This window comes from Leptospiraceae bacterium (genome assembly GCA_024233835.1).
In the GTDB taxonomy this organism is placed as follows: domain Bacteria; phylum Spirochaetota; class Leptospiria; order Leptospirales; family Leptospiraceae; genus JACKPC01.
Window position 1 is genome coordinate 142672 of the sequence record JACKPC010000002.1, and the last position, 57671, is coordinate 200342.

Below are 57671 nucleotides of genomic sequence, written 5' to 3' on the forward strand. Positions count from 1 at the left end.
ATTTGTAAAAAATTACAATTGAATAAATTTCTAAGAGTATATTTATTGGAGTCTGGTTCATATAAGGAGAATTCGATGAAACAGCTTTTGCTCATTTTTATTCTATTTATGCAGATTCAATTGTACCCGGAAGAAATTACTACGTATAGTGTCTTTACTTACGGCAAGGATTTCCAGTTAAGAATTGAAAGCATAAAATCCCAATTAGATTCCCTGATCGAGATTAGAAGTTTAGAACTGGAAAGTATGAAATCTCAAATCAAAAAACTCGAACTAAAAATTCAAGAAGATAGCAAGCAATATGATAAAGACCGAAAAGATTTTCAAGAAAAACTCAAGGCTTACAAAGAACAGGAACAAGAAATTATCACGCTAAAAAAGAATTTATTAGAACTGGAACTAAAGTATATCCGAACCGATAAGGACCGTGAATTATTCAAAACTACTAATGAAAAGCTACAAATAGAGCTTGAGTATTTAAGAAATAGAGAAAAAAAACTTAAAGATTTAGTCCAGAAGTTGTCTGCTTTTGCAAAAGCACAGAAAAAGAAAAAAGATACAATTTTAACTCAATATAAGGACCTAAAAACAAGCATTTCCTCCGTAGTTCATCCTAATGAAGGAACCGCATTCATAGATAAATATGGAGATTATACCAGGCTGGTTATCCGTTTAAGTGGAACGATTTCTTTTGCTTCCGGTTCAACAACTATTAGAAATCAAGTTAAGCCAATTTTAAATTCCATTTTTAAAATCATAACAAAATACCCCGGATATCACATTTTCATCGAAGGGCATACGGATAATGTCCCTTTCCATACCGCTACGATAAAGAACAACTGGGAACTATCCACAAAAAGAGCCTTAGGTGTTTTAGAATATGCAGTCATTGCAAACCCGGCATTAGATCTCAAAAGAATTTCTGCTTCAGGATACGGAGAATATCATCCGATAGCTACTAATTTCTCCAAAGAGGGAAGAAGAAAAAATCGTAGAGTAGATATTATCGTAATTTACTGGGAATCCAAGAAATAGAATTATTTACTTCTGAGCTGAAAAAACAGGGACTTTTTCTTTATACGCTATGGAATCCTAATCCTGGAGTTTTTATTCAACTCACTTTCCGACCATCTCTTCAGGGACTGTAAGTCCATTCCCTGAAGGGCTGACAACACCCTATTAATATCATGGTCATAGTTAAACTCCTGTATTGCCTTATATAAAACCGAATCTTCCGGCAGAAATTTGGTTTCATCTATTGCATCATAGATTCCGGGTAAATATAAATTGCTCCCCATATCATTCCTTTCACCAATCCGAACCTGTTGAAAGATCTCCTTGCAGGATGTATAACTATTCGCCCTGACCAATATTTCCAGTATTGCCCAGTAATTAATAACTCTATAATGAAAGGGATGAGATTTCTCCAGGTTATGTAAGACCATGAAGAGTGTGCCTTCCGGTAAGGTTGCGGGTTCGAGCTTCGGAATGATTTTCACTTCACTTGCCTTCATCAGACCATTCAGATATTCCAGTGTTTTCACGGCATCAATAATAGATTCTTCACTCGTTAAAAAAGCGGGTTTAATTAAAATATAGGCAAGATAAGAAATATTCGTTTTTTCCTCCCTGTTGATCCTGGCAATTGTCTCCAGACCCTGTTCAAAGTCTTTTTTTGTAAAACCTTTGTGAATACAGGTTGTTCGAATAAATTCATCTGCAGTTTCCATTCCCGTTGCTATTTCAAGGCTACGCTCCCGACCTAATCTCCTGACAATCCTACGGATAAATTCCTCATTCTTTACTATTCCATCAGGTCTGGATTCAATCAGCAATCGTTTTATATAGCTTAGTTTCGCAACTTCATTGATAAGGGCTTCCTTTACGGGATTACTCAAGTCTGTCAAGAATGATCCATCGGATAAAAATTCGATTACATCAAAAGCTTGATTCGTTTGTTTTCCGTGTTCGAGTGCAGCCTGTAATTGATTTAATACAGATCGAACCGTTGCCTTTTCTGTTGTTTCAGTATCCGAATAAAAGCCGCAATTAAAACAGCCACTCTGCAGCGGGTCCGTTTTTCTATAAGCACATTTTTGATCATTTAAACCGAGGATAAGTCTCCAACCGGATTGTGAATTGGTCCTGCTTACAGCAGTCCAGGCAGGCTCATTCCTATCTTTTGAATCAAGATTCATTTCATCTCGGCTTAGTTCCCGGATGTATTGATTCCTATAATTTTGAAATTGAGGAATTACATGGATTAAAAATTCAGCTATCTCCCTTTTTCGTTCTACAGGAAGCCAGGAATCTAAAGAAATTAATTCCTCAAAAGAATGAATATATTTCACCTATCAATACTCGTTATTTATTCCGGTCAAGCTCTATGTTACAACTTGAAAAAACTGACCTGTTCTTTGAGACTATTAGAAACATCTTCTAATTGCAGGGAATCCTCTGAAAGCGCATCCAATCTGACAAAGTTTTGCTGTGTCACCTTACTGATAGAACTCGCTGTATCCGAAATAGAAGTCATTACTTTTACATGCTCATCGGTCGAATGGAAAATTTTATTGGATATGTCTTTTACAACTTTAACGGAATTCTCCAGGTTAGAATTTAAACTGACATACTCGTTTATTAACTCGGTAATGTCGTGTGTCTTCGAATTGATGCCTTTTACCTTTTCAAGGATCGCATCAAACATTTGGGTAAGTTCTCTCAAACCCTCCATTCCTGATTTCACTAAAGCTGAATTTTTTGCTATAATATCTTTAATGGACTTCGTACTTCCGGCGGTTTGATCGGCAAGTCTCGATACCTCGGCAGCAACCACAGCAAAACCACGTCCATCAGCCCCTGCCCTCGCAGCCTCAATAGAAGCATTTAATGCCAGTAGATTTGTCTGATCGGCAATCGAGTTAATAATAGATACAACTTCGGTAATAGTTCCTGTAGTATTATTAATTTCCTGCATACGCGAATTTAAGGTATTCAAAGAGCTCTTGCCCTTATCCAGATCATCTGATATCGCACCTGTTTCCGAAGTAGTTATCTGGGTTTTTTCACCAAGGTTTTTTACTAAAGAGGAAAGCTCTCCGAGACTATTAAGCATCTCTTCAATTTTTTCTTTCTGTTGCACGGTCATGCCGGTAATACTATTACTGGAAATTGCAATTTCGGAAATATCTTTCGCAATAGCGGTAGAACCATTTGTCTGCTTCTCCAGATCATCTCTCATCATAATACAGGCAAGCTTGATGTTCGTAGAAGCATTTTTCACATCGTCAGAAGCATAATCTATCCCGTGTAAAACATTATGGAACTTAGAAACCAGGCCTGCAATCGCCCGAAATAAATTGGCAAATTCCCCTTCTCCCTTTGTTTCCACTTGCACCGTCAAATCACCCTTTGCAATGCCTCCGGAATAATCAGCAGCTTTTACCAGTGGCTTTATCACCCCGCCTGACAACCAGATGATGATAAATGAGGTAGCACTCAGTCCTAAGAGGGAAAGTACTATTGCCCCTATAAACAATAGCCTTGAATTCGAAATCTGTTTTTCCAGGTTCGCAGTAAGCCTATTTTGTTGTCCTTTAAAGAAATTCATGACGGCCTGGGAATAAATTTCTTTATTCTTTCGGTATTCTTCACTTTTTAAAACAGCCTGGGATTCTTTTAACTTGCCCTTAGAACCGAGATTAAACATTTTTAACTCTAAATTTATCAAAGCATCATTGGCGTTCGAAACTCCTTCGAAAATTTTCCTTTCCTTCTCTTTGGAGTTTTTCATGCTGTATTTTAATTCTTTGTCCAGTAAATCTACGTGCATATCATAATTCTTCCTATAAATATCCTCACCGGAATAGGAAAAGAAGACTGCATTATCTGTCAGCTTTGTATCTTCCAGCAGAATCGACCACGCACTATTAAAGAGGGGAATTTCGGCATTTAAAATACTTCCTGAGTTTCGATAGGTCAAATAACTAATGTATATAGTTACAATAGAGAAAAATAAATTCAAAATAGCCACGAAAAATGCTGCCGGAAGAATAAGGTTTTTAATTTTCATACCTGGAACCAATTCAGTAATAATTATTAATACAGTGCTATCCTCTAAATTACAGGGATATATTGCAATAACAAATAAATTTCGAATCTTAAGCAGATAAATGAGATTTTTAAAAGTTCTGCTTAATTCCTGGAGACCACTTTGAGCCCGATAAGCCCGACGATAGTTAAAAAAATGAAAAACAAACGTATAAATTCTTTAGATTCACCAAAAAAAAGGATACCCAGTATAGCTGTCCCCAGAGCTCCAATTCCTGTCCATACGGCATAAGCTGTTCCGAGAGGAAGAGATTTCAAAGAAAGACCGAGTAGCCCCATGCTAATCAGGGCACAGACGACGGTGAAAACAGCAGGCCAGAATTTTGTAAATCCATCAGAATATTTCATTCCTATAACCCAGGCAGTTTCAAATAATCCGGCGATCAATATAAGTAACCAGGCTTTCATGAATATAAATTCCTATTTTTAGCATTTGCCTTCAGTCGGTGGACTAAAAGTGATTAGTGAGTAGTCTCTCATTTTCATGAATTTCAAAGGTCTTTTCATCAGTAATCCTATCAAATCAATCTAATTTACTAATAAAAAGTGTGAGAGGCCAAATGATCTTTCTTTTTATCTCATCCCCTCCCCATATTTCTCTAAACTCAGGGTAGACCCGGTCTATGGGATCCGCTCCATGCTCCTGCCTGTAGGCCTGAACAGCTGACCAGGTAGAAAGATAGCCCAGCATTTCGGTAAGAGTCCATTCTTTTTCCATTTCAAAAGAATAGATTTCAAGCCTGGAATACGGAAAAGGAATAGACGAATATTTCTTCTCCACATGCATTCTTTCCTTAGGCCAGTAACTTTCTAAAAGTCCCCTGTAAAAATACTGTACCAAGCTATCAAGTTTCTCCTGTTGAAAAGAATGCACTCCATAGGTCCAGGCAGAAAAGACTGCCCCTTTTGCTGCCACCCGCTTTACTTCTTTAAAAAAAGCTTCAAACTCAAACCAGTGAAGGGCCTGGGCAACTGAGATTAAGTCAATACTTTTGTCGGGAATGGGTACTTTTTCCGCTTTTGCTTTCATATAACGAATATTCGGTTTCTGAATAGCACGAGAAATTTGTTTTTCACTCGGGTCTGTTGCAATTACCTCTGTAAAATGTTCTGCCAGTGTAGAAGTAGCCTGTCCGCTACCACAGCCGCAATCCCAGGCACGGTTAAAACGAGAGCAGGCAGAAAAAACTTTGTCATACAGGGTTTTGGGATACACCGGACGGTATCTTCTGTATTCATCCGAGCGTATAGAAAAATGGTCTTTGTAATCCAATTATTATCCTCCTCTCGCTTTTTGAATTATCGAGCTGGTTGATTTTCCTTCGACAAATGAGAGTATAAAAACATCTCCTCCGTATTGTTTTACTACCGGGTACTCAGGCAAATCTTCCTTTTTATAGTCTCCACCCTTTACATGAATATGAGGCCGTACAAGATGCAATAGCTCTACCGGCGTGTCCTGAGAAAATAGGGTTACATAGTCCACGAAACGCAGTGCCAGTAAAACAGCAGCCCTGTCTTCTTCCGGATTAATGGGTCTTGATTCTCCCTTTAACTTCTTCACCGAGCTATCTGAGTTTAAGCCGAGCCATAAAATATCTCCAAGGGACTTTGCTTCAGAAAGATAAGATACATGTCCGCGATGTAATATATCAAAGCAACCGTTGGTAAAAACAATTTTCTTGTCTTTTAGAGTATTTCGTAACTCTAATACTTTCTCAAACGGGATAAGTCTTTCGAAAAAATCTTGCATCAGGACAAAACTCCCATTTTTACCAGTTGTTTTTCTAATTCTTCGAGACTTACCGTGGCTGCTCCTAATTTCTCTATCACTTTCCCGGCTGCCGCATTAGCAACTTTAGAAGCCTCGAGAGCATTCAAACCGGCCAGATAAAATGCGGTAAATATGGAAATAACCGTATCACCGGCTCCCGTCACATCGTATACTTCCCTGGCTACCGTAGGAATATGATGAAAAGTCTTCGTTTCCCTTTCATAGAGACTCATCCCCTTCTCTCCCCTGGTTACCATCATGTATTTGGCTTCAAGTTTATTGGCAAGTTCTATAGCTCCCAGTTCCACATCTTCCGTTTCTTCTAACTTACGCTCTAAAGCCCTGCCCGCCTCATGGTGGTTAGGAGTCAGAATTCCCGCTTCTTTATATAAAAAGAAATGGTTAACCTGAGGATCCACTGCTACAAATTTCTTTTGTTCTTTTGAAAGACTTAAAATTTCAGGAATTAAACCCTTTGTTAAAAAACCTTTATCGTAATCTGAAAGTACAATTCCGGAACAGGAAGGTAAGACTTCTTTCAAACTTTCTAAAACTAATTTTTCTTCACCGGGGCTTAAAGGTTTATTCTCTTCTCTGTCTACACGACAGACCTGTTGATGAGCAGCAATAATGCGGGTTTTTATGATAGTAGGAATATTAGGAGAGGTAAAAAAGTATATATCTTCTTCCTGTACTCCTTTGGCTAATAATAAATCCCGAATCACTTTTGCATTGCTATCTTTCCCTACCCTTGCAAAAACAATACAGGGAACTCCAATAGCTCTCAGGTTACTCACCACGTTTCCGGAGCCACCGAGGGTTACATCGGTTTTTCGTACATGAACTACCGGGACAGGGGCTTCCGGAGAAATTCGGTTTACTTCTCCTTTCAGATACTCATCCAGGATAATATCGCCAATTATAGCCACTTTTATAAAAGGTAATCTATCAACTGCCTGTTTATATTTTTCTCTACTTAACAGAAGATTTCTCCTTATTTGAATGCTTACTATCCAGAACAAATAGGGCCAATTTTGAAAAATAATTCGGTTGAAAACGAATCCTTCTTTGATCGGAGAAATAAGCTTCTTTCTCCACCTTTATTTCATTCAATTTACAAAAATCAGCAAAGTCAATAACAGAAAGAAAATGCAGGTTCGGTGTATCAAACCAGCGATAAGGTAAAAGACTCGTAACAGGAGTTTCTCCCTTAAAAAGAATCATCCACCTGATTTTCCAGTGACCGAAGTTGGGAAACACAACAATCACTTTCTTTCCAATGCGTAGACATTCCCGAATAATAGCACCGGGATTTCTTGTTTCCTGAATGGTCTGATTCAAAATTACATAATCAAAACTGGCATCCGGGTGATGATTAAGACCGTCGTCTATATCACCATGATGAACAATCACGCCTTTTTCAATACATTTGTAGATAGATTTGGCATTCTTCTCTATCCCCTGTCCCCGAACTCCTTTCTGCTTTAAAAGAAACAAAAGTTCTCCATCTCCGCATCCGAGGTCCAAAACCCTGGTACCGGGACTTATGAGATCAAGAATAAACTGAAAATCCGGCCTGTTCTGTGGTTCTGTTGATATTTCTATTTGTTTATGAAATAAAGACATATAGTTTTTCTCATATTGAATTTATTCTGCCTTACTGGCATAGTCCAGGAAATGATACAATACCTTGGCCTGTTCCGGGTTCTCAAGTAAAAAAGAATCATGACCCTTATTCGTATCAATTTCACAATAGGTAACAGAAATCCCATTTGCTTCGAGGGATTTTACGATTTCTTTGGATTGATAGGGAGGATATAGCCAGTCCGAAGTAAAAGCCATAATCAAGAAATTCGCTTTTACAGAACTTAAATTCTCAGTCAAAAATTTTCCTCTTCCAAGACTAAAATGATCTAATGCCTTTGTAACATAAATATAAGAGTTAGCATCAAACCTATCTAAAAAAGTAGTTCCCTGGTATAAGAGATAACTTCCTACTGCAAAATCTGTATTCTTAATATTTCCCTTGGGAGGCTTTCGACCAAATTTTTCCCTCATGGATTCATCGGAGAGATAAGTAATGTGCCCGACCATCCTCGCTATAGCCAGCCCGTTAGGATTTTCGGAATACTCTCCATTATTCCATTTGGGATCGGAAATAATAGCCTGCCTTCCCACTTCATTAAAGGCTATCTGCTGGGCTGAGTGTTCGGAGGTAGAAGCAATCACTATGCTATTCTTCACCATATCGGGATAGCTTACCGCCCATTGCAAAGCCTGCATTCCTCCCATAGAACCACCCACAACACAAAGAAGTTTTTCAATGCCAAAATGTTTTACCAACCTGTGCTGGGCATTCACCATATCTTTAATGGAGACGAAAGGAAAGCTGGAGCCGTAGGGCTTACCGGTTTCTCGATTAAGGCTTATAGGCCCCGAACTTCCCTTACAACCACCGATTACATTGGAACTGATAACAAAAAAGCGATCAGTATCAAAGGATTTCCCGGGACCGATATAGGCTTCCCAGTAACCCGGCTTTTTGTCTCCTTCATAGTAACCGGCGGCGTGAGAGTCTCCTGAGAGAGCATGGCAAACAAGAATAGCATTGTCTTTGTTCTCAGAAAGTGTACCGTAGGTTTCATAAGCTATTTCTAATGGACGAATAACGGAACCATTTTCCAGAGTTAAGCTCTCAAACTCCAGTATCTTCTTTTCTACTATACCTATACTATTCTCTTTTTGCATACTTATACTTGCTTTAATGCCTGCTCCAGATCTTCAATCAAATCATCCACATTTTCCAAACCTACCGATAAACGGATAAACTCGGGGGTTACACCGGTAGACCTTTGTTCAGCCTCAGTTAATTGCTGGTGAGTTGTAGAAGCCGGATGGATTACAAGAGATTTGGCATCTCCCACATTGGCAAGGAGTGAGAAAAGCTCTAATTTCTCTATTAATTTCTTTGCTTCGGGAACTCCGCCCTTAATTCCAAAACCAATCATGGCACCAAATAGTCCCTTTGTATGGTATTTTTTCGCCAGCTCATAGTTCGAGTCGGTCTTTAAACCGGGGTAATTCACCCAGGAAACCTTATCATGAGAAGAAAGATACTCGGCTATCTTCAGTGCATTCTGTGAATGTCTCTCCATCCGCAGGTGCAAGGTCTCTATCCCCTGCAGGATCTGCCAGGCATTGAAAGGAGATATGGCGGGACCTAAATCTCTCAAGCCCTGAACGCGAAGCTTGATAATATAGGCTATATTGACCCCACCGAAAGGTTCAAACTTACCAAAAACATCCCAGAAATTCATACCATGATAACTCGGATCTGGCTCTGAAAGACCCTTGAATTTTCCATTCCCGTAGTTAAAATTACCGGAATCCACTACAATCCCACCGAGAGAGGTGCCGTGGCCTCCTAAAAACTTGGTTAAAGAGTGAATCACAATATCCGCTCCGTGCTTAATCGGGTTTACGAGATAAGGAGAGGCGAGGGTGTTGTCTATGACAAGAGGAATCCCGGAATCATGAGCTACTTTTGCTACCGCTTCAATATCGAGGGTATCTAATTTCGGATTCCCAAGAGTTTCTGCAAAAACAGCCCTGGTTTTGTCATTTATCGCCTTACGAAAATTCTCAGGGTCTTTCGGGTCAACAAAGTGAACTTTAATGCCTAATTTCTCAAATGTATAGTGTAAAAGATTGTAAGTTCCGCCGTATAAAGAAGAAGAAGCCACAATTTCTTGCCCATTTTCAACTATATTCAAAAGGGCCAGGGTTTCTGCCGATTGTCCGGAAGCAGTCGCTACAGCTGCCACACCACCTTCAAGAGCAGCCACCCTTTGTTCGAGAACATCGGTTGTAGGGTTCATAAGCCGGGTATAAATATTACCGAACTCCTGAAGGCCAAAAAGCCTTGCGGCGTGCTCGGTATCGTGAAAAACGTATGAGGTCGTTTGATAAATAGGAACCGCTCTGGCGGTAGTAGTGGGATCGGGTTTTTGACCCCCGTGCAGGGCTAATGTTTCAGGTTTATACTGTTTACTCATTCATCCTCTCCAATTGATTTGAAGTTAATACAAAAAACGGGTGCTAGAAAAAGTCAAGGATATAGCTAAGAACAACTGTAATAAAAAAATATTGACTTTCGACTCTCCTTCTTGAGAAATAATTAAAGAGGGAATTTATGAAAGAAGGAAAACCGAGTGAGACCGCACAAATCGTATGCTTAATGCGCGCCTTAGAACATGAATGGAAAAAAGACAATTCTTTACTACAGGACAAGTATGCAAAGCATTTCCTTCAGGGACGTTTTCAACTCTGGCTGAATCTATTATCAGGTCCTGTCGGCAAACTTTTCTTTCCAACTTACCAGTGGCTATATGACGCTGCCATTCTACGTTCTGCCCTGATGGATGAGTATATCATAAAATACGCACATACTATGCCCGTAGTCCTCCTCGGAGCAGGTTTTGATTCGAGGTCTCTAAGGCTAAAACCCTATTTAAAACAGGGTATTTATGAAATTGATTTCCATGCCACACAAGAATTAAAAAAGCAAATTCTCAACAGTCAAAATTATGATACATCACATGTCTCATATCATACTGCTGATTTCACACAGAAAACTCTATACGAAATATTAGAACCTCTGCAATTAAAAAACCGCCCGGTTATCCTTATCTGGGAGGGAGTAACTATGTATCTGGAAGAAGCTTTAATATACGATACCATAAAAACCATAGGGCAGTATTTTGCAAAAGGTACTTATTTGATTGCAGACTACTGGCTACATTCCTTTCCTTTACCGGGGTTTATACTAAACCCCATTCGTGATATGTTTTCTTTGTTCTGGGACGAACCAATTGTTTTTGGAACATCGCCGGAAGAGCTGGAAAGAAAAATTCGTAAGATAAACGGTCCCAAGTATAGATCTTACAATTATGAAAATTTGAGTAAACATTTTGCTGTGAACAGAACCCTCTTTTCTCCGTTCTTTACGGCTGTCCTGGAGTATTAAACCCAAAGCAGATTAATCTGAAATTGGATGACCTCTTAAACTATAAAAATGTATTTTCAGACCTAAAAATTTACATTTTTATAACGTATTGCGACCATTGTTATATCATCTTTTAAGGGTTTGTTATTTAGAAAATTACTAATATTCTCTCTTACACTTCTGATAATAAATTCTGTATCCTTAGTATAGCCGTCCTGTATAAGTTCCAATAGTTTATCTTCCCCGAAGAATTCTTCCTCTTTGTTTTCTGCTTCTGTGGCTCCATCTGTATATAAAAATATAAGGTCATTGTCTTTTAACTGAATCGAACTGTCTTGAACGATTAAAGGAAAAGGAGTACCGAGAAGTAAACCGGATTCCTGTAATTGTAAATAGGAATTCTTCGAAAATACTATAGCCGGACAATGAGCAGAATTAGAATATACTAATTCTCCGGTCCTGATATTTAATTGAATAGAAAGAAAGGTCATGAAATACTTTAGTTTTCCCATATCACAGATCAAATTATTAATAGCCGTGTTTAGAGCAGAGGGTAGAGGTGGATTTGCTTTATCAGAAAAGTCAAGATAGTTTTTTACTAAACTATATACGCCTGCTGCTATCAGGGCGGAAGGTACTCCATGTCCCGTTACATCTCCAATAAAAATGTATACAAGTTCATCAGTAAATGGATATATATTAAACCAATCTCCCCCTGTTTCGCTTGCAGGTTCATAAAAGGAATGCATTTCCAATTGAGGCAAATCGGGTAATTTTTGAGGAAGTAATGTTGATTGAATTCCGGATGCTGTTTTGAGTTCCATTTCCATTCGCACTTTATCCTGCATTTGCATTGTATAATCAATATTTTTTATGGAGAGTATTAAGGATTCAGTGAGCATTTCAATAAACCGTTTAAAATCTTCATCTATAGGATCCGGTAACCCGGATATACAAAGTATACATACAACATTTCTTTCAGTAATAGAAATGGGAATAAAGAGTTGGTCTTTATGAAAGGTATAGTGATATTTTTGAAACTTTAATGCTTCCGGAGGAGCCTCTTCTAAGGAGAATGAGGAAATATATTCTAATAACATTTCCTTTTCGTATTTCATAGAAGAATAAAATCTCATTTCCAGTTTTTCTTTACCTGCTTGAGTCTCGTGAAGAGTTCTACAGGTAGAATTGACCAGTGCCAGCTTATCCCTGGCCAGAGCCATTTCTCTGGCTACATTTAAGATCTTTAGTAATCTATCGTTTGCAGCTTTTACCTGTAAAAGATACTGATCTTTTTGTGTATTAAGATTTTCTAACTGAATATTTTGAATCTCCAGATTTTCTGTTAACTCTTCATTAGATGTTAATGCACCGGTAAAACGAATAGAAAGAATATAGGCCTTGGCAAAGGTAAAGAGAAAAAGTCCAAAGGTCACAAGATGAAAACTATGGATAATATCCATAGAATATAATAAATCATTTATAAATATAATAAAGAGTAGAATAAAACCTGAAAAAAGAGTTTTGGCTCCCTGTCTTTTATTGATAATCGCTTTCGATATATAGTATAAGGTAGATATTAAAAATATAACTACAATTATCCTGAAAACAGAAATCAGCGGAGAATAAACTCTCGCATAGTTAAAAATGATAATGGTACTTACAAGAAGCATATAATATTTCAAGATCTTCACAAATCTCGGGGAATATTCCCCGGGAAAGAAGTGTAATAAAAAAGAAGCAAAGAAAAATATCCCGGAATGTATGCTTAAAAATATAATTTTAAGTTGTAACTCCCAATTAAAATTTGGAAAGAAACGAATAAGTATTCTTTCGTTTTCAACCGCACTTCTAAAAAAGACAGACAAACAAAAAAGTCCGAAATATAAGGTTGCTTTCTCTTTCCTTCGAAGAAAAAACAAACCGATATGATAAAGACCCATAATAAGTAAACTACCGGATAAAAAGCTCTCCAGGGTAATATTTACCATATCGGCTTTTTGTATGGAAGCAAATTCACCAAGGATTATATGACGCCAGGGACCTCCTTTATGGTAATGAAAATTAGAAACTTCAAATACGATTTGTAGACTTCTTTTTTCCGTGTAAAGATATTTAGTAAGAGGGAGCCACTGTGGTTTTTCTTCTTCAAGCTCAGCTCCCGTTATCCCGTTAGAAGAAAATAGCTCATCATTTATCCAGAGTCTATATGCACTGGATACAACTCCGACGATTACTCCTAAATTAAGGGGTTTTTCCGGAAGCTGCACTAAGAGTCGATAACAGGCAAATCCCTTGTCTCCAAGTTCGGGATTTTTTTTACTTGTTTTCCATGGGGCGGGTAGTATAGAAAATTGCGGTTTCTGTAAATCTTTATCTGTTAAAGATTTACATTTCTTTTTCCAATAGAACTCCCATTCTCCTTCTAATTTGAAATTTCCGTTTTGTGCAAAATTCCATGTTCGCAAATCAAGCACCCCCGATTTAGCCACGGGAATCTTTTCTTTTCCCTTACAGGTAGAGAATAAGATAAGAAAAATAAAAAGAAGAATCGCATACTTTTTCATAATCCAATATTAAATTAGGCCAGACATTTAATTAATTCAATAAAAAATCCTTTTTATAAATATTTTATAATGAAAGGTAAATAACAACATTATTCTTGTTATAGCCAACTAAGCAATCCCGGTTATAGATTGTGTAGCTTCGATAACCTATAATTTTACCAAAATGACTTTTCATGAAACCCCATTTATACGAATTTATTTCTATCTTTTCTATTGACAACATAAGTTTGAATCCATCTATGTATTATTATATATTAGAGGTAAAATGTCAAAAACAGTATTGGAAGAATTACAGGAGAGAAACTTTGTTTCCCAGTTAACGGATACTGGCATAGAAAAAGCAGCTGAATACGAAAAATTGGTGGTTTATGCCGGTTTTGATGCAACAGCCGCCAGTTTACATCTAGGTCATGTAATTCCAATTCTCGGTTTATCACATTTCCAGAAATACGGACATAAACCTATTATTCTCGTCGGAGGCACTACAGCTCTAATCGGTGATCCCAGCGGGAAACAGGCAGAAAGAACCCTTTTGGACCCTGAAACAGTAAAGAAAAACGCTGAATCCATAAAGAAGCAACTTTCCAGATTTTTATCTTTCGAAGGAGAAAATGCTGCGCTTATGGTAGATAATAGCGATTGGCTGGGTACCATAAGTCTTGTAGATTTTTTGAGAGATACGGGTAAAAGTTTTTCTCTGGGTTATATCCTGGCAAAAGATTCAGTTAAATCCCGACTGGATAGAGAGCAGGGAATCTCTATTACAGAATTCTTATATGCATTATTACAATCCTATGACTACGAATACCTCTATAAAAATTACGGCTGTAATGTTCAGATTGGTGGAAGCGACCAATGGGGAAATATAACCGCCGGTATCGATCTTATCCGTAAAAAACACGCCACTTCGGTTCATGGAATTACCTTTCCTCTTCTGACCCGTGCAGACGGAAGCAAGTTCGGTAAAACCGAAGGGGGTGCTGTATGGTTAGATCCGGAACTTACAAGTCCTTATGAAATGTACCAATACTGGTTAAATTCCGATGATAGAGACATTATACGATTTTTAAAATACTTTACTTTTTTATCAATTACTGAAATCGAAAAGTTAGAAAAAAGTGTATTAGAAGAACCTGAAAAACGAGAAGCTCATAATCTTCTCGCCTATGAATTTACTTCTATGATTCATGGAGAAAAGGCAGCTATAGCTTCCAGACAGGCTTCTCAATTTCTTTTTGGAGGTTCCGCAGACTCACTTAGTCTCGAAGCCGTTACTTATATACAAAAAATTGTTCCGGGAATCGAAATTTTACAATCCAAACTAAGCGAAGGTATTCATATCATTGATGCTCTTTCCCTATCCGAACTGGTAAAATCAAAAAGTGAAGCCAGGCGAATGATCCAGCAGGGTGGGATTTACTTCAATAACCAAAGAGCCGATTTAGAAACTATTTTACGTACCGAACACTTAATACAGGAAAAAATTCTTTTATTACGTGCCGGAAAGAAAAAATACAAATTACTAAATGTTATATCATAACATACTACCTATATAATCGGAGAGCAACTTGGAAGAAAGTGTTATCTATGGAAAATTAAAAGTTCTATTGCAAAATTATATATCCGACCCTGAGTTATACAAGCGAGTTAGTTTACAGGCACACCTGGTTAATGATCTGGGAATTAAACCCAATAAATTAGTGGATATTTCTATAGCAATAGAAGACGAATTTGATATTGAGTTTGCTGAAGAAGAAATTAAATACCTGAACTCACCCGGAAAAATTATAGATATGGTAAGAGCTAAACTCTATCAATGAGTTCTCATGTATTCGGGAATGATATAGTTGACCTTTCGATTCGAGCTACCAGGCAACTTTCCGGTAATTCCCGTTTTTATAATAAAGTTTTTTCTCCTTTAGAACAGAAAATTCTTTATTCATCGGATAATCCTGATATTTTTACCTGGATAATCTGGTCTTTTAAAGAAGCTGCCTATAAAGCGATTCGTCGAAATCGTCCCGGTCTCGTGTTTCAATATAAAAAATTTGAACTTCAGGAAAACTTAAACGAAGTTCATTATGAAAACATCCACCTACAGGCGAGATATTACCTCTTCCCCGGAGGCCTACATTCGCTTTGTTTTGAAAAAGATTTAGATGAAAACAAAATATTCTGGACTCATGAAGTTTCAGATACACTTAAACATAACAAGGAATTTAGGGACGAATCTTTGCCTGAGGAATCTTTTTTAGTTCGGCTTCTGGTAAAACACAAATTAAATGAAATGCACAACTGGGAGATTTCAAAAATTAATATCCCAAGAATCAAAGATGAAAAAGGTTTTACTTCCCCTCCTCTTATCTATTCCCCCTATACTCAGATTCCACTCCCCCTCAGCTTGAGCCACCACGGACGCTTTCTGGCGTTTGCTGTGCACCTTCCTTAAGGTTTTCTCCGGCGTTTCGAATAATTTCAGCGATTTTATCCAAAGCATCTCTGGCAGCCGGTACAAGACCTCCAAAATTGACAAACCCATGAATGAGAGAAGGAAATTCAATTCGAATAGATGGGTTTCCATCCTTTAAGAGTTTCTCGTGAAAAGCCAGTCCTTCATCATAAAGCGGGTCAAATCCGGCTTGAATAAGATAGGTTTTGGGCATACCTTTCAAAGTTTCAGCGTGATAAGGAAAGTAGAAAGGATTAACTCGATCTTCAGGATGATTAAAAAAATGACTAAAAAAATACCGGAGAAGGTCGGGAGTTAGACCATAGTTAGGAAACTGTTGAAAGCTTTCCCTTTCGATAGAGTGATCAATACCGGGATAAATTAAAAGTTGATAAGAAGGTTTCTTTCCCTCCCTTTCTCTAAGTCTGGCTGATAAATAGTTGGCAATACTGGCTCCGGCACTATCTCCTCCAATTCCCATTTTTGAAATATTAATTTCAAAATATTTCTCCCTGGACTCCAACCATTCATATACAGAATAAGCATCTTCAAAGGCAGCCGGAAAGCGGTGTTCCGGTGCTAACCTATAATCTACAGAAATAATGGTAACACCGGATTTTAAGGACAAATAGCGTAATAGGGGATCAACCGTATCCAGATTTCCTATTACAAAGCCTCCACCATGAAAGTAAAGAAGACAACTATCCGAAAGTCCTTCCAATCGAGGCGTATAAATTCGAATTGGTATCTCCCGATTCCTGGCCGAGACTTTCATATCATTAACCCGGTAAAGTTCAAGGGGGTCGAGATCAAAGATAGCCATCATTTCTTTATGGAGTTGACGACTTTCTATAGGGGGAAGTGCATTTAATTTAGGTTTTACTGCAGACAATAAAAGCCCAAATTGGATAAATGTATCCAACTTCTTACCCTGTATTTCAGTTTTTCCTCCGGAAATCAGTTCCAGAGCCCTGGTAGGAAGTTTGAGCAAGTATTTAATAACTTCTTTTTCTATAGTAGATAACAAAAATTGCCCCCTAAAAAACTTATTTCCTGAATTTGGAAATGTTTCCTTTATTTATTACAAATAACCATAAAGGTTTCCACCTATTATCAGGCTGGTTTATAAATAATTAATTGATTTATCTTTTTTCGTCTACTATAATATACTTTAAAAGACTTACCGGGAGTCAATCAAATGAAGATTTTTAAATTTAGTGCAATTCCTATAATTTTACTTTTCCTCCTTTTCCTGGGGAATTGTAAAAATCCGGAAAATGATAGCAATTCTCCAGCTAGCATGTACGGACGTTTTCTCCTCCGTCTTGGCCTCACTCAAACCCTGGCCAATACCAGCTACAATGTGACCGCTTTACCCTCTCAGGTAACTGTGAGTATACCGAGAAGTATCCGAAAGAGTACGACTACTCTTAGTTCAGTTTTAGAACCAAGAATCATGCGGCAAACTACCGAAACCCAATTGGCCAAGGCAAAAGGTTATCAGAACCTGATTGATATCGTAGACAAGATGTACGGTCTTTTGGGACAAACCAAGTTAGAATTAATTCTCTTGAATGAGGTTCTGCAGGAAGCCAAAAACTCACCCAATACCTGTTTTACCGGTGGAACCAAATCTTTAAAAATTACCCAGGAAATGATAAACTCCATCAAGCAATCTTTTATGGACTATGGCTTAACTTCCGCCCAGGCAGAAACAGAACTCCTCAAACAGCAGGAAAGTGGAAAACTTCCTAAATTGGGAGAATCGATACCGAGTCCGGCTGTTTTATACCGTTCCATTTCTGAAACAGATACGGATACGAGGCTAAAAAAAGACTATGAACTGGGCTACAGGCACATAGTTCAATACTATACCAGTGATAAACCCTCGAACACAGTCACCTGTCCTGCCAGTGATAGTGGTTATAACAAAGTTATGAAATACGATGCAGCTTTTCAGAATATTTTCTATTCCGTAAAAGCTGACCTTGAAGTTCCGGGACTTACAATAGGGATTGTGGCCAGTATTGCTCTCTCCAAAGCTACCAGCACCGATGCCAATTCCAGAGATACCATGATTTTTAATATGGTAACCCGTGAGAAAAGGGGAAGTAAGTACACTACGACAATAGATAAGAACACCATCACCAAGTGTAAGCAGGATGCAAATGATTCCTGTATCAAAATAGATTCAGATACAATTCAAAAAGACCCCTCCATTACCAGTCGGGACTATGACCTGAAAATCTCTGTTAATGGAAAAATTAATGACAGTGGCGGGTTCATCTTAACTGAAATTCACGATGTTATTTTTGGTGATAAGGTAGTTGATGCCTCCGGGACAACCACTACTAAAGTGCAAAAAAGATATATTAAAGAACTTTTTGATTCAAGTGGAAATCTTCTGGGTCTGGAAGAAGGAACCGACGGAAGAACCTTTAAACCGGTCGAGGGCTTTGCCAAGATTGATATGACCGGTGGTAATGTCCTGGATATCTTTGGAGAGAAATTCGATGGTTTCGGAATGGGTTCAGCTGGCGGACGTGTTTTTATAGGTTTTAGCACGGGTCCGGAAGGAATCGGTCTGAATAATGTAGAGTCCGACCAGTTTATTATTTATCAGGCCCTTTCGACTACAGATGCTCCGAGCGGATATAATGACCCTTCTATTGTAGGAGAAGGCGAGTACCTAAACCCCTGTTCCGGTCTGGATTCAGCTTCCTGTTCGGCCAAGGTAAACCTGAATTGTAAATATACCAATAATGTCTGTACCAAATCCAAGGTAACAGGAGGAGATATTTATATAGACTACTGGGGAACAAAAGATGTAATTCCCCGTCTGGCTCTTTATCGGAGAAGCATGACTTCCACCGGTGCCGTTCAATATACCAGAGTAACCGGAACCAACGTGTTTAAAGTTCTGGAAGCAGACCCCTACTCCAGTCCGACTTCCCAGTTTTATGATCCTTACTTAGATCCGAATTTTAACCCGGATAATATTTGCTATATTAATCCGGCAGCCTGTTTTTCAGGCGGAACCTTTAATCCGGAATCAGCCGTGGATTGTACCATTAACCCAAATGATCCAATGTGTACTTACGATCCGACCAATGACGCTTGCTTCGGCCTGGCACCTGCTACCTGTGATAATAATACAGGCAGAGTCGCAAAATGTACTTACGACCCGTATATGGGTTCCTGTATGAACGTTTTTGGAATGTGTGAACCTCACTTAAACAGTAATTCCTGTACCAGTGCCGGTTGTACCTGGGACTCAAGCTTTTACTTCTGTAGCCCTGCCGGTCAAACCATTAACTGTGCAGCTCAGACTACTGAATATTCCTGCTACGCTTATCCCAAATGTATGTGGGATCAAACGGCTTTAACCTGTTCGGAAAACACTGTCGGTTTTGGAGTAGATCAGGTGGCCATTGCAACCTGTCCGGGTCTGGATCAGGTAAGTTGTGATAATGAAATCTACTGTACCTTTGGTACCCAGTGTAACGTAGCCTGTGATTTCCATTACGATCAACAGGCCTGTACCGGAAGTCCAGCCGGTTGCGCCTGGGATCCCACCAATTACTATTGCTATTCTTCCGGCGGCGGTGGAACCGGAACCTATACCAGCTGTGCAGATATTCCCAATGGACCGGATTGTAACGCATCCACTTTTGGTTGTACCTGGGATCCAGCATTATTTACCTGTAGTATCTCCGGCGGTGGTGGAACTGGCTGTGCAAGCTACCCTGATTTTGCTTCCTGTAGTGCCGATCCTACCTGTACGTGGAATTCAGGAACTTCTATATGTGAAATTTCCGGCGGTGGTGGAACGATTTGTTCAAATAATACAACTCAAATTTCCTGCCAGACCGATTCTCTAAGCTCAGATGCCACTTTCGGCTGTGCCTGGGTTGGGACTTCCTGCCGACCAGGTTATGATCCAACAGGAGTCTCCGGATGCTCAAACCATACAGCAGAAACTGCCTGTGCTGAAGAACCTGCCTGCTATTGGGATGGTTCAACCTGTCTTGAGGCAACAAGCTGCATTGATATTGACACATTTCACAGTGGCTCTCTAAAAAGTGTATCCTGTCAAGCTGCTAATGGATATCTGGGTTGTATCTGGGATACAGGCACCTCTACCTGCGGTCCGTAATTAATGGCGAGTGTAAGTGACATATAAACTTTAAAAACTCAGTGAGTATGTAAGCGAACCACCGGTGGTTCGCTTGCTTCCCGGTAATGATAAATATCCGAAATACTCACTTTTTTATTAAATACATATAATCATAAGAAGGTATATCTTGAAACTAATACGATACTTCCTATTCTTCTTTTTTCTCACTGGCTCCGCAGTATTCGCCGATGCCTACCACAACATCAATGGTTTTTTCGGTGAAAGAGCGGCGGGTCTTGCCGGAGCTTATTCGGCCATCTCCGATGACCCTTCGGGTGCTTTCTACAACCCGGCGGGAATCGGCTTTGCTTACGACAATTCGATTTCCATTTCTGCCAGTAACTACAAGATTATCAACAAAAGCTACAAAGATGTGGACTCACCCAATCAATCCTATAGCCAGACTTCGAGGAGTTATTTACCCAACTTCATAGGAATCGTGAGCAATTCGGGTGACTTGAAAATAGCTTTTTCTGTAGTCAACCAGATCAATGAAAACTATAGCCGAAATGACCAGATTAGCATTCCGGTTTATTCCTCTTCTATTAATAATACGAAGATTTACAATATAGAAAATTACAGCCACCTACAATTTGGCCCAAGCTTTGGCTATAAATTGGGTGAGCGTTTATCTGTAGGAATGACCCTTTACTTCTTCGAAAACACCCAGAGCATTACGCGCTCCACCATGCAGCAGTATACCGACAACTCTTATGTGATGGTCTCTGATGTAGATAACAGAAGAACCCTCGGCCTAAATCCTATCTTCGGTATACAGTTTATGCCCATGGATAAACTCTCTCTCGGATTTTCCGTAAGAAGAAACGTCGTTACTGCCAGGAATCGACTTATTAGCCAGGTCTATACGGACTCCCTGCGAGCCGGAAATACTCACAATATAGATTTTACAGAAGGAACCCATCATTTTAACGGTAGTGTAGAAAGCGGTATATTAAAAATGAAAGCTCTACCCACAGGTGAAATTCCCCAGAATAACGAATTCAGAGCCGGTGTGGCCTCCTTCTTAACACGAGATTTCATGATGGCGTTTGACATTATCCACAGCGAAGGCTATGTTAAAAAACAAAATCAAATTGAGCTTGCATTTCAGGGACCCAAAACAAAAGTTACCTGGAACAATCCGGAAATACAGGAACTCACTCTAAAACCTACCACCAACTTTGCTTTCGGAATGGAATACTACCTGACTACTAACCTTGCCCTTCTGGGAGGTGTATTCACCAATTATTCTAATGCAAAAGAAGTAAAATGGGAAGAATCAGCCTTTCAGTTAGCCGGAAAAGCCCTTCTGGGTTCTGAGTATTCTTCCAAGGCCAGTGAAGACTTAACCCTTGCCTATGCTTATCCGGAATTCAGAAACAACCCCAGAAAAGAATTTGTAAACAACCTCGGATATTCCGTAGGAATCTCTTTTGCTAGTGCAAAAGCTTCTATATCTCTGACTCTTATACGTGAAAAAGGTCTGGGACAATCAAGGATTGACTACAATAGTTTATCACAACAATTTCAGTATAACAGCACCTCAATCTACCTTGTAGCCAGTTCCAGAAATTAAATAGATTCTTTGTGAATTGTCTCTCTCTATCAAAATCATAGAGGCTTGAAACCTCTATGATTTTAAACTTCTCACTCTATAAAGTTTAACGGAAAACGATACAAAACAGCTTTCGCTTCATTCGTATCGTCTTTTGCTATTATAAGAACTTTCGAATTTACTTCATCAATTAGAATTTTAGGACTTTTCCCTGATTTATCCCCTCGAAACAAAGAAATATCTTTATGAACACATTCGAAGGTTATCTGGTTACAGCGATAATATCCAATTCTATCATTATTAAAATAATTCCTTGTAGCTACGTGAATAGTCGAAGTATTCTTATCGATTATAATAGATGGCTCGTAACCAGAACCATAACCCTGCCCGGAGGATATATCAGTATAAGTACAATTCGTTCCGTCTAATTCACAGGAAATAAGGCTAACTTTTCTCTCATTATCATAATTCGTTGCAGCAATCAGTAGCTTCGAACGAATTTCATCTATAATAATCGAAGGAGTGCGTAAATATACATCGGAAATAATAGAATGCTTACAACCCGTTCCATCGAATTCACATTGAAATAAACTCAATTTTCTGGTGGAATTCGAAGCATCTCTTGTTACCACCAATAATTTCAAATTCAGATAATCGAGTATGATAGTCGGTTCGTTCCCGGAACTACTGCCCTGCCCGGCTGATATATCTTTATATACACAGTTGTTTCCATCCAGATCACACCGAAATAGGGCCGGTCTATTAGAATTAGATCCATTTTGGGTAACCACAAGTAACTTATTATTTAATAAATCAATAGCTGTATCCGGATAATTGCCGGAACTACTGCCCTGCCCGGCTGATATATTTTTATATACACAGTTAGTTCCATCCAAATTGCAATAAAACAGAGCCGGTTTTTTCAGGTTGGAACCATCCCTTGTTACCTGTAGCAATTTAGAATTATACACATTTATATTCGGATAATAGCCGGAACCACTTCCCCTTCCAACAGATATATCTTTGTATACGCAGTTTGTTCCATCTAAATTACAGCTGAACAGAGCCGGCCTGTCGAGATTTGAACCATCACAGGTAGTAACTAACAAATTATTTTGCTCTATTTTTGCATCCAACTGACTTCCGGAATCATATCCCTGACCTGCTGATAAATCCCGATATTCAATATTATTACTGATTACAGTAAATTCTTTTTGAACCGTATCACTTAAACTTGCTGACAAAGAAATTGTGGCAGCTTTATCGAACAAATACAACTCATTTTCAACAGCCTGAATTTCCAGGCTTTGAGCTATATTATAATTCTCAGGAGTAAACGTAAGTGTGGATACATTAGATTTTAATAATTTTTCATTATCCGAACTAATAGAGACAGAAACATTTTCTCCGGGTTGTCTTGTCAACTTTACTGTAGCCTCTGTATTACTTCCTTCCTGCAAACTGCCGGTTTGAGTTTCAAAAACAATAATTTGTCGACTATTATCTAAAATTGTAATTGGAAAGCTTAATTCTTCAAACCAATCAGAGCTTATAGTAAGATTCACTTTTTCAGATATTACATTTTCATCTGACTCTGCTCTTAAAACTACTTGTTGTTCGATATTTGCATTGTCTTCATTAAAAGATAGAGTAATTTCTGTAGTCTCATTTACTTTTAAATTAGGATTATCACTTCGAACGATTAGCGTCTTTTGTTCTTTAATTTTTTCAGATATTCTAAAATTTAAAGTATAATTTTCTCCTTCTGTAATACTTATTGGTATTTCGGAATATACAATACTCGGTTTTGATTCATCAAGTGCTACATTTAGATCCACTCCATAAATTATACCAATAAAAGTATTCGGATCTCCTAAATTTTTAAAGTCTTTCTGACAATTAAATAGGATTATACCCAAACAAAATAAAATAAGTGATAGTGCTTTCATAGGATTAGTCCTCATATCCAATAGGCAATCGAAACAAACCCGGTCTGGCTGAATTAGCTGTATTCCGGGTAACCGTTAAGAGCTTTCCATTTACTGTATCAATCACCATAGATGGGCTATTTCCGGACTCAATTCCCTGCCCGGCTGATATATCTTTATATTTACAATCAGAGCCATCTACTATATTCAGATTACAGCGAAACAGACTTAATTTAAAAAAATTATACTCATCCTCTGTTACAATAAAAATTTTGCTATTCTTTTCATCGATTGTAATTCTGGCATTTCTACCCACAACTCCCAGGTCACCCGCAACATTGATGTGCAAACAATCAGAACCATCAACCGTATTTAATTTGCATCGAAACAATCCGGGTTTTCTCGAATTAGCTATATTCAGAGATACAACCAACAAATTCTGATTTGTTTTATCAACCACAATTCGGGGGGTCCAGCCGGAATCGCTTCCCTGCCCTGCCGATATGTCTATATGCTGACAATCAGAACCATTTACAGTATCTACATTACAACGAAATAAACCGGGTTTAGCTGAATTAAACAAATTTCCTGCCACAACTAAAACCTTAGCATTTATTTCATCTATAGCTATATGCGGATCTCAACCGGAATTATTTCCCTGTCCTGCCGATATGTCTATATGCTGACAATCAGAACCATCTACCGTATTTAAATTGCATCGATACAGACTAAGTTTATAGCCATTTGTAATGTTTTGAGTAGCCACTAAAAATTTTCCATTGGCTTTGTCTATGTCTATCACAGGGGTCATTCCCGAACTCTCCGGCTGTCCTGCCGATATATCAATATACTGACAATCAGAGCCATCTACAGTAGTCAAATTGCAACGAACCATACTTAATTTGGATAAATTTGATTTATTGGTTGCGACAACCAATAGCTTTTGATTTTTTTCATCGATAGCCATAGCAGGATACCTGAGAGAATTACTTCCCTGTCCGGCGGATATATCAATATGCTGACAATCAGAGCCATCTACAGTAGTCAAATTGCAACGAAATAAACCAAGTTTATAATCATTAGCCCAGTTAAAAACAGAAACCAGTACTTTAGAATGAATCTTATCAATGGCTATACTGGGTGTATATCCCGATTTAACCCCCTGCCCGGCTGAAATATCAATATATTCTAAATTAGGAATTACACTAAAAGTTTTAATAACCGAAAGTATATTAGATTTAAATTCAATACTTAAATCCTTACTTAAATAATCCATTTTTTCTAATATAGAAATATCTATATTTTGCTCTATATTGTAATTTTCAGGTGTAAAGATTAAGGGCTCTGCACTATACTGCAATAAATCAATATTGTTGGATACAGGTTGAATAGAAATATTTTGATTCGGCTGCTTGGCCAATTTTACTTTATAAGAAATAGAACTTCCCCTTTCAAAGCTGGGATTCTCCGGATATGCGGATACGAGGATGGACTGGGAATCTTTATCCTTATTTGTTACGATTAATTGAATCCTCGAATGCCAGTTCGAATCAAAACTAATATTTGTTTCTTCGGAAACCAGATTTTCATCCACTTCTGCTTTAACACTCAAGATTTGTTCCTCTCTGGAGTTCTGAGGAGTAAAAGTAAGTGTTACAGAAGGATTCCCATTAATCGATATAGCAGGATTATCACTTTTAACGATAACTTGCTTGGTACCGATAGAAGCTTTTGAAAGTTTAACTTTAAAATCTACAGTTTCTCCCTCCTTAATGGAATTCTGCTGATTAGAAATCTCTATATAAGGTATATTTCCAAAAAGTTCAGAAAAATCATATCCATATAATAGACCGTACATAGTTTCCGGATCACCTCGATTATAATAATTTGGGTAGCACTGTAAAATAAGACCCAAAATTAAAATGGGAAAAAGGGATATAAGTTTTCTACACATAACAAAATGTCCATATTTGTATATACTCCAAAAATGAAAACCAATGTAAATTTTTGCAAGAAATATTTTTTTATTTAATTTACAGTATACCCTCCGGAAAGAAAAATGCGTTATTAGAAGTGTTTTTATTCATGAAGAATTATCTATTAGTTTTATTAATTTTCTTGCTTATTTCATCAGGAAATCTGTATTCAAAAGCAGAAACCTATTCTCTAGCAATAGTTCCTTTTCACTCGGGTACAGAAATCTCTAAAAAGCAAAGTGAAGAAATTTCAAATCTAATTCGAAAAAAGTTAAAGCCCCTGTATAAACTTACATCCAAAAATCTCATTCAAAAAACCTATAAAGAACACCCTCAAGAACTACTGGGTTGCATTGGAGCGGAATGTGCTCTTAAAGTAGCCAAACTAACAAATTCAGATAAAGCTCTTTTTGCAAATATCTACAAAATAGAACAGGGTTCCGTAGTTAAAATTATTATTATGGATCATAAAACAGGATATATAGAATTTTCTGATGAAATCATCATTAAAAAAGATGCGGATATTAAAAAAAATGTTGAAAAATTTTCTCAAAATGTCCAATCCCATCTATATGGAGTACCCTGGAAACACGACGAATCCAGATTTCCTTACATCTGGCGTTCTTCTTTATTTCCGGGATACGGTCAATGGCATGAAGGAAATAGTTTTAAAGCCAAAATTTTTGCCGTAACAGGTGCTATACTATTAACCAATTACTATCTATCAAATAGGGCCTATATTCACGCAGGTGAAAAATATGCAACCGCCATTACAATTCCCTATACGATGAATGAAAATGCCCTGGCCATCAATGCTTTGACTTTATCACCCTTAAAATCCGATTTGAAAAAAAAAGAACAATACATGTTACAATCAGCCTATGTATTGGGATTATTCTGGATAGGAAATATACTGGATGCAGCATTTTTTAAATATTCAGCTTCTGATAGAGTGAACTTTTCTATCTATTATAATCGGACAATGAATTCTATGGGTATTAAAAATAGTATTTCAGAAAACTTTAAATTTACTTTTTTACATCATTTTTGAACGAGGGATATTTAAATGAAAAGATACATTATATTATTCTTTTATATTTGCAGTCTAAGCTTTCTATACGGAAAGGACCAGGAAATATTAGAGTTTCGAGCTAAAGGCATCGGCATGGCCGAAAGATTGGAATTGGATGAATGGAAAAACTCCAGAAGAATTGCTTTGATTATCGGTGTTAATGAATACAAATCTCTTGCCCATCTTTTTTTTGCTAATAATGATTCTCTCAAGATGAAATTGGCATTAGAACAGGTAGGTAAATTCAATGAGATTATTCTAATGAACGACGAAACCGGAAAAGAAAACCCAAAATTGCTTCCAACAAAGAAAAACATAGTAAGCACTTATAATCGAATCATAAAAGAAAAACCCGATCTACTCTTATTCTATTTTTCCGGACACGGCTTTATGGCTCAGAATGGAGAAAATGTTATAGCTCCAATTAACGCAATCTATGATTCCAAAGAAATAAAAAATGCTATCAGTATTTCTCAGCTTGCCAAAGAAGCAAAAAAAGTTCCAAAGGCTATGTTCTTTATAGATGCCTGTCGTGAGAAAATTGTAGAAGGAAGAAAAAGTCTCAGCGGAAAGATTTTTGGAAATTTTCCCGATGAAGTATTAAATGCAAAAGGAGTAGCCATTATGATGAGCACAAAACCCGGTGGCTATTCTTACGAAGTAAGAGATTTAGGAGGAGGTTTATTCACTTATTATTTAGTGAAAGGAATCAGCGGTGGCGTCCAGGACTTAGGTCCTGAATATGTTACTTTTGATGCCTTAAAAACCTATACCGAACAGAATATTAGAAACTACGCAAAAAATCTAAAAGGGAAAGAACAGGTACCTTATACCGCAGGTGACTATACCGGGAATTTTTTAATTGCAGTAGGAAGACCGGACAAAGATATACACAGTGAAATTGTAAAATATCAAAATGATAATAAAGTTATAAGATATTCCCGCATCCTCTTTGATACTTATAATCGCAGACTCAGTCAGAACTTCTTTACTTACGGTTCAGGTAAAAAATACTTGCTTTCCGATTTGAATGGTGTTTCGCGCATGAGTTATGAATACGGAGAAAACAAGTTTCTGGCTAAGCAGTTTAATACAAAAGGTGATTTGGTTTTTACTTATGGTGTAATTCCTTTTGAAAATAATACTTATGAAATAAGAATATTTGATAATAATAAATCGATAGAACATTTTTATGATAAAAACACGGTTCGTCTCAAGGAATATACTGAAAATAACAAGAAAGTTAAAACAATATATAAGCATATAGAGATAAAACAAGAAAAAGAATATACCTTAAAAATAGAAACATTTAAAGATTCTTCCGGGAAAATTACTACAAGCCAGGAAGGAATTTCTATTATAGAAATGAAATATAATCCCTCTGACTTCTTAATGCGCAAAGAGTTTTATAATGCAAACCATAAACCTATTGAAAACTCTAAAGGAATCGCAAAATATATTTATGAATATAATGCATTTGGAAAAAAAATATCGGAACAGTACCTGGATGCGAGAGGCAAACCAGCTCGAAACAAATTCGGAATTTCCAAATATGAATATTTATATGATGATAATGGAAATAAACTAATAGAAGCATTTTATAACGAAGAAGGAAAACCTGTAGAAAAATATGGGGTAGCGAAAATTACTTATAAATATAATAGTAAAAATAAACCTCTTGAAATCAGGTACCTTGATATAAACGGTGAGTTAAAGGAAAATGGTGCAGGAGTTGCCCTGGTAAACTATGTATATACAAACAATAAAGAAACTATAGAATACAGGAACAAAAATCAGGAACTTCTTCCCTATGGGATCGCTCAAAAAAATATTGAATATGACGAATCCGGAAATATTTTAGAACAGGAATATAAAAATTCAGCCGGAAAACTGATTAACGAACCCTATTATGGTATTGCGAGAATTGTTTATCGATACAACGAAAAAAAGCAAAAGCTCAGAGAGATTTACTATAATAGTGAGAATTACCAATCAAATAATATTTACGGGATTTCTGAGATAGACTTTGTTTACAATACAAACGGACAAGTACAAAAAAAGATAAACAAAAACAAAAGAGGAAATACAGTAAATGATATTAATAATATTGCTTTTATAGAATATACTTATGATGATAATAGCAGGGTAATCAAAGAAGAATCGTTTAGTGCTGATAATAAATTAAAAGATAACGAGTTTGGAATCGCTAAAATATTATTCACCTATGATACAGATTCTAACTTGGTAGCTAAAGAGTTTTTTAACTCCAAAAATATTTCGATTAATGATCCTGAAGGTATTGCAAAATACAAATATTCTTATGACAACGCAGGTAGATTAACCCTTGAAGAACATATAACAGATAAAGATATTCTTTTACAGGCTAAATACTTTTCCTATATTCAAGTTCCGGGTTCCGACAAAATAATCAAATTAAGCCTGGATAAATTTTACCGTCCTGTAAAATATCAATTTTTATCAAAAAGAAAGAGGAAATAAAAGTGTCTTTCATAGGACACTTTTAATAAACACCTTTATTGTTTAAAAGAACTATCTATTTATTTCCTTAGAATCACTAAGGACAGTAAATAGATGTTTTTTATATTAAAAAGGGAAGCTAACTCCTGTTATTTTCTTTGCCCAATCCCATAATTTGGCATTGCGTTCTTCGTCGAATGCCACTGAATCTATTTTGGCTAAAGCAGGCTTGCCCTTCTGCTCATTAGGTCCATCGGGACCCCAATACTGTCCTCCCTTTGCATCAGTTCGTAAACAAGCAGCCAAAGTTGGTTCAGCTCCCTGTTTAGCCGTCATTAATTCAAGTGAGTCAAGCATACTTTTTTCCATATATTTTTGCAAGTCGGTCTTACTAAAACCAGGATGTGCAGCAAGCGACATGGTTTGATAGCCATGATTTTTTAGTCTTTTATGAAACTCAAGAGTAAAAACTAAGTCCGCCAATTTGCTTTGTCCATATTCTCTCCAACTATTATATGGCTTCTCTAATTTAAAATTATCGAAATCAATTACAGCGCCTCGATGAGCGATGCTACTTAAAGTTACTACTCGAGAGCCAATGCTTGATTCTAATAGATGAAACAGATGGCCGGTTAAGGCAAAATGACCGAGAAAATTAACTCCAAACTGTAGTTCAAAACCATCTTCACTTTTCGATGGAGGTGGAATCATAACTCCTGCATTGTTAATCAGTAAATCTAATCTTGATTCGGCCTTAATAAACTTATCTGCAAATTCTTTTACTGCATTCAAACTCGCCAGGTTTAGATGAGTATAAACCAATTCCCCGACCCCGGCACCTGATGAATCTTTTATTCTTTTGATAGCATCCAGGCCTTTTTCTTCGCTTCGGCATGCAAGATATACTTTTGCTCCCTTTTGATATAAACCTAATGCAGTCTCAAAACCTAAGCCAGTATTTGCACCTGTAACGATAGCAATTTTTCCTTTTAATTCCATAAGGTTTCTTTTTAATCATTCATTACAGATGATGTCAAGTTCAATTTTTTATCTTTCTTTTTGGATATTACTTACAGCGTGTCTTAAAATAGGCTTATCTATTAAAGAAAAGCAAATCAGCATTGGAATTAACTATTTTTTATAGGTAATGTTAAGTTTCTTTTGATGAATTTTTCAGGAATTTTAGTTTATGTAAATATACTTATACTCTAATTTTCATACATGTTTGCTACAAGTTCTTTTGCTAATACATCAGTTGCGAGCTTCCAGGTTTTACGAATTAATTCAGGATTTGTAATTAACTCTTCCGGTTTTTCAGGAGGAACGGGATTATTAATGGTCAACAGACTTTCCGAATCCTGCCAGATGAGTTCTTTGCTCTTACCTTCCATTGATACTTTTAATCTTAATATGGGAACTACCGTAGAATGTAAAGAACTCGGAATCGAATATCCATATTGGAGAATTTCTATATTTATAAATGCATCTACAGTTTCTTCTGAATCTGTAACTTCTATATTGCCGGCTTTATTCAACTCAGTTTTTAAAGCTTCTTTGGAAATTTCCTCAATTAAAATTCCATTTTTCGTTGCAATAAAAGAAATTGCATGCCCTTCTCCTTTAGACAATTCTGCTGTAACCGGACCCTGTAATACACCAGTAAATGCTCCAATAAGACTCGGACCATGGTAATACATATTTTTTGCTGCATTTCCTTTCGTTATAGAAGATATTACAGCTTTTTTAATACGTGATTTATTCTCATGGGAAATTTTATGAGTTGAAATACATGAATGAAAAATGAGGGAAAGAATAAATAAACTAAAAATAGAGATGAGAGATGAGAGATGAGAGATGAGAGTTTTCATTTTCGGTTCCTTTTGGCTTTTCACCTATTTTACACCTGCGTCATAAAATAATCAAGTCCTTTTTTTAGAACGGATTTGATTTATTGCACTTTTTTTCACAATCTTTTTCTTCTTTTTCACAGGATATTATGGAGTTTAATGCCATAATCTGTCCTGTATCGAGGTGTCCTACCACCCCGGCTTTCTGAACTGTAAACAGTAGTTTATACTCTCCCGGTGTTTTCCCGGAGGGAAGATAGCAGTGTAGCTTTAAATAATCTCCGAAAGCTTGAGAAGCGGGAAGGGTATAGGTATAAGATGAAGAGGAATTGATTTTCCCCATGTAGGTAAAGTAATCCGGTAAATTGGCCGGGTCTTTTTCTTTGGGATCTAAAGATGGGTCAAAAAAAGGTTCATAATTTTTTACAAGCTTGTAAATCGTACATTCCACCTCTCCGGATTCTACTGTTATGGGATAGGAATCCGAACCGTTATTTATACTGGAATAACCAAGAAGAAAATGATCAATATCCGTGGAAGAACTAAGATTCCCGGTAAATCTTTCAAATGTATAATAGGTTGTAATAAATCCCGATAAATAACTGGGAGCACTGATTTTTTCACTATTTTGTACATAATCGTTCGGATTGGTCGTGGAATCATCTTCCTTTTTCTCTACGTATTTAACACTCGAGCTTCCTGTGGGACTTGCGAGTATAGGAGCAGTTGTTGCTACCTGTAGCATCATACACTGGTCTTTTTTCTTAGAGCACTTATCGTAACAGGCTTTCTTCGGTGTGTCACAAAACAGCAGGAATACAGACATCGATAATAGTAAGCAGAGTATTTTCATAAAAATTCCTCGGATTTTTTTGTCATGTTCTTACTATTAGGAAATTTGGGTCAAGATTTTTTATAAAAAAGTGTATGGCAAACGAATATGCTTCTTTTTCTAAACAAAAAAATAACTCTTTTTTTTATCTTCCTTTTTGGATATTACTTACAGCGTGTCTTAAAATAGGCTTATCTCTTAAAGAAAAGCAAATCAGCATTGGAATTAACTATTAAGTCTAAGTATCTCTTTGGATCGTTATGAAACAGGGTCTCTTCTGTTTCTTCCTCAGTTACCATTATATCATCCTTGCCATCACTTCCTAATAGAATCATGTCTCCGAATTTTAATTGAAATTCGCGTATCTCGATTTCTTTATATTCTTTAGGAATATTTTTTACTCCTAATATAGAGGATATATTACTTTGAGAAGTTCCTTCCTGCATTTTTAGCTGATATTGTAGGAAAGAAGACTCCTGAAAATAAAAACAACCGAATGCCGAAGTTAGAATTTCATCCATACTGTATTTTACTTTTCCGACTTGCCTGCCATCACTTACTTTGCTAAAAGTTTCTTTCGCGTAAGACAATAAAGATTCAAAGTTTAGATGTTTTCTTTCTTTTATTCCGGTATCCATGCTCTTCCCCTAAATAAGCTTTTGGATACGATGGAAAAACCGTTTATATGTACAATAATTTTGTAATTCCTTTACGAAATTATTTTTGACATATCCCTGAAAGTGATGATTTATGCAGCTAAAAGACCATCTGAAAGCTCTTTATTTTTCACCGAGAATTGCTGTATCCTCATTATGTAAAAACTCTGGAAGGCTGTGCGAAATCTGTCTATGAACAGGCACTTGAGGATCGTCGAATTCACTCATGTCCTTAGAAAAACAGTATTTTGTAAAGCTAAATTTATACAGATAAGAGCGACGTGGGAAGTAGGAATTTAGCCTGTGTTACTATTTACAGCTCAAGGCCGTTCTTTTAAAAAAGCGTTGGAGGTAGACCTCATCCAGCTCGGTAATTTTAACAATAAATGCCAGCTCAGAACCCGATTCCTGGAGATGAAGGGCAGTTCGGAGAGCTTTTTTACGTTCGGCTCGCCTCGCTTTTCTTTCTGCAAGTTCGGCTTTTCTTTCTGCGAGTTCAGCTCTTCTTTTCTCGTCCTCAGCTCTTCTTTTCTCGTCCTCAGCTCTTCTTTTCTCGTCTTCAGCTCTTCTTTTCGCAATTTCTACAAGATGTAATGCTCTATCATAGCCTTTTTGCTCAATTTTATCTAACAGTGATACCAGCATATCCTTTACTCTCCTGCTTTCTCTACTTTCCATCATTGATTTTAGACTGTCAAGTTCAATTTTTTTCACACCTGATAGCATATAGAGAAGGACGGTTTCTATATATTCCATGCCGGTTTTCTTTTCTGCTAATTCAGCCAGCAGGGAAATAATTTGCACCAGCTTTTCTTCAAATTCTTCGCGATTGATATATTTCAAGAGCAGGGTAAAGAGTCTTGTAGTTATTTCTCCTTTGATATCTTCTTCTTGAAACCTGGAAAAATCATAAACTATATAGGAAAAATTGACCTGGTATTTTTCCCAGCCGGGCATCATTTCCTGTATACTCTGAAAATTATTACCATATTGCCATTCGTTTTTTCCGTGATATAAAAGCACAGGCAGGATAAGAGGAAGAACAAGCGACTTCTCTTTTTTCTCTTGGCTTATATGAAGGCTCCAAATTCCGAGCATGTATTTCAATAGCTGAAAGGAAGTCATTCTATCGGGATAACTTTTGTGTTCGAGAAGAAGATAGATGTAGCTATCTTTGCCGGCTATCGGAACTTTGAAGAGCATATCCGAATGCACATCCTGATAATTGGCATCGACGAAACTATCTTTTGTTATTTCGAGAGAATCCAGTTGGATGTCTTTTAACAACTCCTGAGGTAATTTGTGTTTCAGGAAGTCGATAGCATTCTCCCGGTTCTGGAAAGTAATTTTGAAAAAGGAATTATGATCCACCAGGCTTAAAAACTATTCACAGAATGATTCGTCAAGAAAAATCTCCTTCGCGGAATCATTGAACAAAGGCTCACTTGCCGATGCCGAAAAGGAAGGCTACATATACGGTGCTTTCTTACGTGCTCCACACGAACCGGACATTGAAGGGTTAGTTGAACAGTCGAAAGCGTGGAAGAAGGCAAACGGGGGAAGTAGGAATTTAGGATTCTAAAGCTTTAGCCTTTAACTTTCAGAATAAGAATTTCCAATCCGGAAAATATCCCCGTGTTCGTATTCGCTCAAGTGTTCTCTTTGAATTTCTAAAAGTTCGGGAATGTCTTTTCGTAAGCAAAAGCAGGAAGAATTATTTTTTAAATAAAAATCTGTCTTTAAAGAATTGTAAGAATTTACAATATCATCTGTAGAATAAATTAAGATATATTCCTGATTAGCGGGTAAGGAATTTTTAATTTCAGTCAGTTCCTCTGTTGAATATAAAATTTCGTATTCAGCATATTCCAGTGAAAGCTCTCTAACTTCTTCAAATTTGTTTAAGTCAATGTTTCTGGAGTGAATAGATTCTTCCATTCTATCAAGATAGAAATTTAATACATTATCATATTCTGAATTAAAACCCTGTCGGAGTTCTATGAGTGAGATCTTTCTTAAGGGATTACACAAAAAAATAATGTACCCCGGAATTCTTTGGTTGAATACTTCCTTCCATATCATGGCTTTATTTCTCGTTTCGTATGTTCCATTATCTGGTGATTATCCATTGTATGATCAGGAACCGTTTTAAGAGAATCACTCATTTTGTTAAAAGCACGGGCTGATTTGAATTTTTCTTCTGTATTTTGAAATTTTTTAAATTTCCTTGGATCTCTGTGAATTACAGAATAAATCCAAGAAACTATTCTTGTCCATATTGTAATTTCTTCATTTGCAACACGGCTTATTTCACAAGACATATCGTTGTAGGATTTTGAAAATAAATAATCTGCTTTTGCGTCTTTTTTTAGATAATCTTCTCTTCTAAATAAGTCAGGTTGTTCATCTTTCATAGTCACTCCTATACGCATATTTACTTATTATCATCTTTGAAAAGCAAGCTCTTTATAAAAAAAACGATAGGCGGTGTACTCCGGCAGGTAGTCTGTTTAAAGGTAAAGGCCAGTGTTACTATTTACAGCTCAAGGCCGTTATTTTAAAAAAGCGTTGGAGGTAGACCTCATCCAGCTCGGTAATTTTAACAATAAATGCCAGCTCAGAACCCGATTCCTGGAGATGAAGGGCAGTTCGGAGAGCTTTTTTCCGTTCGGCCCGTTCGGCTTTTCTTTCTGCAAGTTCGGCTTTTCTTTCTGCGAGTTCAGCTCTTCTTTTCTCGTCTTCAGCTCTTCTTTTCTCGTCTTCAGCTCTTCTTTTCGCAATTTCTACAAGATGTAATGCTCTATCATAGCCTTTTTGCTCAATTTTATCTAACAGTGATACCAGCATATCCTTTACTCTCCTGCTTTCTTTAGTCTCCATCATTGATTTTAGACTGTCAAGTTCAATTTTTTTCACACCTGATAGCATATAGAGAAGGACGGTTTCTATATATTCCATGCCGGTTTTCTTTTCTGCTAATTCAGCCAGCAGGGAAATAATTTGTACCAGTTTTTCTTCAAACTCTTCGCGATTGATATACTTCAAGAGCAGGGTAAAGAGTCTTGTAGTTATTTCTCCTTTGATATCTTCTTCTTGAAACCTGGAAAAATCATAAACTATATAGGAAAAATTGACCTGGTATTTTTCCCAGCCGGGCATCATTTCCTGTATACTCTGAAAATTATTACCATATTGCCATTCGTTTTTTCCGTGATATAAAAGTACCGGCAGGATAAGAGGAAGAACAAGCGACTTCTCTTTTTTCTCCTGGCTTACATGAAGACTCCAGATTCCCAGCATGTATTTCAATAGCTGGAATGAAGTCATTTTATCGGGATAACTTTTGTGCTCGAGAAGAAGATAGATGTAGCTATCTTTGCCGGCTATCGGAACTTTGAAGAGCATATCCGAATGCACATCCTGATAATTGGCATCGACGAAACTATCTTTTGTAATTTCGAGAGAATCCAATAGAATGTCTTTTAAGAGTTCCTGCGGTAGCTTGTGTCTCAAAAAGTCAATAGCATTTTCGCGGTTCTGGAAAGTAATTTTAAAAAAGGAATTATGATCCACCAGGCTTAAAAACTATTCACAGAATGATTCGTCAAGAAAAATATATTTGGTGCAATCATTGAACAAAGGCTCACTTGCCGATGCCGAAAAAGAAGGCTACAAATCGCTGCTGTTTTACGTGCTCACACGAACCGGACATCGAAGGACTACTCGAACAGGCAAAAGCATGGAAGAAGGCAAACGGGTATGCTTCTTTTTCTAAACAAAAAAAAACTCTTTTTTTTATCTTCCTTTTTGGATATTACTTACAGCGTGTCTTAAAATAGGCTTATCTATTAAAGAAAAGCAAGCTGCAAGAGCCTGTAGCTTAATTTTCAGACAGGCTCTTATACAGAATCTTTACCAGAGAGACATCGTCAATCAGCTCTCCTCCCGAACTAATCAAGTCATATAATAAATACAAATCAGCATTGGAATTAACTATAAATTCTAAATATCTCTTTGGATCGTTGTGAAACTGGGTTTCTTCTGTTTCTTCCTCATTTACCATTATATCATCCTTGCCATCACTTCCTAATAGAATCACATCTCCGGATTTTAATTGAAATTCGCGTATCTCGATTTCTTCATATTCTTTAGGAATTCCTAATTTTAGGAACATATTTCTACTTTCAAGGTAAGAAGCATATTTATCCCGATATAAAACCATAAAAGGATGTTCCGCATTTATAGAATACATCATACCTGTCGATTCATCAATTAGTACCAGGACAAATGAAACCATCATTAACAATTCAAAGGCTTCAAAAGTTCCATTTAACTCTTTAAAAGTATTCTCCATCCATTGTTTCGGACTCTGTTCTTGCATGGACATAGTCATTTTTGTTCGGTTTAATATAGCATGAAACACAGAAGCAAAGATAAGTATACCGGAAGCACCCTGCAAGGATTTACCCATTGCATCGGCATTACTGATAACCGCATATCGTTTCCCCTTTAATATAATACTATCTGAAATACAAATATCTCCTCCAATCTCATATTGCTTATTCCGAAATGAAAACTCCTTTTTTTGTTTCAGAAAAAACTCTACTTCGACATTTTCACTTTCTAAATGATTATTGCCCAGAGGCTCAGCCAGTAAAGAGGTGAGAAAATAATCTGCATCCTGCTGTTCTTTTAAATCCTGTATTTCCATCAAAGTTTTATGCAAATCTACTGTTCTTTGATTTATTTTTTCTTCTAAATTATCATTTACTTTAATTAATTGCTTTTTTAGAGTATTCACCTTATCCGCCAGGGCTAAAGAAAAAATCACCATCATCAAAGAAACTCCTACAACATGAATGTATTCAGCAACAAATATACTAAAAGGGATTACTTTTAGTAAAGAAAGAATTCTGAAGATCACAATCAGCAAAATAATCATCCAGGAATAAGCTATGAAGTAGGCCTGTCTGTATCTTTTTATAAATAAGTAAATCGATACAAAACAATAAAAAACTGTTGAATATAGCAGAATGATATTTGTATAATAAAACGCATACGCCGGATAATGAGTAATGACAAAAGGTATATGCAGTAAACAGAATATATAAATAATATAAATAATCCATGAGAGTTTATTCATCAATTTTGAAATTCGATATAATACAAGATACTGATTCATGAATAAATTCCCGGAGATAAGGATTAAAGGAGTCAGTATATGATAATCATAATTTTGCAACTTTATATTATTCGGATAGAAATACTGAAAAGAAATACCATGTAAACAAAGCAAATAAAAGAAATAGAAAATTATAACAAAGGCGAGATAAATATAACTATAGTCTTTAATCGTAATGAAAAGAAAGAGATTATATACGAACATGATAATAAGACTTCCATAGATAATCCCATTAATCAGGGTCTTTTTTGTATTCTCTTCCTGAAACTGTTCTAATCCGTATATCGAAGGAGTAAGTCGAAACGCATTACGAATAGAATGAGTACGTATATAATATTGAACAGAAGAACCTGCTTCAAATTCTATTGGAAAACAAAAATTTGGGTTTTTTATCGGTCTTTTAGAAAAAACATATAAGTCCCCTACTACAGTCTTTTTTATGTTTCCTTCTTTATAAATTTCATAAAACTCAAATCTATCCTGTCTCGAAAAACCTGTATCAAAGACAAGTCTTAGTTTTTTCTTTGTAGGATTATGAAGAGAGAATCGAAACCAGTAATAAGAAGTAGAAAAACCCGTGCTGATAAAATTAGATCTACTTTTCTGCCAGGTATCTAATTTTTGGACGGTTTCCAGTTCCATTTTACCGGTCTTATCTTCTAAAAATTCAAATTCTTCTCCTATTTGTAATTTGCTATTTTCTCTAACATTAATAGATATTACTTCCGCTCTCAAAAAAGAAAATGGAAACATAAGAAATATAATTATAGATATACATAAATAGAATTCAAATTTTATTAAGTTCCATTTACTCATTCAACTTCCAACTATAATTTGTATATTTGATTTCTGTACTGGGAGGAATGTTTAACTTCATTACTTCATCAACATATTCTATCAGGCTTCCTTTCCTTGTAAAATCGTGATGAAACCATTTAAAAATAGGAGAAAGGTAAAGTACCTTCTTTTTTTTATCGTATCTGTTTTTGGATGGATACGATAATAAAAACTTCTCCTGAGCTTTTTCCAATTGTTTTTCCAGAGATTCTACCGAATAAGCAAAAGAAGCTAAGTCAGGACAACCCACAGAAGCACAGACAATAGCAAAATGAATTCTTGGCTCATCAAATTTGGTTCTAAGCATATTATGCTCTATCCAGTCAAGATGACGCTTGTCTTCCAATAATTGAAAAAACTTGATCTTCCAGGGTGTCCAGGCCCAGGGTCTATTAGTAATGTCTCGAATGCTTTTTACCGGGTATTTATCTGCTACCAGCTTGATAGTAAAAGCATTATAGGCGTTAATGAGAAAAGCCAGCTTTTCTTTTTTAGAAAAACCAGAGTATTCTTTCATCTTTACCGAAGATAAAGATTTTAAATAATTTTCAAAGTTTGCATTATCCTTGAATGCTTTATACTTCACTTTTCCATCAGAAACATACAATTTTAATAAACCGTTAAATACACTATGAGAATGATCAAAGGCATTTATAGTTTTCGAATATACTAACAAACTAATAAGAATAGGAAAAAAATACTTCACTCTTCTTTACCCCCACTTGATACTTTATCTTTCTGTTTTTGAAAACTCAATGCCTGTACCGGACAGGAAGAAATACAACCTCCGCAACCTATACAGGGACTTATATCCAGTCCAAAACTACCTTCTATCGGTTTTTTATCCTTATGAGCATAAGATGCCACATCGATTCCCATAGGACAAACGGCAGTACAGTGTCCGATTCCCCTGCATTTATCATTAGCCTGCACACGAAATTTTGAGCCGAAATATTTGCCAAAAAGTCGCATCATGCCTGCGAGAGGACAACCGTAACGACACCAGATACGGGTTCCCAAAAAAGGATAAGCTCCTACACCTATAATAGAACCAAACATAAAATCTACTACTAAAAATTGAAAAGCCCAGCTAAATTCAAGTAAAGATTTGGAACTAAATAGCTTTTGTATATCCAAAAAAAGAATGATCCCGAAAAGAAAGGCTATACTAAAGAATACATATTGTAAACGTTCCAGTTTCGATGATTTTTCTCCTCTCGGAGTATATTCTATCACCCATTTCCTACCCGGAGATGTAGTTCCCACAGTTTCAGCTAAATTACCACAGGCACAAAACCAGGAACAATATCTCTTTCCAAAAAACCAGACCGATAAGGGTACGACAATAAATATATAGATAAAGCCAGATAGGTTTCGGAAACCATTGTAAACATATATATAATTTTCTTTATGCACATAGGCATCATTACTACTTATATCATCAGAAAAGCCATATTTGCTGAGAGGATCATTCCAAAAATCCTGCTTACCTAATAAAGCAGGTAGAACAAAGGGAATAAAGAAGAAAAAAATAAACTGGCTTATTAAAATAGAAGTAAACTTCCAGCGATGATATGTACCGAGTTCCTTGACTTTATTTCCTTTCAAATAGGGACTTTTGTTTTGAACCAGCAGACGAAGAGAAATTCCACAAACCAGCAGGGTATAAATAAGTCCGTACCAAAAAGAAAGGGATTTTCCCAAAAAATAAAAGGTATCCCGGATCTGCTCTTCTCTTACGAAAAGTGTAGGATATTTGTAAACGAGATAAAATAAGGTAATAATGAGAACAAAAAGCAGTGCTAAAAATTTTTCCGTAAGACTTCTCTTTTTTGCATTTCCCATAATGAACTCCTATCGAAACAGGTTTTTACTCTCCTCATTGAAAGCTTCTCCTCCCTCTATGTCAAATCATAAAGCAATCTGTGCAAGCCGCTCACGCGAAGTCTATGAGCCGCTCACATGGAAAATACCGGCTGCTCACACGGAATAAAATAATAATTTTTGTTGCGGGATTCCTTGGTTCATTAGCTTATTAATATAAGCCTTATGAGAGAAAAATATTTTTATTTTCTAATGCCCAGGTATGAAATGTAATTCCATCTGTATTTGTAAGTGCTTTCACATTACCAGAAACATTTATGGTTTTAGGTTTAGACTCCAGTAATTCTATAATCGATTCCACGAAGGATAAAGGCATATTCTGCGACATCATTCTAAGAACTGCATCTCTTTCAGGTTGAATAACTTTCAATTCTTTTTTAGTTGTTTCTGAAATCAATCGTACTTGCTCTCTAAAAGAAATTAATTCAGGTCCAGTTAATAAATAGGACTTTCCTAAATGTATATCACTCTTAAATACCGCAGCTGCCGATAGTGCAATATCCCTCGGGTGAATAACAGCATGTTGTACATCCGGAAAAGGTAAGAAAACAGTAGCTTGAGATTTTATTGAATGCAACCATTGAAAAGCTGAGGTCATAAAACCTGCAGGTCTAAGAAAAGTATATGGAATTTTGCTGTTTTTTATAATTGCTTCGGACTCAATATGATGTTTAGCAATTAGATTATTTTTACTATTCCAATCAATCTCAACTGAGTAAGAAGAAACAAATACGATTTGTTTTAATTTAAATTCAGATGCGGCTGATATAAATATGTCCGGAAGAATATTGGGTAAAACTAAAAAAACCTTTTCGACGTCTATCAGAGCATTGATAAGTTCCTCTCTGCTTCTTAAATCGCCTTTTACAACTTCCACAGAGGCTGGAAAATTAGTTTTTTCGGGATTTCTGGTTAAAGTTTTTACTGAAAGACCGTCTTTCAATAGTTCATCTACTAAAAATCTCCCTATATTACCCGTAGCTCCTACAACCAAAATTTTATTCATATTAAATGACTCCTTAAATTATATCCAGAATATCCAGGCTTTTAGTCTGTGAAATAAATTTTTAAAGTCCCTTTAGAGGATCTTTTTTTATGTTAAACTAATTAGTTTATTGCAGTACCATTAATCGCACAACATTTCCGGTTAGTTGACGTTTGCTTGGGGTTGAGGAAGCTCACCCGAGTGTTGGGTGAAAAAATCTCGAAGCTACATAGAAGAATTATGATGTACTATGCTTATCCAATCAATATTTCCATCTAAAGAAAATTTACTAGCTAATTCTTGGTTGAAGAGATTTAAAATTTTTGAATATTCTTTAGAAAAATCTTCATTTTTTTCTTTAGCTTTATACCCTAAAGGTTCAATAATTTCTTGATACAACAGTTCATTTCCAGAAATAAATTCCCAAAATCTTTGACCACATAATTTTAAATATTCACCTTTATCGGGGACATTATCTTTGCCATAACAACAACCATTTACAGCAATAATATTCATCCTACTAGTGTTAGTTCCTAATATTTTTTTTGCTTTTTTAAAATTATCTAACATTTTTCTAATTTGGCTACTATTACCCCAGTTAGGACCAGATTTTACTGAAACAATATATTTTATATTTTCTTTTTCAAATTCAAGGTCTATACCTTCTGCTGAAGATTTCTTCCCATTATATACGTGAGAGCAAATAAAAATAGCTAATTTTTCGAGAAACTCACCAAACATTCCTTCTTCCTGCGATGATAAATGAGCATCTAAAATGTTCTTTACTAAATCATGGAAAGTTAAAATATTTTTAGCTTTATATAAATAAGGATTTTTTCTTTTTAAAATAGTTTCTAATTTTAATTTTTTTAAACTTTCAATTCTAGAGTTATGAAAACTACTAATATTATCTTCTACATATTTGCTTACAATCTTTTGAGATATCTTTTTCATTTTAATTTACAAATAAAAGATTTTCCTTCGTATTTAAAAGTTCTTCGGCTAACTTAAAATATTCAGGTAATATTTCTATTCCAATGGCTTTTCTATACATTTTCTTTGCTACTAAAATTGTTGTACCTGAACCCATGAAAGGGTCTAAAACAGTATCCCCTTCTATAGTAAATAAATTTATAAACCATTCTGGCAGAGCCTCAGGAAATGCAGCACTGTGGTTTTTATTACTACATTCAGTTGCTAAATGCAATACATTGTTCGGATAAACTTTATCTCTTGAAACCCAGTTTGAAATATTTTTTCCAAACCCGCTTCCATTCTTAGTATTATCTCTTATTTTATCCGTCTCACTTAAGTTTTTTAATCTATTTTTTGCCCAATCGCCAACTGGAACCATAACTGCTTCTTGATACATATTAAACTTTCTTTCTTTATTAAATTGAATTAATCTTTCCCAAGAATCTCTAAATCTATTTGGCCATTTTCCTGGGTAAGAATTTTTTTTGTGCCAAATAAATTCTTCTGTCCAAAGCCAACCGATTTTTCTCATAGCTAAAATAAGTTCTAAAACATAAGTATGCCTTTCGCCATTTTCAGATTTTTCTTTGATATTCAGAATAAATGTTCCAGTTGGTTTTAGAACCCTTAATAATTCTTTACCAATTGGTAAAAACCAATTAACATATTCTTCCGGTTTAACACCTCCATAAGTTTTTACCCTTCGATCTGCGTACGGAGGCGAAGTCATTATTAAATCTATTGAATTTTCTTCTAATTTAGATAAAATATCTAAACAATCTCCAAGATAAATTTCAAAACTTTGAAGGCGCTTTTTAGACATGCTACCATTTTTATTGATTTAATAATTAATTCAAGAAAATTTTTATGTCTCTAAACCTGTTAAATTTAAGGTTTTTCACACAACGAATAAATCAGGGCGAAGTCTGATAAAAGCCATATTCCTGACTTTTGCTTTTTTTACGTAATTATCCGTCAATTTATTCTGGACATTTTTTTTTACGATAATAGTCTTAAGGACTCATTCAGTGCCGAAAAAAAGAGGAAATTATGAACCTTTTAAAAAAACAAGCCGGTCTTTTTATGTTCCTGGCTTTATCTTTATCTTTTCTTCAGGGGGAACCGAATACAGATTATCCAAAAACCTCAGCAAAAGGTATCAGGGCCTATCTTCAGCCCGATAACCGATCTATTCGTATCGAATGGGTAGCCCCGGAAGAATCCGGTAAAATCATTTTAGCTCGTTCAAAATCTCGAATTGATACCCTCGAAAAGCTATATATTGCCGATTCACTCGGAAAATATGCGAGTGATCCGATGAATAATCCCTATACTTCTCATCTGGATCAAAATATTGAACCGGGAAGTTATTACTATGCTGTAGTTCTCATGAAGACAGTCAGGGATAAAACCACAAAACTCATAGCCGACGGGAATTTTACTACCATTCCCATTATTATACCGGTACCTCCTCCGGAAGTAAAAGAAACAAAAAAGGAGGTAATCTTACCCGAAAAGCCTATTTTTATAGAAAGTTTAAGCATTGTTCCTTTCGGAAAGCGACTTGAACTGAAATGGAATCATCCCTCTGAAGCCAATCTTTATAAACCGGTTTATACTATCTATCTCTCTTCAGAACCCTTATCTACCCTTTCTTCCTTTACGAAAGCGATGAAAATCAATCGTGTGAATTACCCGGAAAACTCGTATCTTTTACCGGAACTGGTAGAACCCGGAAAAACCTATTACGTTGGTGTAAGTAGCAGCTATAAAGAGAAAGAATATACTCCTCTCGAAGAAAATAAAAGCTTTGTTTCCTATACAGCTATCGAGAAAAAAGAAGAACCGAAGCCTGAAACAAAAGAAGAACTACCAATCTCTCAATCTTTCATAAAAAATCTAAACTTTGAACCCCAGAAAGACAAGGTTCTACTCCTTTGGAATCCGCCGGATAATGCCGTGAAAAATGAAACCATCTACCATGTATACCATGCTTATAGGCCCATGAATGGCGAAGGAAACCCCTTAATTACAGGAGAAGCCACTAAAGTAGCCAGTCTTTACCATCCGGAAACTATTTTCCTCTTACCCTCTTATGATAAGACCAGAATCCAATTCGTAGGTATAACCGTTTCCAATCGAACTACCAGAGAAAACCCCAGTTTAGAGGAAAAAAATTCCTTTGTAAAGCTTGACCCTGAGTACATCATGAACTTTGCTAAAAAGACGGAAGAAGATATTCCCAAAGAAACAGTAAAAGAAACCAAAGAAGTAGTTCCGGAGAAAAAAGAAGAAGTCGCAGATACAAAAGAAGAAACAAAAAAAGAAGAAAAAGTCGAACCGGAAAAGAAGGAAGTGACAAAAGACGATAAAGAAATAGACTCAAGTTTTCGCACAATTATGATCAGGTCGTTCAAGAAACAAAATTATAAAGAAACGATTAAAGCCTTACAGGAACACCTGAAAGGTATCGAACAACCGGAAAAAAGAGCGAGGGCACTTTTTTTCACCGCCCTTTCTCACTTCCGATTAGGAGAATTTCAAAATGCCTTAAATATTCTTGTGCAAAAAGAAGTGAAAGACAATTACGACAAAGAAAGGGTCGATTTTTACATTAAACGGTGTCTGGAATACCGACAAAGAGGAATGGAATGAATAAGAGATTACTTATATTAGCAGGACTTTTACTCACCCTATCCGGCCTTACCATGGCCGCCTACGTTTTTTTCGTGGAAGGAGATAAGAAAAAAGAAAAGCTGATTTTAGAAACCATCAGGGAGGGAGAAGTTTTACTGGAACAAAATAATCTTCAGAGTTCAGAAAAAGCTCTTTCTATCTTTACAAACCTGTTTTCCAAGATCGACAAAGAAGGTTATGATTTTCGTATTAGCTACGGACTGGCCAGGGCCTTAGATAAGACCGGCGACAAAGAAAACGCACTTTCTTATTATAGAAAACTCAATACCAATAAAAATTTAAAGAAAGAAGACTCTGAAAAACTCAGTTATGCCCTGGGAAATCTTTTATTAAAAATGAATAAGGAAGAAGAAGGGAAAATCCATTTAAATTTGGTTTTAAAGAATAGCGAAGATAAACCCTTACGTTCCAAAGCTTTAGAGTCCATCGCCGATTTTTACTTTGACAAGAAAGATTACTTAAAAGCCAAGAAAAACTATGCACTTGCTCTTGAGGAAGATCCTCATAACCAACAAGCCAAATTATCTTATGCCAGAGTACTGGAGTATTTAGGCAAAGACCTCGCTTCTTATGAAGTTCTCGATGAATACGTAAAAGATAAATCTTATGTAGCCAATAATGCCAACAAAGTAAAACAGAATTACAAACTAAGTGTTTTCTTAAAAGCCAAACGCTATTTTTTAAAGAAAAATTACTGGTCAGCTTTAAAATACTTTCATAAAGCCCGTAAACTTTATTCGGACAGTTCAAGCTTGGAAGAGATTTATTATTTCATAGGAGAATCTTATAATAATCTGGGAAGGTTTAAGTCCGCACTTCCCTACTTTGAAAAAGTTTTACAAAACCCCGGTTCAAAAAGAGATCAGGCTGCCTATTACCGAAAAGGAACTATATATTTTAGAATGACGAAATATTCTGAAGCTGCTTCTTTTTTTCAGGCTGCTGAAGAAAAATTTCCTAAAAGTTTTTATACGGAAAAAGCCAAAGAATACAGGCAGGAATGTTTAAAATTACTTTCGGAAGATGCTATCTATTCTGATCCAGAAGAACAAAAGAAAACTGTTACACCTTCCGAAACAGAGGCACCGGTGAAAAAAACAGTAGAAGATGCTACTAAAGAAAATGGTATCCCTTCTGAAGATGAAGTAGATGATACAAGCGAACGCTAATCTTCTATAACATCCCAATAAGGATTCACATTTATATTTAGAAGTTCATATATTGCGAGGGGAATGTCATACAGAGATTTAATTCTGGTTTTAAAAAACTCTGTATGCTTTCCGTACAGGTAAGTTGGTACCGAATTCCTTGTATGCTTTCCTTCCGAAAGATCTTCCAGATTACCATGATCGGAAGTTAAGATAAGTTGCCCTTCTTTTGGAAAGTTTTCAATTAATCCTCTCATAAACCCTTCAAGACAAAGAATCACTTCTTCTGCAAATTCCCAGTCCTGTGCATGTCCGGCTTTATCGGTCAAAAAAAACTCATAGATACTAAAATCGTAATCCTGCATTATCTCTGCAAGTAAAGCTCCTCTTTCATAAGGATCTTTTTCTTCCAGTAAGGGATCGTTTTTAGGAAGATTTTTACCGGCAATCTGCTTGAGTATCCTGTGGGTAATGTCCATGTAAATACCCCGATTTTGCCGAAGATCATCGAGATTTTTAAAAGGCTTTCCGCTGGCCAGTTGTATAAAAGTAGAAGCCGAAAGATGACGCTGACTCTTTTTAATATGCTCTATATATACAGGAGAATAACAATTTAAAAACTCAGCTTTCATTCCCTGTTCATTCAATATCTTTAATATAGAATACTCAGCAATAATTTTCTTTAAAGTAAAGGTAGGGTATCCGCTGATATGACGTTTCATTACCCTTGCCGTGTTTATGCCTGTCCACATAGCAGTTTGTCCGGTTGCACTCTGAGGTAAACCCTCAATACCCATGCCGGCATCGGTGACAAGCATTTCCCCTTTAGAAAAAATAGAGCCCTGAGGAAATTTTCTTTCGGTTAAAGGTAAAAAGAAATCTGTCGCAAAACGAGAAAAAGGATTCTTCTCCGAATCATCCTTTCCATAGCCTATTCCATCAATAAAAACAAAGCTTATCATAATTTCTCAGGACTCCTTTAAACTCGCCAGCTCTAAAATAAAACTATCCAAATGCAAAACAGATTCTTTTTTCCAGAGAAAAATATCCTCCCGATAATCGCAATACCCTTTTTTTTGCCAGTTTAAGATTGTTTTTATCATCTTTTCATGTAGTTCCGGTTCCAGCTCTTTAATAAAAGAGGAAAGCCGAAAAGGTAAGAATAAGCGGAATAAAGACAGTATTAACTCTTCGTAATATTCTGAAAGTTCATAAGTTCCATAGTTTCCCCTGAGATAGGCTTCTACTGACCTCGGATTTGCATAACGACCCTTCTGTGTATAAGCATGAGCACCCGGACCCAGACCGAGATATGCTTCCATACACCAGTATCGAAGATTGTGTTTGGATTCATAGCCGGGTAAAGAGTAATTAGAAACCTCATACTGTCGGTAGCCTCGTTTCTCCATGAAATCGGGAAGAGTAAGTAACAGGACTTCCTGTAATTCTTCATTCGGAGGAAGAGCTGAATGATTCAGCAACTTTCTTTCATAGGGGGTGTCTTTTTCTACTGTAAGCGAATACAAACTGATATGCTGTAAACCCTGAGATATAGCAAGTTCTAAGTCGGAATAAAACATATCTTCTGTCTGTTCGGGGATTCCGTAGATAAGATCTATACCTCTACGCAAATTGGGTTTCGATGATAATACTTCTAAAACCTGTTGATACTTTTCTTCGTTATAAAACCTATCCAGATTCTTTAATAATTTAGCTTGAAAGGATTGTATTCCTACATTGATCCGATTAAAACCTACTTCCTCTAAAGAATCTAATAGTTTAAGATCTAAATCTTCCGGGTTAATTTCTATGCTAATTTCGGCATCGGAGGATACTTTCAAGCTTGAACGAATTTCATCTATAAGGATAGCATAATTTTCTACAGAAGCAAGAGAAGGTGTTCCTCCCCCTATAAAGACTGTATCTACTTCAAGCTCTAAAAGGCTTCTCTCTTCTTCCAGTCGATACTTTAGTTCTTCCGAATATTTTTGAAATAACAGATTCTCATTTTCTTTGGAAGAAGCTTTTGAACCAATAGAATAGAAATCGCAGTACTGACATTTCTGCACACAATAGGGATAATGAATGTATATCCCTATTGTATTTCCCTTTTTTTCAAGGGTTGGTTCCATTTTCAGGTTTTTCCGGTTTTTCTTTACGTTCGAAAATTAAGTTAGCAGCAGGTATAGGGTTTGTTCCGTATTTACCGATTAAACTCAATAGCAGGGCCTTCTTGGAAGCTTCTGTAGGCGAAAAAGAGAATAAGACTTTCACATTCTTTTTTTTCGGCCAGGGAAAAAAGGGATTTCCTCCGTGCAAAATAGTAAATTTTAGGTCTTCTCTTTTTTCATACTTTTTTAGAAATTTCAAGACAGATTCAGTCGACTTTTCTTTATTTGTATATAATACTATATTTTTTTTGCCTTCCTTTTTTAGCACAGTAGCTAATTGCTTATAGGAATGATTGGTTAGTTTTTCTTCTTTTAAGATCTCCGAAAAAGCTTTTTCTCCCAAAAAAAAATAAGTATTCTTTAAGCTTTCTACATCTAAGGGAGTAAAGGCTTCTTCATAAGAACGTATAGCTTTTTGAGAAATATTTAAATTCAAACTCTCCAAACCTTCACTTTTAATTTCAGTATACTCCTGTAAAGCTTCTCGTTTTCTTCTCCCTATCATTTCTGCAATTTCCTGGTCTTCTATTTTTATTGCAGAATATTCTTCATGTAGAAGTCCTGTTCGTATCTTGGCAGCCACCTGTCTCGCTACAGCCAACTCTAAATACTTACGAAATTTTTTATTTTTCTTGAGGCTTGTATAAATCATATTATAGTATTTCTTAATATTCTCACCCCAACTTACAAGTAATACAACATCAGCTCCCGCATAAATAGCCAGACTTCCCGTATTCTTTTTCTGAAAATTCTTAGAGATGGCATCCATTTCCATGGCATCCGTCATTACCATTCCATCAAAACCCAGCTCTTTTCGAAGAATGTTATTTAAAATTTTCCTGGAAAGGGTTGCAGGGTATTTCTTCTCTATCAGCGGATAAATAATATGAGCACTCATAACAGCAGAGGCTCCGCTTTCTATAGCCTTTTTAAAGGGTATGAGTTCTAACTTCAGCAAATCTTCTTTGTTTTTAGGTATAAAAGGTAAACCTTTATGACTATCTACTGTTGTATCTCCGTGCCCGGGAAAATGTTTTATAACCGGTAAAGCTCCACCTACTCTCGCTCCTCTTTCGTAAGCAAGTCCCATCTTCACCACTCTTTCCGCATCCGAACCAAAGGAACGAATGTTAATAACCGGATTTTCCGGATTATTGTTTATATCTAAATCAGGTGCCAGAAGCAAATTTATGCCCAGGCGATTTAACTGATAAGATGTGCTTAGTCCTACCTTGTAAGCAAGTTTTTCATCAAAAGCCTGACCGATAGCCATAGCTCCGGGAAATTCCGTAACTCCATCCTGCACACGTATTACCTTACCTCCTTCCTGATCGGTAGAAATAAAGAGAGGAAGTGCTTTATTTTTTTTCATTTCCTCCTGTAAGGATGTGTTTAAATTCATCAATTCTTTTTCTGTACCCAAATTATACGCAAATAGAATGACTCCACCGGGAGTATACTTTTTAAGTTCTCTCTTTGTTTCTTCAGTAATAGATTTCCCGGGAATCGCAAAATGTAGAACCTGTCCGACTTTTTGCCTATCATCCATTTGTTGAGTAATTTTTAAAGCCTCAGACCAAATCTTTTCTTTTAGTTCTCTGGATAATTCATCAGAAAAAATGTTCCCTGCAAAACATAGCAGGGATATCACTATAATTAAAAATCTTTTTTGCATACTACCTCTATTGTAAAATTTCAGCCTGTATACGCTCTTCATTTCTTCTTTTCTTTTTAAATTTATGAAGTTGTATTTCTAGCTTATAGACCGTCTCTTTTAGGTTTTTTTCTACATAACGTAAAATTTCTAATTTCGCAGATTCGCTGATTTCTCCAAACTTTACTTCTCTCACAGAAGATTTATTTTCTGCTAATATGATTGAAGTCTCAGGTTTCTCCGGAAAAAAGGTTAGAATATAATTCGAGTAACCTGCAACAGGCTCGAAATATTTCTTGCGTGTATTCACCATAATTCGACTCATTTTACCATTTTCAAAAATAAGGTTTAAGTATTTATCAACGTATATGGTTTTTCCATTCTCTATCATTTTACCGGATTCTTCAAGACGATCAATTCGGATAGAGTTTTTCATTCCGTTATCGTACCTGTGAAGTTCACTATGGATAGTTTCCACTTCCTGACTCAGCTTTAAAATACTTTCCTTGGAATTTTCTATTGGCTTTAAGTATTTCACTTCATCTTCCCTGTAAGGATGCTTATTTACGGGGCTATTTTTATCAAACGGCTCCTCTATTGCATCCGCAATAATAGGAGAAATAAAGAAGAGTATCAATATCAAGCCTAATAGGCAATATTTCGTTTTCATATTTACAGGATTCACTAAATAATAAAGTAATGCAAGAAATTATTTTTCAGATTCTCTTTTTCGCTCATCTCATAGTGATTTTAATTTTTTAAATATTCATAAATTTCTTTTAAATCTTCCAGTTGCTTTTTCATGTTGTCAATGGAAATCATTCGAATCGATTCATCAAGGGAGAAGCAAAACTCTTCGAATTTTTCCAGACCAAATTCTGATGCTTTATTAATCAATTCTTTCACCGGTTGTTTTAAGCCACCAATACTGAGTCTAGTCAAAAGAAGAAAATTTGTATCATACCATTTTATGAAATATTCTTTAAACTCCTCTCTCTCTCTAATAGAGATCAATAAGTTTTTATATTCCTTACTCTCCTCAATTGTAGATTCTGAATCTTCCATCCTTGAATCTGTATTTGTTTCTTCATCCAGTACACTCTTACTCTCTATTTTTTCTTCCAACTGATTAACTCTTTTTATTCCTTTCAGGATCACCGAGAAGGTTGAGCCTTTACCTTTCTTACTTTTTACCCGTATATCTCCTTTCATCATTTCAACGAGTCTTTTCGTAATAGATAAGCCAAGTCCGGTTCCACCGTAAGTCGGTGACTGTCCTTTTTGTTGCTTAAAAGGTTCAAAAATGGAAAACAACTCATCCTTTTCTATCCCGATACCTGTATCCTGTACCTCAATCATAATATCATATTCATTTGAATCATCATATTCTTGAACACAACTTATATTTAGCTTGATACTTCCTTCCTCTGTGAACTTAATCGAATTTCCTAAAAGGTTAAACAATACCTGCCGCAAACGTAATTCGTCGAGCCACAATAGTATCTTTAGCTTTGGATCAATATTACTCGTAAATAATAAGCCTTTCTGCTTTATTTGTATATAAAATATTTCACGAACTTCTTGAGCAATAGTCTCTAAAAAAGTTGGATTTGTATTTATCTCCAACTTGCCGGATTCAATTTTCGCAAGATCTAATATATCATTTATAATCATTATTAAGCTTTGACCGCTCTTTTGAATGCCTTCTAAAAACCCATAGTTTTCTTTTTCTTTTTGAAGACGTTCTTTAAGTATTTCTGTAAAGCCTAATATTGCATTCATAGGTGTTCGTATTTCATGACTCATATTTGCTAAAAAAACCGACTTCGCTTTATTCGCTTCTTCGGCAGATTTCTTTGCTTTATCTAACTCTGCGACATAAAGAGCATTTTCCAAAGAAATAGCTATTTGCTTCGATAATAAAGAGACTAATTTCAGCCTGATCTGATTAAAAACATTCTCTACAATATTATTTTCTAAATAAATTATACCTAGTAACTTCTGTTTATATACTATAGGAACACAAAGAAGAGATTTTACTTTATTTGTTTGAATCGTTTTATCGGTTCGATAATGTTTATCTTCTACTGCATTGGGCAGTATTACCGAGCTTAAACTTCTGATAACAAAAAATTTCACTGCATCCGGAATTTTTTCATTTCCGTTAGCCGGCTGAACAAGAAGCTTATTTCCATCGATGAACCCCTTTACCTTAACAATGTATTCTTCTCTCTCCTGTAACAGCAACATACCATTTGTTGCTCCTGCGTTTTCAATTAATATATGCATTATTTTATATATTAACTTATCTAAATCTATTTCTTTTGATAAAGTATTATAGGCGTGAAAAACACTATCCAGATCATATTTATCGGTTCTTATGTATTCGGAATACATTCCCTCACTTATGGAACTTTCTAATAAACTTTGATTAGGCACATTTTGAATTTTATATTCGCTAAGCAGCTTCTTTTCTTTATTTTTAGCTCCCCAATACTTATACGCATACATAGAATCAATCACAAAAAGTTTTGCAATTTTTTCTTTACCCAGACTCATCCAGTATTCAGAATAAAGTTCATTTGCAATAGCTACTAATTGTATAAAACCATTATTTTCTAACTCCTGTATTGAATTTTCATATAAGTTCATTACTTCTTCTAAAGGTTTATTTTCATTTGCATACGATTCAGCTTCCAATAACATTAATCTGGGATAATGTGTATAAGGAGAGTTATCTGCCCATAAACGTAACAAAGAAATATTGTATTTAAGAATAGTTAAATATTCTTCCTTCTTTTCCTGCTTATATAACTTCGAAACAATAAGCGAATATAAAAATACATATTCAGAATAGGGTAACAAACCCTGCGTTCCCACCGATATTATTCTTTTTTTGGCTTCTTCTATTGTCTGATAAGCGTTTTCATAGTCATTTATAATATAGTAATAATAAGCTTTCATTATATTATATATACATAATACCTGAATATTTCTATGTTGATTACACTGTTCTAAATATTCCTTGTCCTGAATTAATTGAACATCCGATTCGTCCTTTAATGCTGATACAATAACATTCCCACCTTCTAATAAATCGATAGCCCAGTTATTTTTTCTTGTTTTACTGAAATTTGAATAATTTTTAATTTTATCGTGAAGTTCATTTAAATTCATTCCCTGAAAAAACAGGCAATACATGTTGTGACCAAAGGCATAGGCCGCATATTGTAAATTTCCCGAATCCAAACCAATTAAATAGGCTTTTTCATAGTCTTCACTGGCTTCTCCCAGAGGTTTTACCCAATGCCTGTAAGAACTACCCATCATTAGATAAAATACACTGGCAGAAATTGGTGAATTTATCTTCTCATCCATTACCCATTTAGCCAATTCAGCAAATACTTTCGCAGTAGAAAAATCACGATGCACATAGATGAGAAGCCCGGCAAAGGCTGTATAACCATAGCCAATTTCCGGTGTATGGCCGTATTCTATACAAAGTTTAACGACCCTGGCCACAATCACCGCCCAGAGCCTCTGATGGTATCGATAACAGGGAGGTCCCATCGTAATCAGCAGGTTAACTGCCATTTTTTTATTAGAGTCTTCCATTAGAGGAATATTATATAACTGTTCAATAGTTTGATGGTTTACAAGAGCATATACTTCCTCAATAATTTTATCTCTCTCAGTCTCATAATTTTCTGAAGGTAATTCAATTCCAAGATAATTTAAGGCTTCCATACCCGATTGAATAGCTCCTTCATAATTCGCCTGTAAAGTATTTTCAGTAATTAAAGTTAGATAAGCCTGGGCTTTTTCCAGTGTACTGGCTGCATTATTAATGGCTTCGTATAAAAACATTTTAGATTTTTCAAAATTTCCATTTAGATATTCTACATCTCCTCTAACCATATATAATTCATAAGCCAGTTCATGATAGTCTTTCCATAAGTCCACTTTACATTTCAGTCTATCTAAGATATGGAAAGCATGTTCTAAATAGCTTAAGGCTGCATTATAGGCATTTGAATCTTTAGATCGCTTAGAAGCTTTAAGATTTAATTGTATAATTTGAATTAACTCTTCGTGAATCAGGATATTTTCTGTGGCCAAATTTAGGTGATCGACAATCTCGAAAATCTTATCTTCGTTATTCACATAAAGTTTTAGAAATATTTTTCCAATATTTAAGTGAATTTTCTTTCTTTCTTTTTGAGAATAGAGTACATAAGCTGCTTGCTGTATTCTATCATGACTGAACTTATAGAAGATGTCGTTATTTGTCAGTTGTCTGATACTAATAAAATAACGCTCTTTTATAATTTCCTGAATACGTTTTTGAAGAATTTCAGGTGAATCTCCATAGACAAGAGCAAGATGTTCATAAGAAAATTTGTTTCCAAGGCAAGCCGCAATCTGTAAAACCTGCTTTTTATTTTCTTCTAATTTCTTTAACTTTGAAGTCATTAAATCTACAACATTATCGGTGAAGCTCTGTTGTTTTAAACACTCTTCATCCCATATCCATCGATTAGATTCATAATTATACTCTATGATTCTTTCATCTACAAAGGACTTCAACAACTCTATAGTAAAAAATGGATTTCCGTAAGTTCTATCACAAATATAATCAAGTAGGGTATTAATATTTTCTCCGGTATTCAAAGCATCTCGAATCAATAAGGCTATATCTTTTTTATCTAAATTATCAACTTTTATGATAGAATGCGGAATACCTGTATATACAATTTCATCTATTAAGGAACTTAAAGGATGATTCTCATCTACTTCATTATCTCTATAGGCACCAACTATTAATAAACAACTATTTTTAACTTCATTTAAAGTTGTTCTTAGCAAAGAAAGGGAGGCTAAATCGGCCCACTGCAAGTCATCTAAAAATAATACAAATGGATGCTCGGGTTTAGCAATACATTTTAAGAATTCAATAAAAAGCTCATTGAATCGATTTTGTGTTTCAATTGAATTTAAAATAGGAGCTGGTTTTTGTGGACCGATAATCCATTCGAGTTGAGGGATAAGTTCTATTAAAACCTGTCCTTTTTCTTTAACAATTTGTAAAATTTCAGTTTTCCAATAATTTAATTTTTCCGAGCTTCCGGTTGCAATATAATAACAAAATGAATTAAAGGCCTGTGTAATTCCGGAATAAGGTTGAGACTTTTGAAATTGATCAAATTTACCGGATATAAATATACCTTTTTTTTCTGTAATTAATTTATGAGTTTCATTTACTATGGATGTTTTCCCGGCCCCGGAATATCCCGATACAAGACAAATCTCCATATTTCCGTTGAAAGCACGAGATAAAGAATCATTCATAATCTTAAGTTCTTCTTCTCTGCCATATAGCTTTTGTTTTATTTGAATTTTTTCTTTGCTCTCTCCCTCTCCCAGGGGAAATTCAGTTATAGTTTGATTATTTTCTAATTGTTTATATAAACGATTTAAATCATATATTAAAGCATCAGCCGTCTGGTACCTATCATCTGCTTCTTTTGCTAAAAGCTTGGATACAATTAAAGAAAGGATCTTTGGTATCCCTTTATGAATCTTATAAGGTTCTTCTGCAATCTTTGCAATATGGAAATATATTAATTCCAGTTTATCTTCAGACTCAAACGGAAGTATTCTTGTTAATAGATAATAAAAACAAACTCCTAATGAATACAAATCTGTCCTGTGATCAATTCCTTTATTAATGCGACCCGTTTGCTCCGGCGATATAAAGAAAAAATTACCTTCTATTGTTTCCGGATTTATAAAATCTGTAGATTCAAAAGGTAAAGAAGTAGAGATTCCAAAATCAATTATTCTAATTTCATAATTCTCTTCATTATACAAAATATTCTCAAGAGATAGATCTTTATGAATGATATTGCATTTATGCAAACCGGATATTACTTTTGCAATATTAATAAAAATAGAAAGATAAAGCTTCAAAGAAAGATCAGATAAATTCGGCAGTTTAGATAGGGGTTTTCCCTGAAAAAACTCAATCACCAGGACTGGTTTAGAACTCATTTTTTCCAGCTCAATCGCCTTACAAATACCATCCAATTTAATTTGATTTAAAATATTAAATTCATTTTTATAATACTGAATTTCAAAAGAAGATGGATATTCCTTCACCGGATATTTACATATCACGTTTTCATCGGTTAACTTATTTTTAGCTTTATGTATAACCGTTTTATGAGTCTCATGAATGATTTCTAAAAGCTTATATTTATTTCTTATCATAACGGATGACTCCAAAAATAATTATAGGATCTCTTCTTTGTCCATTAAATTTTCCTATCATTTATAGTTATCCTAAAAATTCAGTAAATTTAAAACTTCTTTTTTTCTTGATATTTCTTTGGCCTATCTATGATTATTATAATTCTATGCCTATAGAAGTTAATGAATTGAACTTTAAAGAAATGGTTCTCGAGAAATCAGAGTCAACTCCCGTTCTTCTCGATTTTTGGGCGGAGTGGTGTGCACCCTGCCGTATGCTCTCCCCTGTCCTTGATAAGGTTGAGAAAGATTTTCAGGGTAGCTTTGCCCTGGCCAAGCTAAACACTGATGAGAATCCAAATATTTCCATGCAATATAGAATTAGCGGGATTCCTGCTGTAAAACTTTTTATAAATGCAGAGGTTGTAGATGAATTTACAGGTGCCCTACCGGAGAAACAGGTGGTAGCATTTCTCAAAAAACACATTATTAGCAAGGAAGAGCAAAGACTGCTGGAATTGAAAAATAAGAACCCGGAACTTGCTGCGGAGACAGTAATAAATGAGAATTTTCATTCCGAGATGGCCTATCATATCCTCTGGGAAGCAGCCCTATCTTTTCTTAAATCTGGAAAAGAAATTGAAAAAATTAAGAAATATCTTACAAACATCCCCGAATTAGGAACCAAACATTCCGATAAGCGCAGTTCCGTTCTTAGATTTTTGGACTCAGAACACTCGAGAGAAGATTTAATTCAAATTAGTAACCTATTTCTACCCGATAAGAAAAAAACAGCCCTGGATTATTTCTTGCAAAAAGTGGAAAATTCAAAAAGCCAGGAAGAGAAAATTAAAAATAAAGAACCTCTCTTAAGTTGTTTTTACCTGATTGGTGCTACAGACGAAGAACTGGTAAACGAATATAGAAGAAAACTTTCTTTTTTACTTTATTAATTTAAATAACGGGGCGAGAACTTGTATTCCCTTACAGATAAAATAAACTTGATTCGAGTATACCTGAGTAATGGACATAGCCCCGAGTCTATTTCAAAAACTACCAAAATCCCCCTTGAGGAAGTTCTTTATATAATTAAAAACTATTTACACTAAAATTTGCAAGCGAGCCAACTGTGACTCGCTTGCTTTCCTACGCTGGGGATTATTCTGCTTTTACATTGAGTTTGATGGAACGAGGCTTCACTTTTGGTAAAACCAATTTTAAGCGTCCATTTTTCATACTGGCTTCGCAGGAATCAAAATCAATACTTCTGTTTATTGTAAATTGCCTGAAGTAGTTATACTCTCCAAACTCCCGATATGCCAATTCATATCCATCCAACTGGGTGGGTGATACATTTCCTGTAATGGTCAAAACATCTTTTTCGAGGTTAATTTCTACATCCTCAACCCCTATTCCGGGCATATCCAGGAAGAGAGTCGTTTTCTCATCTGATTCGTAAATAT

Annotated in this window: 46 protein-coding genes (1 of these 46 running past the window's edge); 12 read left to right on the forward strand and 34 right to left on the reverse strand. The window is 35.8% G+C overall.

Going from position 1 to position 57671, the window contains the following annotated elements; all coding sequences use genetic code 11:
• Nucleotides 1-75: 75 nt before the first annotated feature.
• Nucleotides 76-1035 carry an OmpA family protein gene (locus tag H7A25_09905; GenBank protein MCP5500204.1) on the forward strand — a complete coding sequence of 320 codons (960 nt, stop codon included), beginning with the start codon at nucleotides 76-78 and terminating at the stop codon, nucleotides 1033-1035.
• A 47-nt stretch (nucleotides 1036-1082) separates the two neighbouring features.
• Here the strand turns inward: H7A25_09905 and H7A25_09910 are convergent, their stop codons facing one another.
• From H7A25_09910 to H7A25_09950, 9 genes are all read right to left on the reverse strand, one after another.
• A complete protein-coding gene (locus H7A25_09910) occupies nucleotides 1083-2351 on the reverse strand; it encodes a hypothetical protein (protein MCP5500205.1) in 1269 nt (422 codons plus the stop codon).
• Nucleotides 2352-2389: 38 nt separating this feature from the next.
• On the reverse strand, nucleotides 2390-4072 hold the full coding sequence (locus H7A25_09915; GenBank protein ID MCP5500206.1) for a hypothetical protein: 1683 nt from the start codon (nucleotides 4070-4072) through the stop codon (nucleotides 2390-2392).
• 122 nt (nucleotides 4073-4194) lie between these two features.
• Complete coding sequence (locus H7A25_09920) at nucleotides 4195-4518, reverse strand: multidrug efflux SMR transporter (GenBank protein MCP5500207.1); 324 nt, start codon at nucleotides 4516-4518, stop codon at nucleotides 4195-4197.
• A gap of 115 nt (nucleotides 4519-4633) precedes the next feature.
• On the reverse strand, nucleotides 4634-5383 hold the full coding sequence (locus tag H7A25_09925) for a class I SAM-dependent methyltransferase (protein ID MCP5500208.1): 750 nt from the start codon (nucleotides 5381-5383) through the stop codon (nucleotides 4634-4636).
• Between the two features lie 3 nt (nucleotides 5384-5386).
• Nucleotides 5387-5863, reverse strand: a complete 477-nt coding sequence (rfaE2, locus tag H7A25_09930) for a D-glycero-beta-D-manno-heptose 1-phosphate adenylyltransferase (GenBank protein ID MCP5500209.1) — start codon at nucleotides 5861-5863, stop codon at nucleotides 5387-5389.
• On the reverse strand, nucleotides 5863-6867 hold the full coding sequence (gene rfaE1 / locus H7A25_09935) for a D-glycero-beta-D-manno-heptose-7-phosphate kinase (GenBank protein MCP5500210.1): 1005 nt from the start codon (nucleotides 6865-6867) through the stop codon (nucleotides 5863-5865). The genes rfaE2 and rfaE1 overlap by 1 nt, the downstream gene beginning before the upstream one ends.
• Entirely contained in the window at nucleotides 6857-7510 is a 654-nt protein-coding gene (gene metW / locus H7A25_09940) for a methionine biosynthesis protein MetW (GenBank protein MCP5500211.1), read from the reverse strand. The genes rfaE1 and metW overlap by 11 nt, the downstream gene beginning before the upstream one ends.
• A 21-nt stretch (nucleotides 7511-7531) precedes the next feature.
• A complete protein-coding gene (locus H7A25_09945; protein ID MCP5500212.1) occupies nucleotides 7532-8632 on the reverse strand; it encodes a homoserine O-acetyltransferase in 1101 nt (366 codons plus the stop codon).
• Nucleotides 8633-8634: 2 nt separating this feature from the next.
• Nucleotides 8635-9939, reverse strand: coding sequence for an O-acetylhomoserine aminocarboxypropyltransferase/cysteine synthase (locus tag H7A25_09950; GenBank protein ID MCP5500213.1), 1305 nt, complete (start codon nucleotides 9937-9939; stop codon nucleotides 8635-8637).
• A gap of 137 nt (nucleotides 9940-10076) precedes the next feature.
• On the opposite strand from H7A25_09950, the gene H7A25_09955 reads away from it, so the two are divergent.
• A complete protein-coding gene (locus H7A25_09955; GenBank protein MCP5500214.1) occupies nucleotides 10077-10910 on the forward strand; it encodes a class I SAM-dependent methyltransferase in 834 nt (277 codons plus the stop codon).
• 62 nt (nucleotides 10911-10972) lie between these two features.
• Here H7A25_09955 and H7A25_09960 read toward each other — a convergent pair whose 3' ends face one another.
• The gene (locus H7A25_09960; protein ID MCP5500215.1) at nucleotides 10973-13456 is read right to left on the reverse strand and encodes a SpoIIE family protein phosphatase; all 2484 of its coding nucleotides are present in this window, start codon (nucleotides 13454-13456) and stop codon (nucleotides 10973-10975) included.
• A 265-nt stretch (nucleotides 13457-13721) separates the two neighbouring features.
• Between H7A25_09960 and H7A25_09965 the strand changes: the two genes are divergently transcribed.
• The 3 genes from H7A25_09965 to H7A25_09975 are packed head-to-tail and all read left to right on the forward strand — an operon-like array spanning nucleotide 13722 to nucleotide 15905.
• Nucleotides 13722-14996 (forward strand): tyrosine--tRNA ligase, encoded by a 1275-nt coding sequence (locus tag H7A25_09965; protein MCP5500216.1) that lies wholly within the window; start codon nucleotides 13722-13724, stop codon nucleotides 14994-14996.
• Between the two features lie 28 nt (nucleotides 14997-15024).
• The gene (locus H7A25_09970; protein MCP5500217.1) at nucleotides 15025-15276 is read left to right on the forward strand and encodes a hypothetical protein; all 252 of its coding nucleotides are present in this window, start codon (nucleotides 15025-15027) and stop codon (nucleotides 15274-15276) included.
• Nucleotides 15273-15905, forward strand: a complete 633-nt coding sequence (locus tag H7A25_09975; GenBank protein MCP5500218.1) for a 4-phosphopantetheinyl transferase family protein — start codon at nucleotides 15273-15275, stop codon at nucleotides 15903-15905. The genes H7A25_09970 and H7A25_09975 overlap by 4 nt, the downstream gene beginning before the upstream one ends.
• On the opposite strand, the gene H7A25_09980 is transcribed toward H7A25_09975, so the two are convergent.
• Nucleotides 15853-16932: an alpha/beta hydrolase gene (locus H7A25_09980; GenBank protein ID MCP5500219.1), complete on the reverse strand. Its 1080-nt coding sequence runs from the start codon at nucleotides 16930-16932 to the stop codon at nucleotides 15853-15855. The genes H7A25_09975 and H7A25_09980 overlap by 53 nt on opposite strands.
• Nucleotides 16933-17103: 171 nt before the next feature.
• On the opposite strand from H7A25_09980, the gene H7A25_09985 reads away from it, so the two are divergent.
• Nucleotides 17104-20061 (forward strand): hypothetical protein, encoded by a 2958-nt coding sequence (locus H7A25_09985; protein ID MCP5500220.1) that lies wholly within the window; start codon nucleotides 17104-17106, stop codon nucleotides 20059-20061.
• Between the two features lie 148 nt (nucleotides 20062-20209).
• A complete protein-coding gene (locus H7A25_09990; GenBank protein MCP5500221.1) occupies nucleotides 20210-21658 on the forward strand; it encodes a transporter, Ompp1/FadL/TodX family protein in 1449 nt (482 codons plus the stop codon).
• 71 nt (nucleotides 21659-21729) lie between these two features.
• On the opposite strand, the gene H7A25_09995 is transcribed toward H7A25_09990, so the two are convergent.
• Genes H7A25_09995 through H7A25_10005 form a run of 3 tightly spaced genes read right to left on the reverse strand, consistent with a single transcriptional unit; the run spans nucleotide 21730 to nucleotide 25423 of the window.
• Nucleotides 21730-23586, reverse strand: a complete 1857-nt coding sequence (locus H7A25_09995; GenBank protein MCP5500222.1) for a hypothetical protein — start codon at nucleotides 23584-23586, stop codon at nucleotides 21730-21732.
• 4 nt (nucleotides 23587-23590) lie between these two features.
• On the reverse strand, nucleotides 23591-24160 hold the full coding sequence (locus tag H7A25_10000) for a hypothetical protein (GenBank protein MCP5500223.1): 570 nt from the start codon (nucleotides 24158-24160) through the stop codon (nucleotides 23591-23593).
• A 45-nt stretch (nucleotides 24161-24205) separates the two neighbouring features.
• Nucleotides 24206-25423, reverse strand: a complete 1218-nt coding sequence (locus H7A25_10005; protein ID MCP5500224.1) for a hypothetical protein — start codon at nucleotides 25421-25423, stop codon at nucleotides 24206-24208.
• Nucleotides 25424-25650: 227 nt separating this feature from the next.
• Between H7A25_10005 and H7A25_10010 the strand changes: the two genes are divergently transcribed.
• Together H7A25_10010 and H7A25_10015 are read left to right on the forward strand one after the other, a co-directional pair.
• Complete coding sequence (locus tag H7A25_10010; protein MCP5500225.1) at nucleotides 25651-26592, forward strand: hypothetical protein; 942 nt, start codon at nucleotides 25651-25653, stop codon at nucleotides 26590-26592.
• Nucleotides 26593-26607: 15 nt separating this feature from the next.
• Nucleotides 26608-29112 carry a caspase family protein gene (locus tag H7A25_10015; GenBank protein MCP5500226.1) on the forward strand — a complete coding sequence of 835 codons (2505 nt, stop codon included), beginning with the start codon at nucleotides 26608-26610 and terminating at the stop codon, nucleotides 29110-29112.
• Between the two features lie 105 nt (nucleotides 29113-29217).
• Here the strand turns inward: H7A25_10015 and H7A25_10020 are convergent, their stop codons facing one another.
• The 14 genes from H7A25_10020 to H7A25_10085 all read right to left on the reverse strand — a co-directional run bounded on the left by H7A25_10020 (nucleotide 29218) and on the right by H7A25_10085 (nucleotide 43112).
• Entirely contained in the window at nucleotides 29218-30090 is an 873-nt protein-coding gene (locus H7A25_10020; GenBank protein ID MCP5500227.1) for an SDR family NAD(P)-dependent oxidoreductase, read from the reverse strand.
• Nucleotides 30091-30299: 209 nt separating this feature from the next.
• The gene (locus H7A25_10025; protein MCP5500228.1) at nucleotides 30300-30959 is read right to left on the reverse strand and encodes a hypothetical protein; all 660 of its coding nucleotides are present in this window, start codon (nucleotides 30957-30959) and stop codon (nucleotides 30300-30302) included.
• Between the two features lie 64 nt (nucleotides 30960-31023).
• Nucleotides 31024-31791 carry a hypothetical protein gene (locus H7A25_10030; GenBank protein ID MCP5500229.1) on the reverse strand — a complete coding sequence of 256 codons (768 nt, stop codon included), beginning with the start codon at nucleotides 31789-31791 and terminating at the stop codon, nucleotides 31024-31026.
• 170 nt (nucleotides 31792-31961) lie between these two features.
• Entirely contained in the window at nucleotides 31962-32408 is a 447-nt protein-coding gene (locus H7A25_10035) for a hypothetical protein (GenBank protein ID MCP5500230.1), read from the reverse strand.
• 327 nt (nucleotides 32409-32735) lie between these two features.
• A complete protein-coding gene (locus H7A25_10040) occupies nucleotides 32736-33797 on the reverse strand; it encodes an Rpn family recombination-promoting nuclease/putative transposase (GenBank protein ID MCP5500231.1) in 1062 nt (353 codons plus the stop codon).
• A 222-nt stretch (nucleotides 33798-34019) separates the two neighbouring features.
• Nucleotides 34020-34508 carry a hypothetical protein gene (locus H7A25_10045; GenBank protein ID MCP5500232.1) on the reverse strand — a complete coding sequence of 163 codons (489 nt, stop codon included), beginning with the start codon at nucleotides 34506-34508 and terminating at the stop codon, nucleotides 34020-34022.
• Nucleotides 34505-34840 carry a hypothetical protein gene (locus H7A25_10050; GenBank protein ID MCP5500233.1) on the reverse strand — a complete coding sequence of 112 codons (336 nt, stop codon included), beginning with the start codon at nucleotides 34838-34840 and terminating at the stop codon, nucleotides 34505-34507. The genes H7A25_10045 and H7A25_10050 overlap by 4 nt, the downstream gene beginning before the upstream one ends.
• A 118-nt stretch (nucleotides 34841-34958) precedes the next feature.
• On the reverse strand, nucleotides 34959-35999 hold the full coding sequence (locus tag H7A25_10055) for an Rpn family recombination-promoting nuclease/putative transposase (protein ID MCP5500234.1): 1041 nt from the start codon (nucleotides 35997-35999) through the stop codon (nucleotides 34959-34961).
• A 307-nt stretch (nucleotides 36000-36306) separates the two neighbouring features.
• Nucleotides 36307-38424 (reverse strand): SpoIIE family protein phosphatase, encoded by a 2118-nt coding sequence (locus H7A25_10060; protein MCP5500235.1) that lies wholly within the window; start codon nucleotides 38422-38424, stop codon nucleotides 36307-36309.
• Nucleotides 38417-39151 carry a DUF547 domain-containing protein gene (locus H7A25_10065; protein ID MCP5500236.1) on the reverse strand — a complete coding sequence of 245 codons (735 nt, stop codon included), beginning with the start codon at nucleotides 39149-39151 and terminating at the stop codon, nucleotides 38417-38419. Before H7A25_10065 ends, H7A25_10060 begins: the two co-directional genes overlap by 8 nt.
• Nucleotides 39148-40290: a 4Fe-4S dicluster domain-containing protein gene (locus H7A25_10070; protein ID MCP5500237.1), complete on the reverse strand. Its 1143-nt coding sequence runs from the start codon at nucleotides 40288-40290 to the stop codon at nucleotides 39148-39150. Before H7A25_10070 ends, H7A25_10065 begins: the two co-directional genes overlap by 4 nt.
• 202 nt (nucleotides 40291-40492) lie before the next feature.
• A complete protein-coding gene (locus H7A25_10075; protein ID MCP5500238.1) occupies nucleotides 40493-41335 on the reverse strand; it encodes an NmrA family NAD(P)-binding protein in 843 nt (280 codons plus the stop codon).
• A gap of 204 nt (nucleotides 41336-41539) precedes the next feature.
• Nucleotides 41540-42268: a cytosolic protein gene (locus H7A25_10080; protein MCP5500239.1), complete on the reverse strand. Its 729-nt coding sequence runs from the start codon at nucleotides 42266-42268 to the stop codon at nucleotides 41540-41542.
• Between the two features lies 1 nt (nucleotide 42269).
• Complete coding sequence (locus H7A25_10085) at nucleotides 42270-43112, reverse strand: site-specific DNA-methyltransferase (GenBank protein ID MCP5500240.1); 843 nt, start codon at nucleotides 43110-43112, stop codon at nucleotides 42270-42272.
• A 227-nt stretch (nucleotides 43113-43339) separates the two neighbouring features.
• Between H7A25_10085 and H7A25_10090 the strand changes: the two genes are divergently transcribed.
• The gene (locus tag H7A25_10090) at nucleotides 43340-44944 is read left to right on the forward strand and encodes a hypothetical protein (protein ID MCP5500241.1); all 1605 of its coding nucleotides are present in this window, start codon (nucleotides 43340-43342) and stop codon (nucleotides 44942-44944) included.
• Complete coding sequence (locus tag H7A25_10095; GenBank protein ID MCP5500242.1) at nucleotides 44941-46155, forward strand: tetratricopeptide repeat protein; 1215 nt, start codon at nucleotides 44941-44943, stop codon at nucleotides 46153-46155. Before H7A25_10090 ends, H7A25_10095 begins: the two co-directional genes overlap by 4 nt.
• On the opposite strand, the gene H7A25_10100 is transcribed toward H7A25_10095, so the two are convergent.
• The 5 genes from H7A25_10100 to H7A25_10120 form a co-directional block, all read right to left on the reverse strand.
• The gene (locus H7A25_10100; protein MCP5500243.1) at nucleotides 46152-47096 is read right to left on the reverse strand and encodes a metalloenzyme; all 945 of its coding nucleotides are present in this window, start codon (nucleotides 47094-47096) and stop codon (nucleotides 46152-46154) included. The genes H7A25_10095 and H7A25_10100 overlap by 4 nt on opposite strands.
• Before the next feature lie 6 nt (nucleotides 47097-47102).
• Complete coding sequence (hemW, locus tag H7A25_10105; GenBank protein ID MCP5500244.1) at nucleotides 47103-48266, reverse strand: radical SAM family heme chaperone HemW; 1164 nt, start codon at nucleotides 48264-48266, stop codon at nucleotides 47103-47105.
• The gene (locus tag H7A25_10110; protein ID MCP5500245.1) at nucleotides 48250-49980 is read right to left on the reverse strand and encodes a glycoside hydrolase family 3 protein; all 1731 of its coding nucleotides are present in this window, start codon (nucleotides 49978-49980) and stop codon (nucleotides 48250-48252) included. The genes hemW and H7A25_10110 overlap by 17 nt, the downstream gene beginning before the upstream one ends.
• 7 nt (nucleotides 49981-49987) lie before the next feature.
• Nucleotides 49988-50629: a hypothetical protein gene (locus tag H7A25_10115; protein ID MCP5500246.1), complete on the reverse strand. Its 642-nt coding sequence runs from the start codon at nucleotides 50627-50629 to the stop codon at nucleotides 49988-49990.
• An 80-nt stretch (nucleotides 50630-50709) separates the two neighbouring features.
• Nucleotides 50710-56229, reverse strand: a complete 5520-nt coding sequence (locus tag H7A25_10120) for an AAA family ATPase (protein ID MCP5500247.1) — start codon at nucleotides 56227-56229, stop codon at nucleotides 50710-50712.
• 107 nt (nucleotides 56230-56336) lie between these two features.
• Between H7A25_10120 and trxA the strand changes: the two genes are divergently transcribed.
• Nucleotides 56337-57161 (forward strand): thioredoxin, encoded by an 825-nt coding sequence (trxA, locus tag H7A25_10125; protein MCP5500248.1) that lies wholly within the window; start codon nucleotides 56337-56339, stop codon nucleotides 57159-57161.
• Nucleotides 57162-57366: 205 nt separating this feature from the next.
• Here the strand turns inward: trxA and H7A25_10130 are convergent, their stop codons facing one another.
• On the reverse strand, nucleotides 57367-57671 hold the 3' portion of the coding sequence (locus tag H7A25_10130; GenBank protein MCP5500249.1) for an Hsp20/alpha crystallin family protein. 52 nt of this gene lie beyond the right edge of the window; only the last 305 of its 357 coding nucleotides appear in the window; its start codon lies off the right edge, out of view; its stop codon occupies nucleotides 57367-57369.

Bases quoted from the DNA above. Each gene is read 5' to 3' on its own strand.
- H7A25_10090 (MCP5500241.1), top strand. From the start codon at position 43,340: ATGAACCTTTTAAAAAAACAAGCCGGTCTTTTTATGTTCCTGGCTTTA.
- H7A25_09955 (MCP5500214.1), top strand. From the start codon at position 10,077: ATGAAAGAAGGAAAACCGAGTGAGACCGCACAAATCGTATGCTTAATG.
- rfaE2 (MCP5500209.1), bottom strand. From the start codon at position 5,863: ATGCAAGATTTTTTCGAAAGACTTATCCCGTTTGAGAAAGTATTAGAG.
- H7A25_09985 (MCP5500220.1), top strand. From the start codon at position 17,104: ATGAAGATTTTTAAATTTAGTGCAATTCCTATAATTTTACTTTTCCTC.
- H7A25_10075 (MCP5500238.1), bottom strand. From the start codon at position 41,335: ATGAATAAAATTTTGGTTGTAGGAGCTACGGGTAATATAGGGAGATTT.
- H7A25_10110 (MCP5500245.1), bottom strand. From the start codon at position 49,980: ATGCAAAAAAGATTTTTAATTATAGTGATATCCCTGCTATGTTTTGCA.
- H7A25_10045 (MCP5500232.1), bottom strand. From the start codon at position 34,508: ATGATATGGAAGGAAGTATTCAACCAAAGAATTCCGGGGTACATTATT.
- H7A25_09995 (MCP5500222.1), bottom strand. From the start codon at position 23,586: ATGAAAGCACTATCACTTATTTTATTTTGTTTGGGTATAATCCTATTT.
- H7A25_09915 (MCP5500206.1), bottom strand. From the start codon at position 4,072: ATGAAAATTAAAAACCTTATTCTTCCGGCAGCATTTTTCGTGGCTATT.
- H7A25_10080 (MCP5500239.1), bottom strand. From the start codon at position 42,268: ATGAAAAAGATATCTCAAAAGATTGTAAGCAAATATGTAGAAGATAAT.
- H7A25_10115 (MCP5500246.1), bottom strand. From the start codon at position 50,629: ATGAAAACGAAATATTGCCTATTAGGCTTGATATTGATACTCTTCTTT.
- H7A25_09945 (MCP5500212.1), bottom strand. From the start codon at position 8,632: ATGCAAAAAGAGAATAGTATAGGTATAGTAGAAAAGAAGATACTGGAG.
- H7A25_10095 (MCP5500242.1), top strand. From the start codon at position 44,941: ATGAATAAGAGATTACTTATATTAGCAGGACTTTTACTCACCCTATCC.
- H7A25_09905 (MCP5500204.1), top strand. From the start codon at position 76: ATGAAACAGCTTTTGCTCATTTTTATTCTATTTATGCAGATTCAATTG.
- H7A25_10010 (MCP5500225.1), top strand. From the start codon at position 25,651: ATGAAGAATTATCTATTAGTTTTATTAATTTTCTTGCTTATTTCATCA.
- H7A25_10030 (MCP5500229.1), bottom strand. From the start codon at position 31,791: ATGAAAATACTCTGCTTACTATTATCGATGTCTGTATTCCTGCTGTTT.
- H7A25_09975 (MCP5500218.1), top strand. From the start codon at position 15,273: ATGAGTTCTCATGTATTCGGGAATGATATAGTTGACCTTTCGATTCGA.
- H7A25_09960 (MCP5500215.1), bottom strand. From the start codon at position 13,456: ATGAAAAAGTATGCGATTCTTCTTTTTATTTTTCTTATCTTATTCTCT.
- H7A25_09950 (MCP5500213.1), bottom strand. From the start codon at position 9,939: ATGAGTAAACAGTATAAACCTGAAACATTAGCCCTGCACGGGGGTCAA.
- H7A25_10120 (MCP5500247.1), bottom strand. From the start codon at position 56,229: ATGATAAGAAATAAATATAAGCTTTTAGAAATCATTCATGAGACTCAT.
- hemW (MCP5500244.1), bottom strand. From the start codon at position 48,266: ATGGAACCAACCCTTGAAAAAAAGGGAAATACAATAGGGATATACATT.
- H7A25_10035 (MCP5500230.1), bottom strand. From the start codon at position 32,408: ATGGATACCGGAATAAAAGAAAGAAAACATCTAAACTTTGAATCTTTA.
- H7A25_10005 (MCP5500224.1), bottom strand. From the start codon at position 25,423: ATGTACGGTCTATTATATGGATATGATTTTTCTGAACTTTTTGGAAAT.
- H7A25_09920 (MCP5500207.1), bottom strand. From the start codon at position 4,518: ATGAAAGCCTGGTTACTTATATTGATCGCCGGATTATTTGAAACTGCC.
- H7A25_10070 (MCP5500237.1), bottom strand. From the start codon at position 40,290: ATGGGAAATGCAAAAAAGAGAAGTCTTACGGAAAAATTTTTAGCACTG.
- H7A25_10050 (MCP5500233.1), bottom strand. From the start codon at position 34,840: ATGAAAGATGAACAACCTGACTTATTTAGAAGAGAAGATTATCTAAAA.
- H7A25_10060 (MCP5500235.1), bottom strand. From the start codon at position 38,424: ATGAGTAAATGGAACTTAATAAAATTTGAATTCTATTTATGTATATCT.
- H7A25_10020 (MCP5500227.1), bottom strand. From the start codon at position 30,090: ATGGAATTAAAAGGAAAAATTGCTATCGTTACAGGTGCAAATACTGGC.
- H7A25_10100 (MCP5500243.1), bottom strand. From the start codon at position 47,096: ATGATAAGCTTTGTTTTTATTGATGGAATAGGCTATGGAAAGGATGAT.
- H7A25_09965 (MCP5500216.1), top strand. From the start codon at position 13,722: ATGTCAAAAACAGTATTGGAAGAATTACAGGAGAGAAACTTTGTTTCC.
- metW (MCP5500211.1), bottom strand. From the start codon at position 7,510: ATGTCTTTATTTCATAAACAAATAGAAATATCAACAGAACCACAGAAC.
- H7A25_10025 (MCP5500228.1), bottom strand. From the start codon at position 30,959: ATGAAAACTCTCATCTCTCATCTCTCATCTCTCATCTCTATTTTTAGT.
- H7A25_10015 (MCP5500226.1), top strand. From the start codon at position 26,608: ATGAAAAGATACATTATATTATTCTTTTATATTTGCAGTCTAAGCTTT.
- H7A25_10085 (MCP5500240.1), bottom strand. From the start codon at position 43,112: ATGTCTAAAAAGCGCCTTCAAAGTTTTGAAATTTATCTTGGAGATTGT.